Raw genomic sequence first — 57,671 nt, 5'->3', positions numbered from 1 at the left:
CATATGGCAGGGGTCAGATGGGACGAAACAGCGGCTTTACCTTCAAACAGTTTCACGTCGAGCACGACCGCTGCGCCATGAAAGTCGGCACGGACGGCATACTGCTGGGCGCCTGGGCACCGGTGACCGACACCCGCCGGGTGCTGGACATAGGTACCGGTAGCGGCCTGGTTGCACTCATGCTGGCCCAACGCAGCAGATCCGACTGCATCATAGATGCGGTGGAGCTGGATATGAATGCAGCGACTCAGGCCAGAGAGAATGTGGCTGCCTCCCCCTGGGCAACCCGGATCAACATCATGGAGGGCGCCATTCAGGATTATCAGGCGACCCCCTATGACCTCATCGTCTCCAACCCCCCCTACTTTGGGGCAGGCCAGTCGCTGCGCGACCCGGCAAGGGCACTGGCTCGACACACAGGCTCCCTCGACAGCCGGGATCTGCTGGCCGCATGCGATCGCTTGCTGACCCCTGTCGGACAAGTCGCGCTGGTGTTGCCGACCGCCATGGCCGATGAAATTTTATGCATCTCGGCAGATTATGATCTGCATGGGGTTTGTTATACAGCTGTTATCACCAGAGCAGGGAAAGAGGCAAATCGTGTTTTATTGCTACTTGGCAGAGGATTAAACAGGTGTGAGCAGGGTGATATTGTGATCCATTCTGCTGGGGGAGCCTATTCCGACAGATACATCCAACTGACCTACCCCTTCTATTTGAAGATGTAAATTTCGTCTTGAACTATTTTTTCACGCCATTATGCTGACTCTCAAACGAGCGCCCGCTCCAGACCAGCTCAAACCACTGGTTGTGATGAAAAAACACGCGGGGCTCCTTTTTTTTACCCCTGAACAACGCCGGTCACTGACCAATAAAAAACTATAACAAGCAATAGTTTACAAGACAGACGAGGTTGAACTTGACGAAATCACTCACATTATCCGATGTACTCGGATTGGGCTTCATGACCTTTGCGTTCTATCTGGGCGCCGGTAACATCATTTTCCCGCCATTGGCAGGCTACATGGCAGGTGAGCACCTCTCCCTGGCCATGCTGGGCTTCTTGGTCACAGCCGTGGGCCTGCCCCTCATCACCATCATTGCCGTCGCCAAAGCGGGCAATGGCTGGGCTGGCATGACCAAGTTGCTGCCTGCCGGTCTGGCAACCGCACTGGCCGTGGCCATCTACATCATCATTGGCCCGGCTTTTGCTGCCCCCCGTACCGGTCTGGTGGCCTATGAAATGGGCCTCAAGCCCTTCATCGGTGATATGGGTCAAGCCGGTCTTGCCGCCTATACAGTGATCTTCTTCGGCATTGCCATACTGGTCTCCCTCAATCAGGGCAAGCTGATGGATAACATCGGCAAGTACCTGATGCCACTGCTGATGGTGCTGCTGCTGACCCTGGCCGTCGGCGTCTTCGTCGCGCCGCAAGGCACAATGCCAAGCGCCACCGGTGACTATCTCGAGGGCCCGTTCGTGAAGGGGATCCTGGAAGGCTACAACACCATGGATACCCTGGCTTCCCTGATGTTTGGCGCCCTCATCATCGATCTGTTGCGCCAGAAGGGGATCAACGACTACAAGAGCCAGTTCAAGTATCTGGCCATTGCGGGTGTTATCTCTGCCATCGGTCTGTCCGTGGTCTATATTTCCCTGTTCCAGCTGGGTAATACCGCAGCCGGGGTTGCCACCGACGTCAGCAATGGCGGCGCCATCGTGAACGCCTATGTGCTGAGCCTGTTCGGTCAACCGGGTCAGTTCATTCTGGCCGGCATCATCACCCTGGCTTGCTTCACTACCGCAGTGGGTCTCATCTCCGCCTGCTCCGACTTCTTCCACAATCTCACTGGCATGAGCTACAAGAAGCTGGTTGTCCTGCTGGGTACCATCTGTGCCATCGTCGCCAACGTGGGTCTGAGCCAACTTATCAGCCTCTCCATCCCTGTGCTGGTCGCCATCTATCCGGTCGCAGTGGCTCTGGTGCTGGTCACCTTCCTGAAGGGATACTTCGGGCGCCCTCGCCTGGTGTTCCGTGGCGTACTGCTGGTGGCATTCCTGTTCGGTTGCCTGGATGGTCTGGGTGCTGCCGGCATGAAGATGGATGCCTTTGCCTTCCTGCCACTGTTTGACAAGGGCCTGGCCTGGTTGCTGCCGACCCTGCTGGCCTGTGGCCTGGGCATGGCGGTGCGCTCCAGCGAGAAGCTGGCTGCCGAAGCCGCCTGACAACAATTTGTTCCGATATAAAAAGAGGCCAGCATATGCTGGCCTCTCTCTTTTCTCTGATCCGTCACCACAACATCAAAGCAGCGGGACTACCGGTTTGGGTTTGCCTTCCAGGCCATACCAGCGCGTCTCGATCCGACCGGCATGCCACTGAAACGTGCCCCAGGGCCTGTCTGCCTGCCAGCGCGGAAAACTCACCACCACCTTGTTGTCATCGTACTTGTAGAGCGAGGTGTTGATCTGGACATCAGACAATATGAGTAGCAAGACCCCGCCGATGACAAGCCATTTCAGCACTTTCCACATAGGATTACTCGAAACAGATTTCGATGGTGGCCCGACCGTAGTCTGACTCGAACGGCATCATGATTTTGGTGCCGTCGGCCCTGTGGGTAATAGTGTGGTTGGGGCCCGAAACTATGATGGGGGTCGCCATATCAAACTCGTAGCCCTTCTCTCCCAGCATGCGCTTGGCGCCGCCGGTCACCATGTTGGTGATCTCGCCCACCATGTCGGTCACTTCTTCGTTGATGGTCGCCGGAGCTTCACCCAGCATGCGGCGCATGATCTCCAGTGCCAGTCCCTTCTCGAAACTGATGGAGAGGGAACCCCGGGTCTGCGGACCGACCATGCCGATAAGACCAGAGACATCGCCGCGCGCCAGTTCGTCCATCTTGCGCTTGGGTTTCCCTGGTCTGAGCTCCAGCTGTGCCATGGTAGAAAGCACATTGAGCAGGGAAAGCAGGAATGGGTTTACAAAATCAGCCTTCATGATGACTTCCTACAGTGGGCGTACAGCGAGCACATTGTCCATGTGCCTCTATTGTCTTATTGGTAATAGTAAAACCATGCTGATGGGCCTGCTCGGAAAACGCGCTATCGATGGCAGTGTCATGAAGCTCTACCACATCCCCGCACTCGTCACAAATAAGCAACTGCATCGGATGGGCATGGTCAAAATGACAGCAGAATATGAAAGCGTTGAGCGACTCCACCTTGTGGGCAAAACCCTGCTCGAGCAAAAAGTCGAGCGCTCGATAGACAGTCGGCGGCTTGGCATGAGCCTCGGTTTGCTGCAGTTGAGCCAGCAGATCATAGGCGCTAATGGCGTTGCCGTGGGCAGCCAGCAGAGTGAATACCTGGCGCCGGGTAGGGGTGAAGCGGATCCCGCGTTGTTCGCAGAGTCGTTCGGCTCGTTGTAAAAGTTGGTCTTGATTCATGATCACGCAAATACCCTTTCTATTAGCCGGATACTACCACAGGGCCTCGCATGGCGCGGCGACAAAATTCATTTTCTGGGGCTGCCTCACGTTGTGATAAAATCCCGCCCCTTTGTTTAGCCAACCCGGATGATTTTTATGCAGGCGCAGCGTTTTTCCATCGCCCCCATGCTGGACTGGACCGATCGGCATTGCCGTTATTTCCACCGTCTGATGACCCGCCAGACCTTGCTTTATACCGAAATGGTGACCACGGGTGCCATCATCCATGGTAAAGGAGATTATCTGGGTTACAGCGAGCAGGAGCACCCCGTCTCCCTGCAACTGGGTGGCAGCAATCCGGCGGATCTGGCCCACTGCGCCAAGCTGGCCCGGGAGCGCGGCTATGACGAGATCAACCTCAACGTCGGCTGCCCGTCGGATCGAGTCCAGAATGGCCGCTTCGGTGCCTGCCTGATGGGTGAACCGGCGCTGGTGGCCGACTGCGTCAAGGCGATGCGCGATGTGGTCGATATCCCGGTGACGGTCAAGACCCGGATCGGTATCGACGATCAGGACTCCTACGAATTTTTGCAGGCCTTTATCGAGCAGGTGCGCGATGCCGGTTGCGATACCTTCATCGTCCATGCCCGCAAGGCATGGCTCAGCGGTCTGAGCCCACGTGAAAACCGCGAAATCCCGCCGCTCGACTATCCCCGCGTCTATCGGGTCAAACAGGATTATCCCGAGCTGACCATAGCCCTCAACGGCGGAGTCACCAGCCTCGAGCAAACGCTGGAACATCTGCAGCAGGTGGATGGGGTCATGATGGGGCGTGAGGCCTACCAGAACCCCTACATACTGGCGCAGGTAGACAGTCAGCTATTCGGTCTGGCGAGCGAGATCCCGAGCCGCCATGAGGTGGTGCGAATGATGCTCCCCTACATGGAGCAGGAGCTGGCCAAAGGCAACTACCTCTCCCACATGACCCGCCACATGCTGGGCCTGTTCCAGAACATGCAGGGAGCCCGTGCCTGGCGTCGTCACCTTAGCGAGAACGCCTGCAAGCAGGGCGCCGGCATTCAAGTCGTGCTGGATGCCATGGCCAAGGTACCGGAATTCGCCAGCGCCGAATCGGTAGAGTAATCATGTACCGCTTCACGGGTTCATGGCTGCACAAGGCAGTCGTCCGGCTCTGCGCCGGACTGTTGGCCATCCTCGGCATCAAGCTCAGCGCCTTCTACTTTCTCGGTCTGCTGATCGTGCTGGGCCTGCACAAGGATCATTTGCTGAGCTGATCCTTGTCACCTCCCTGCCAACCAATGAAAAAGCGGGTAACACCAGGTGTTACCCGCTTTTCTCTATGGGGCCATCGCTCCTGAGCTACTCCCCCTTGTCCACAAACTGCAGTTCGGGCGCAAATGATGTCAGTACGTCGGCACAGTAGTCCCAGGTCGAGATGCGATAGTGCTGTAAATCCTCATCCAGATGCAGGCCCTCCGACTCCTGATGGAACCAGCTGGCGAAACGGGACGGGGTGATGAGCTGGATCTGCTCCTCGATGGCATGGCTCTCCTTGCCTTCCGACAGATCACAGTCCTCCATGACCCGAACGGCGAAGATATGACGAAAATAGACTCGACACAGGATCTGTGGCGGCAGATCGATACTGCGCGCCCGACCCAGCATGACGGTCAGGGAATCACTCCAGATATCCTGATGAAGCTCGGCCACAACCAGGCCTGGGGGGAGTTGGCGGGACGGAGCCCAAGGTACGGCAACCTGCCGAATGGCATTTTTCTGTTCCATCATCCACCTCACTACGGCGCACGCCATATCTTGAGTGTATCTGAAACAAATTCCGCTGACGATGGCAATAAAAAACCCGGCTGGCGCCGGGTTTTACACGATTACTTGACGGCGTCTTTCAGCGCCTTGCCTGCCACAAAGGACGGCACATTCGCGGCTGCAATCTGGATTTCTTTACCAGTCTGCGGGTTACGACCAGTACGGCCAGCGCGATGGTTCACCTTGAAGGTACCAAAACCCACCAACTGCACGGCATCGCCTTCTTTCAGGCTCTGGGTAATACCATTGATGATCTCTTCCAGAGCCACTTTGGCCTGAGCTTTGCTCAGATCTGCTTTGGCTGCAATTGCATCGACAAGTTGAGCTTTGTTCATAACATTTCCTTTATGATCGGGCATTTAGCACCGGGCCACTCTATTCAAAAAAAAACACTCAGGCAAAGGCTTTATCAGCCAGATTGGCTTGAATGCTGGGGTTTTCATCAAGATCTGCGGAAATAGTCACATATCTCGCCACTTCGTTATCGTGAGCGACAGGAAGGGGAGAACAAATGATGACGTCTTGTAGCCAAAACACCACCTGACGTAACAATATCCCCATACACCTATTGACGGTCAACCGGATTTTCCCTAGTTATAGGGAGTGTCGTCAGTCAATAAGAAAGGCCGGAGGCCTGTAGCGATAGCACTCCATGCCTATGCCCCACGGAGGGATTATGTTAACTGAACTGGAAAAAACAAAGCGCGCATTGGCAGGAAAACACCGTGCTATCGATGACTGGCTGGATGCCAGGCAGGCACTGCTGGTCGAATACATGCGGCTCGCCGGGCTGACCCCCGCCCGCAACAAACAACGCTCACTGCCCAGTCCATCCGAGCTGCAACGCTTTTGCGATCAGCTGGTCGACTACGTCAGCGCCGGTCACTTCGAGATCTACAACCATGTGGTCGCCGCCTTTGAACAGGCCAGCGGTGACAAGCTGGAACTGGCCAAGCGCATCTATCCCCACATTCGGGAATGCACTGAATTCGCACTGGAATTCAACGACAAGTACAGCAACGCAGACGAAGCTCAAATGTTGCTGCTTGATGAGGATTTGAATCAGTTGGGACCTGTACTGGAGGATCGCTTCAAACAGGAAGATCGGCTGGTCAAGGCACTGCAAGTGGTAGAGTCACTCAGCGCCCAACGAGTTTGATATCCAATTTCGGAGCCAGTTCAAGATCCTGATGCGCAAGGTGCATTACACTCTATGTCATGACCTTATAGCGCTAATCCCTATTGCTGACAGGAGATGATAATGTCCGAGCGTCGACGTTTCTCACGGATCCTCTACTTGACCATGGCCGACCTCGTCCAGGGAGATAAAACATGGCGGACCCAACTGGTCGATGTCTCTCTGCAAGGGGCGCTTCTGATCCGGCCCGATGACTGGGAGAGCCGTGATAACAAAGAGTACGAACTCGGCTTTGTCCTGAGCGGCAGCGACATCGAGATCAAGATGCAGGTGGAGCTGACCCATGAAGCCAGCAAGAAACTGGGGTTCTACTGCCACCATATCGATATCGACAGTGCGACCCACCTCAAGCGGATGATAGAGCTCAATGTCGGCGACGAGGACTTGCTCCACCGTGAACTGGAGCAGCTGCTGGACGAGCACCTGGAACATCCTCATCCCTGAGCCCCAGTCCAGAATCAATAAAAAGGAGCGCCAGTTTGCGCTCCTTTTTATTGCTGAATCTTCACGCTGTGCAAACTGCGCTGGATGGGGGGTTACAACGCCTCAAGCGCATCTGCCAGTTTCTTCACCGGTACCACTTCCATCCCCTCGATGGGGTGCTTGGGTGCGTTGGCATAGGGCACTATGGCACGGCGAAAACCGTGTTTGGCCGCTTCCTGCAACCGCTCCTGACCGGACGGCACGGGTCGGATCTCGCCGGACAGACCCACTTCGCCAAAGACCACCAGATCCTTGGGCAGGGCCTGGTCACGAAAACTGGAGACCATGGCCAGCAAGAGAGCCAGATCCGCACTGGTCTCTTCAACCTTGACGCCCCCCACTACGTTGATGAAGACATCCTGATCCGCCATCTGCAGCCCGCCGTGACGGTGCAGCACGGCCAGCAGCATGGCGAGCCGGTTGTGATCCATTCCCACCGCCACCCGACGCGGATTGGAGAGCTGGGAGTAATCCACCAGCGCCTGCAGCTCGACCAACAGTGGCCGGGTGCCCTCCCAGATCACCATGACGATGGAGCCAGGCGCTTGCTCTTCACCCCGGCTGAGGAAGATGGCTGAGGGATTGCTCACCTCGCGCATGCCCTGCCCCGTCATGGCGAACACGCCGAGCTCGTTGACGGCACCGAAGCGGTTCTTGTGGGAGCGCAGGGTGCGAAAACGCGAGTCATTGGCCCCATCCAGCAGCACTGAGCAGTCGACACAGTGCTCCAGCACCTTGGGGCCTGCCAGGGTGCCGTCCTTGGTGACGTGGCCCACCATGAAGATGGCGACATGATTCTGCTTGGCATAACGGGTCAACAGGGCCGCGGCCTCCCGCACCTGGGAGACGGAGCCGGGAGATGACTGCACATCCGCCACATGCATTACCTGGATGGAGTCGATGACCATGATCTGCGGCTGCTCCTGCTGAGCTATGATGCAGATCTGCTCGACGCTGGTCTCCGACAGCATCCGCAGCTTGTCAGTGGGCAAGCCCAGCCGGCCGGCGCGCATCGCCACCTGCTGCAACGACTCTTCACCCGTGACATAAAGGGTCTTCATCCGCTCGGCCAGACCACACATGGTCTGCAGCAGCAGAGTGGACTTGCCCGCCCCCGGATTACCGCCGATAAGAATGGCAGAACCCGGCACCACACCACCGCCGAGCACCCGATCCAGCTCCTTGAAACCCGAGGAGAAGCGGGGGATCTCTGTGGTGGCGATCTCCGCCAGCGTCTGTACCTGACTGCCGATGGCGCCAGCGTAGCCGGTATAGCGGGCGTTCTTGCCCGGCGTCACCGACCCCAGACGAACCTCGGTAATGGTGTTCCACTCCTTGCACTCACCACACTGGCCTTGCCAGCGTGTGAAGTCGGCACCACATTCGGTACAAACATAGGCAGTTTTATTTTTGGCCATGGATAACTCGGGGACAGGATGAATTCCTGCTTGATATACTTGTTTGCGACCGACAGATCAAACCCAGAATCGGAAAAATGACTTTCCGTGGCAGGAACACATGGATTCAGAACAACAACAACACCTGATCGAACAGCTCATTCCTCTGCTCAGAGAAAAAGATTTCGATGACATCTTCAACCGCCTGACTCAAGGTGAAAACAGCAACAGCCGTTTTCTGATCAAGATGGAGATCAAGCGCAGATGTACTCCCTGCCGGCGGGTCATCGACATGCGTGACGAGCTGGGAGACGCCTGCCTGGTGCATGAGTTTGAAGGGGTCACCCACTTCATGCCTGCCGAAGCTATCGGCCTGTTCCAGTCCCAATGCTATCTCTATCGCGATCTGTACACTCTTGGCGTGTACGAGACGCTGCAATATTGGCAGAAACACCACCAGCACAAGAGCGACCATCAGTTGCAACCGCCCACCAGCCCATTTCGGCAGTTCGACGTCAATGCCATTCCCTTCGCCAGCTACTATGGTCGACGTCAGGAGCGAATGCACTTCAGCTCTCCCGTGGTGATCAAGTTTGCCGATGGAGAAAAGCTGTTTGCCAAGAGCTCGGATCTCTCCATCGGCGGCATTCGCGTCTCGGTCTCCTATCTGCCCAATTACCAGACCGGTGCCCAGGTCGAAGTCTTCTTTACCGGCCTGGAACGGGACCATCCCAACCCAGTGCTGCACCAACCGGTCAGCTACCAGATTTTGGGAGAGGAGAGCAAGGAAGGAAAATATTGGCTGAGGCTGGTCAAGACAGGTGAACACCCGGGCTTTGATGCCTTCCTCACGGAATTTATCGAGAGCAACAAGAGCCGCTATCGGGTCAGTGTCGACTACCTGCTGTCGGCAGCCATCATCAAGGGCTACGAGCAGTTCTACCTGCCTCGCATGACCGGCATGCCGCTGTTCTTCGGCTCGGGAGACAGCCCCAGCCTCGAGATTGCCCTTCGCACCGAGAATAACCAGCACATCCTCGAATACTGGCGCGATGCCAAGAACCGCGACATGCTCGCCAGCCTCTTTTCGGCAGCCCGTATGCAATCCCTGCTGCCCGCAGCGGGTACCTTGCGTGAGACCCTGATCTACTGCTTCACCCACTCGGTTCGCAGCCACCTCTATTTTTTCTCCGCCACCCGGGAAGAGTTGCAGCAAAGCGGCCTGACCTCACTGTTTTTCCAGGTTGGTGCTCGTCGGCCCAGCTGGCGCGTCTATAAATTCAGCCTCGAACGCTGCGCGCTGCACGAGGCCGATCTCGCCAGCCAGCAAAACCAGGAGAACCTGCAGTTGCAGGACATGCTGCTGCAAGAACGGCTCAAGCAGATAAGCCATGTCGGCTTGTTGCAAGAGATTGGCCTTGAAAACCAGCGGGAAGAGTTTCAATACGATGCCACCTTGCAGCACAACGCCAACGAGTTGCAGCGCTTCGGCCACGATACCGGGGCGGCCCCCTTTGAAATCGAGACGCTGCACTATGTTCAACTGCGCAAAGAAGCACGCTACATCCACAAGACGGCCGTTGCCATCAAGCATAATGGCAAGGCTTGGCTAGGCTGGACCCGCGACATCTCCGCCCACGGCATGCAGATAGAGCTGGAAGAGGCGATCGATGGCGCGAAAGACGACATCGTCACCATCGCCTTGCCCCGTTTGCAGGAGCTCTCCAAGAGCATGGACTTGCAACACCTCTCCTACCGGCTGGTCAGCATCAACCAGACACGGACTGTGCTGCATCTCTGCATCGAGGGGGACCCGGAGCGCCATACCGGCCGCCAGTTCTTCAGCCTGCTGATTGAAAGCAACCAGAACAAACTCAAGGCTGCGCAGGAACAGCGCCGTTATCGCGGCATGGCCAGGGCGCTGCGCAACATCTACACCCACCATGTCTTCAGTACCCCTGTGTACATCAACAAGCTGAGGGGCGCTCCAAAACCGGCCTCCATCGGCCATGCCCCTCATACACGCAGCCTGTCACGTCTACTGCGGGCCTATGCCGAGCGCAGCGATCAAGACAACCTCTATCCCCTGTTCCAGGGAGACCTGCTCAAACAGCTGGTCATGAACCCGCTGCGCGCCATCGAGCGGGAGGACAAGCCCCAGGAGGAAGAGGTCTATATCGCCAGCCTGCATACGCCAGCCGGCCTGCCCGTGTTTACCAGCCGACTGGCCAGCAGCTTTCAGAGCCTGGCGGAAAAACGCAGCTTCATTGAACAGGCCTTGCGCCAGGGGGAGTTCTACTCTGTGCTGGTCGGCATCTCCCGCACCGGGCGACCCGACACCAACTTCATCGCCAACGAGCTGGACTACATCGCCAAGTTCGCCATTCACAAGGCCAAAAAGCTGGAAGAGGAGCTGTGGAGCGTGGTGGGGGTAGGCGAGCTGACAGATACCAGTCAGGCCACCCTGTTCAGGCTCGGCATCACTTCGCCGCAACACTGAACCCGCCTGAACGAAACAGGGCGCAACATGCGCCCTGTTTTTATTGTCATGCCGCCTGCGGGTTGAGCAGCCACGCGAGGATCTGCGGGAAGTGATCCTCCTGCGCCTGCGGCGCAGTCAGCATATTGATGTGATCGTAATCGAGCCGGTTGCCGTTATCCTTGCCAAGCCGGGTGTGGCGTGCAGCTGACCCCATCTCGGCAGTGAAGCGGCGCACATCGGTCGGGTGACCCAGCACCTTGTCAGCCTTGGCCGAGATCATCCAGAGCGGCGGCCAGTTGACCCGCGCCGCGGCTTCGTCATAGGAAAAGCCGTCGTACGGGTCCTGCCAGGGACCACATTTGACCCAGGGAATCGTCTCCTGCAAGTAGCGCAGCGGCTCGTCATCCGCCCCCATCTTCAGACGGCGGGCCGCCAGAAAACCGGTGCGACGGGCCAGCCAGGGCGCCAGTCGATTCCAGATGAGATCCACCTTCAACCAGCGCTCGGGGTTTTGTACCGATACCCCGCGCTTGGTGCCAAAAAACACCAGGCTGGCGATCTGCTCGATCAGCTCAGGAAAACGTACCAGGGTAGACGCCATGATGACGCCACCCCAGGAGTGGGCCATCCAGTGCAGCTTGAAACCGCTGTGACGCGCCGCAATCCAGTTGTGCAAAGCGGGCAGATCCTCGGTGATCAACTCATGCTGGCCATGCTCCGACTGCTCGGCGATGGCCGGTGTGCTCAAGCCCCGCCCCCGCAGATCGGCCACATAGACCTGATAACCGTGGCGTGCCAGAAAGCAGGCCAGTCCCTTGCCAGATTCGGTGTAGAAGATGCGGCCATTCTCAATGGCGCCGTGCACCATCAGGATCGGCTCGCCATGTACCGCCACCCGCGGCTGTATATGGCGCACATGCAGTTGATGTGCGCCACAGGGGATAAACAGGGATTGCTGTAACAGTTCCATCTCGATGTGACGTCCTCCGTGACGTGGGGTCAGTTGTTCGCGGCTAATCAGGGGGTCAGTTGCGATCCCAGCGGCGATCGCGACAGGCAAGAGCCCCCAGCAGGCAGATCACCCCCTCCAGGTCATGATGGTTTAGGGTGGCCGCAGCCTGGGCCCGCACCAGCGGTTTGGCGTGAATGGCGATGCCGAGTCCGGCCACCCCCATCATTTTCAGATCATTGGCGCCATCGCCAATGGCCACTGTCTGGGCAGGACGAATACCAAACGATGTCGCCAGCTGTTGCAGCACGTCTGCCTTGACGCTGGCATCGACGATGCGCCCGCTCACCTGGCCGGTCAGCTGTGCCCCCTCGACTGCCAACTCGTTGGCGAAGATGGCATCCAGCCCCAGCGCCTGCTGCAACTCACCGGCGAAACGGGTGAAACCGCCCGAGGCGATCGCCACCTTCCAGCCGGCCTGCTTGAGGGTATCGACCATCAGCTGCAGCCCTGGCATCCAGGGCATCTGGGCCGCCACCTCATCGAGAATGGTCACTGATGCGCCCGCCAGCAGGGCGACCCGATTACGCAAACTGTCGGAAAACTCCAGCTTGCCCTGCATGGCGGCGGCCGTCACGGCGGCAACCTGATCTCCCACGCCAGCCAGACGGGCGATCTCGTCGATGCACTCTATCTGGATGGCGGTGGAGTCCATGTCCATCACCAGCAAGCCGGGCTCGCTCAGGGTCGGCAGCGCGGACAGATGGCAGATGTCGATGTCCCACTCCTCGGCCTTGAGCAACTGCACCAGCTCGGGGGAGAACCTGTCCGTGCCCAGCAACAGCAAGGGCACCCCGGCTGGTGTGCTCGGCGGATAGAGCTGCGCCTGAATATCCTGCGCCGCCAGCAGCTCGGCCAGACGCGCCAGATGCCGGGCGGCAAGAGGCTTGCCAAACAGCACCAGCCAGGCGCCGTCCAGCGGCTGGGCAACGGGCAGCAAGGCTTGTGGCGTCAGCTGCCACCAGGGGGCGCTGTGCAGGCACTCTGGCCACTCGGACAAGGCAGCGGGTAATTGGGACAACAGCATAGAGATAGAGCCTTCCTTGGTGATCATGGGGTTACAAAACTGGCCCAGAGTAGCGTATTGCTTTTTGTACAGGCAAGCGCCAAGATCCCGCCACCGCTTGTCATCAGGAGGCTCAACGCTTGCGTCATCTTCCCATCAAACGTGTTCTCAGCCTGGGCGCCGGTATACTGCTCGGCCTCTGGGTGCTCGGTGTGCTCATCCACATGCAGAGCGAGAGCCAGGCATCGCTGCACAGCGAGGCGCGCAACCGGGCGCAGGCACTGGTCGCCTATGCTGCCCGCGACATGAAACGCTGGATCAAGGAGGACAAAAACAGCGAGCTGGAACGGCTCGCCCAGGATCTGGCCGCCGAGCCCGAGATCCTCGATGCCACCCTCTATGATGCCCGTGGCATTCCCCTCGCCCAATCGGATCAGGCCGTGCCACTGGACAGCCTGCTCCCCATCGGCGGTGACAACAAGTCGCTGCCTGAGCAGGGCAAGGGACGCATCCAGTTTGTGCAGGAGATACTGGATGAGGAACAGACGCTGGGTTACCTGCGCATCACGCTGGAAGAGCATCAATTACTGGCGGAGAAGGACACCCGGCTCAAAGTGATTCAGGAAAAACAGCGGCTGATGCTGCTGGTGGCGCTGCTGGCCGGTCTGCTTATCTCCTATGGTGTACGCCGCAACTACATGCGGGTGCGCAAACACAAGAAGAAGAGTCCGCCCTCATCGGATACGCCGGCAAGCTGAACCGGCAACAGGACAGTAGGCTCATAAAAAAACGGCGACCCTAGGGTCGCCGTTTTGCATGATGTGAATGGGGATTACTTGTCGCCCAGCAGGACGGAGTCCAGCGCGATTTCGATCATGTCGTTGAAGGTCAGCTGACGCTCTTCGGAGGTGGTCTGCTCGCCGGTACGGATATGGTCGGAGACGGTGCAGATGGTCAGTGCCTTGGCACCGTACTCTGCGGCCACGCCGTAGATACCGGCAGCTTCCATCTCGACACCCAGGATGCCGTATTTTTCCATGACGTCGAACATGGAGGGATCCGGGGTATAGAACAGGTCGGCGGAGAAGATGTTACCCACGCGCACCGGTACGCCCTTGTTCTTGGCGGCTTGCACTGCATTGGCGACCAGGTCGAAGTCGGCGATGGCAGCGAAGTCGTGATCCTTGAAGCGCAGACGGTTGACCTTGGAATCGGTGCAGGCACCCATGCCGATCACTACATCGCGCAGTTTCACGTCTTCACGCACGGCACCACAGGAACCCACGCGGATCAGGGTCTTCACACCGTAGTCGGTGATCAGCTCTTTGGCGTAGATGGAACAGGACGGAATGCCCATGCCGTGGCCCATGACGGAGATGCGACGACCCTTGTAGGTGCCGGTAAAGCCGAGCATGCTGCGCACGTCACACACCTGCTCGACGTTCTCCAGGAAGGTTTCGGCGATGTACTTGGCGCGCAGGGGATCACCCGGCATCAGTACGGTATCAGCAAAGGCGCCATCTTTCGCATTGATATGAGGAGTTGCCATTCTCTTGATTCCTTCACACTAGGTTGAGTTTTATTGTCTTTATTGGTTGCCCGCCACCTGAGTGACGGGCGGGTAAATTACAGGAAGCTGGTACCGTATTCCAATTTCGGCAAACCGTGGTAGGCCGCTATGCTCTGGCCGATGTCGGCAAAGGTCTCGCGACGACCGACGGAACCCGCCTTGACCGGCTTGCCGAAGAACAGCACGGGGATGTATTCACGGGTGTGATCCGTGCCACCCCAGGTCGGATCGCAGCCGTGGTCGGCGGTCAGCACCACCACATCGCCGTCCTGCAGTATCTCGAACAGCTCCGGCAGACGGGAGTCGAAGTACTCCAGTGCATCGGCGTAGCCTTTCACGTCACGACGGTGACCGTAGGAGGAGTCGAAGTCGACGAAGTTGGTGAAGACGATGGTGTTGTCACCGGCCGCTTTCACCTCTTCCAGGGTTCTGTCCCACAGCTCGGTCAGACCCGTGCCCTTCACCTGCTTGGTGATGCCCTGGTTGGCATAGATGTCGGCGATCTTGCCGATGGAGACCACCTGGCCACCCGCTTCTTTCATGTAATCCAGCACTGTCGGCGCCGGCGGCAGCACAGAGTAGTCGTGACGGTTGCCGGTACGCTTGAAGTTGCCCTTGCCGCTGCCCACGAACGGACGCGCAATGACGCGGCCTATGTTGTAGGGCTCAAGCAGCTCGCGCACTATGTGGCACAGCTCATAGAGCTTCTCGAGGCCATAGGTCTCTTCATGACAGGCGATCTGGAACACGGAGTCGGCAGAGGTGTAGAGGATCGGCTTGCCGGTGCGCATGTGCTCTTCGCCAAGGTCATCCAGCACCTGGGTACCGGAGGCATGGCAGTTGCCGAGATAGCCCGACAGCCCAGCCTTCTCGACGATGGCGTCCAGCAGCTCCTGCGGGAAGCTGTTGTGGTGATCCTTGAAGTAGCCCCACTCGAACAGCACGGGCACACCTGCAATCTCCCAGTGGCCGGACGGTGTGTCCTTGCCGGAAGAGAGCTCCTGAGCGAAACCGTAGGCACCGACAACCTCGATATCCTTCTTCAACCCTTCCGGGAAGTAGCCGGAAGCGAGTTCGCCCGCATGGCCCAGACCCAGCTTGTTCAGGTTCGGCAGATTGAGGGCGCCACGGCCTTCAATGTCACCCGCCGCGCAGGCCTTGGCGATATGGCCAAGGGTGTTGGCGCCCACATCTCCGAACTTGTCGGCATCGGCAGCAGCGCCAATACCGAAAGAGTCCATCATCAGAATAAAGGTACGTTTCATGGGTTTTCCCTTGTTACAAATCAGCCAGACCGATGCGACGGTAAACCTCAGGCAACGCCTGGGGCTGGGTATCACCGATCTTGACAGCTGCCTGCACCATGCTGGCAGCCTGAGCAAATTGATCTTCAGTTTGAGCGTGGATCAGCGCGAGCGGCTTGTCAGCATCGACGCTTTGACCCAGTCGGATAAAGTCGGTCAGACCGACGGCGTAATCGAGCATGTCACCCGCCGCGCGGCGACCGCCACCCATGGCAACCACGGCCAGACCCAGTTCGCGGGTATCCATGGCGGTCACGAAGCCGGCATTGGCAGCATACACAGGGCGCACAATAGCAGCCTTAGGCAAGTGACTGTCATAACGTTCCATGAAATCGGACGGACCACCGAGGCCGGTCACCATGCGCCCGAAGATCTCGGCCGCTTTGCCGTTGTCCAGCACCGCCTGCAGTTTGCGGCGAGCATCGGCGTCGTCGCTGGCCAGATGGGCAGAGATCAGCATCTCGGCACACAGGCTCATGGTGACTTCGTGAATGCGCGGGTTGCGATATTCACCGGTCAGATAACGCACCGCTTCACGCACTTCCACCCCGTTACCGGCGCTGGAGGCCAGCACCTGGTTCATGTCGGTCAAGAGCGCTGAAGTGCGGCAGCCAGCCCCGTTGGCCACGGCCACTATGCTCTTGGCCAGCTCTTCGGACACTTCAAAGGTCGGCATGAAGGCGCCTGACCCCACCTTGACGTCCATCACCAGCGCTTCCAGCCCGGAGGCAAGCTTCTTGGAGAGGATGGAGCCGGTGATCATGGCGATGGATTCAACGGTCGCCGTGATGTCGCGTACCGCATAGATGCGCTTGTCGGCGGGCGCCAGATCGCCGGTCTGGCCTATGATGGCCACACCCGCCTCTTTCACTACTTTCAGGAAACGATCGTTGTCGACCGAGGTCTGGTAGCCGGGAATGGCATCCAGCTTGTCCAGAGTACCACCGGTATGACCCAGACCGCGGCCGGAGATCATGGGCACGAAACCACCGCAGGCAGCGACCATGGGGCCCAGCATCAGGGAGACTACATCACCCACGCCACCGGTGGAGTGCTTGTCGACAATGGGCCCCCCCAGATTGAGGTGCTCCCAGTTCAATACCATGCCGGAATCACGCATGGCGCAGGTCAGGGCGACCCGCTCATCCATGGTCATGTCCTTGAAGTAAACCGCCATCGCCAGCGCCGCAATCTGGCCCTCGCCTATGGTGTTGTTGGTAATGCCCTGAACGAAGAATTGAATCTCTTGGGTACTGAGCGCTTCACCGTTGCGCTTCTTGCGAATAATTTCTTGAGGCAAAAACATCTTTCATTCCCTCCGCCATTGCTGGCGTTACCTAAGCCGTTATCCCTGCCCGCACGCCATCTGGCGGGGGCATAACAGGGCGAGCCGCGCTCGCCCTCTCATCAACTTAGTAACCGCTGGTGTTGGCAGGCTTGTCGCCATGCCCCAGCGTGGCCAGCAAGCTGGCCAACAGGCTGGATGCACCAAAGCGGAAGGTGCGGGCGGATACCCAGTCCTTGCCCAGGATTTCTTCAGCCATAGCCAGATACTGACCGGCAACGGCTGCATCCTTCACGCCACCCGCTGGCTTGAAGCCGACTTTCGGGTTCTTGGCCTTGATCACTTCCATCATGATGCGGGCCGCTTCCGGGGTCGCATTGACCGGCACTTTACCGGTGGAGGTCTTGATGAAATCGGCACCGGCATCGATACAGATCTCGGAAGCACGACGGATCAGTGCTTCTTCCTTCAGCTCGCCGGTCTCGATGATCACTTTCAGCAGCGCCTTGTCGCCACAGGCTTCCTTACAAGCTTTGACCAGATCGAAGCCAACCTGTTCATTGCCAGCCATGAAGGCGCGGTACGGGAATACCACGTCCACCTCATCGGCACCGTAGGCGACGGCGGCGCGGGTCTCGGCCACGGCGATCTCGATGTCATCGTTGCCATGAGGGAAGTTGGTCACAGTCGCAATGCGCACGTCGGCGGCACCGATTTCACGCAGAGTTTTGCGAGCGATGGGGATGAAACGGGGATAAATGCAGACAGCGGCGGTCAGGCCAGCCGGTGACTTGGCCTTGCGGCACAGGTCGACAACCTTCTGATCGGTGTCATCATCGTTCAGGGTGGTCAGGTCCATCAGGTTCAGGGCGCGTTGGGCGGCCAGTTTCAGATCAGTCATTCTATTCTCCAAAGTCTCGATTTAATCCAGATCTCAAGGGCGAGCGTCTGCTTGTCGCAACGCAACCAGCAAGACACGACTTCCCAGGATACGGGAATGGAATTACAGCGCGAATGCACAGGCACCATGCAGGCACTACGACTGTAAATAAGGCAAGAGCCCTGTCACTTTCTTACAAAAGTGCGGACTTGGTTCCATGAAGACTTGAGAAAGGCCGACGACTTCTGACCCGACTTCCCAATCAATTCCATTTGACCGCCAACACCCGACTTGATCGGGCATTAGTCAATGCCAGCACCCTGCTGGCAATGCCTATTTCAGCCGAGATACCCCGTGTTTGCAAGCCGGATTTGCCAATTTCAGAGGTACCTCACATCTGGCAAATCCGGTACTGGAAAGTGCGTCAAGAGAAGAAACGTGTGAGTACCCAGGAGTAAGCAATGCCCCCAAGATAGACTCCAACGATCCCCATCACCCCGGACAGGACGGGTGGTGCAGGGATCGGCAATTTGAGGAAAGAAAACAACAAGCCAACGATAAAGCCGGCCGCCATCGCCAGTAGCACTTCATTCATATAACCTCCGATTTGACTCATTTTATTATTAGTTTAGAAAGGAAAACGGTTGTCACCGCCCCAAACGCGAACGCCACAGCATTTCGCTGTGGCGTTCGTCTTTACCTGTGTGTCAGGCAAATATTACATGGCAGTCAGTGCCAGGAAGAAGCCTGCGATAGTGGCAGACATCAGGTTGGACAGAGAGCCAGCCAGTACGGCTTTCAGACCAAACTTGGCAATGGTGCTGCGACGGTTCGGTGCCATTGATCCCAGACCACCCAGCAGGATGGCAACGGAGGACAGGTTGGCAAAGCCGCACAGGGAGAAGGAGATGATGGCCTTGGTGTGCTCTGACATGGCCACACCGTTGATCAGTACTTCATCCTTCAGATACGGGGCAAAGTTCAGGTAAGCCACGAATTCGTTCACCACCAGTTTCTGGCCGATGAAGGAACCGGCAACCACGGCTTCGCTCCAGGGTACACCGATCAGGAAGGCCAGCGGGGAGAACAACCAGCCCAGCAGCAGTTCCAGAGAAAGCTCCGGCATGCCGAACCAACCACCCACACCAGAGAAGATACCGTTGATCATGGCGATGAGGCCGATGAAGGCCAGCAGCATGGCACCTACGTTCAGAGCCAGTTGCAGACCGGCGGATGCACCGGCAGCGGCGGCATCGATCACGTTGGCAGGCTTGTCTTCCAGATCGCCTTCAGCAGAGTTTTCGTCATAGCTGGGGGATTCGGTCTCCGGCACCAGCAGCTTGGCGAACAGGAGACCACCCGGCGCGGCCATGAAGGAGGCGGCAATCAGGTATTCCATCTTGACGCCCATGGAGGCGTAACCTGCCAGCACGGAACCGGCAACGGAGGCCAGACCACCACACATGACGGCGAACAGCTCGGAGTCAGTCATCTTGGAGATGAAAGGACGCACAACCAGCGGCGCTTCAGTCTGACCAACGAAGATGTTGGCAGTCGCAGAGAGGGATTCTGTACGGGAAGTGCCCAGTACTTTTTGCAGGCCACCACCCAGCAGCTTGATCACCCACTGCATGATGCCCAGATAATAAAGAACTGCGATCAGGGAAGAGAAGAAGATGATGACGGGCAGAACGCGGAAGGCAAAGATAAAGCCGCCGCCACCGAACACTTCAAACATCTTGTTGCTGACCAGGCCACCGAACAGGAAGTCGATACCATTCTGGCCATAACCGATGACGCTGGAAACGGCATCAGATACACCCACCAGAATATCGCGACCCACAGGGACATACAGTACAAATGCACCCAGACCAGCCTGGATTGCGAAGGCACCGGCCACGGTGCGAATTCTTATTGCCTTGCGGTTGCTGGAGAACAGCACCGCGATAAGGATGAGCGTTGCCATCCCCACCAGACCCATTATCAAATTCATTATTAACACTTCCTCTTTAGTAGCACCTTCCAGCTTGTTAACAACTTGTGTGTTTCTGCTGTCAATCAAGGGTGCGCATTATACTAATTACAGGAAGACAAAGTAGAATGCTGGTCACATTTTATAAGCATGAAATACGCTGGAGGTCGCCAAATTAGACCGCAAACGATTTTTACTCCCTGCAACTTTCAGCACAACGCAACCTGACGTTAATCAAATGTTGCCAAACCCTCTTTCGATCTGGAAAGCACGCAAAGTGGATTCATGTAACACCGAAGCAACATGAGACAATGGCTGTTGCCGCAACTCGGCCAATAGTTGCGCAATTTTTGGCAAGTTGGCGGGGGTGTTTGGTCGCCCCTGCAGCCCTTGCAACGGCATGTCCGGCGCGTCCGTCTCCAGCAGCAAGGCTTCCAGCGGCAGATCGCGGATCGCCTCTCGTGTCTTGTTGGCCCGACCAAAGCTGATCACTCCTCCGACCCCCAATCGAAACCCCAATTGCCAGAATGCCTGTCCTTGTTGCAGCGAACCGCTAAAGGCATGAATGACGCCGCCTCTGGCCGGTTTGAAGCGGCGCAATATTTTCGCGACCGTATCATTGGCCCGCACCGAGTGGATAATCAGTGGCAGCTCATGATCCATGGCCAGCCTGATCTGCGCCTCGAACAGTTCAAGCTGCCCCTCCTGCGGCACATGGGAGCGCAGATCCAGCCCGCATTCCCCAACCGCCACCAGACCGCGAGGCCGGGCAGCCAGCAATCCTTGCAACCGGGTCAATACCCCTGGCGTCTGGGCGCCCACGTACCAGGGATGAATACCCAGTCCATAGGCAATGCCCGCATGCTGTTCGCTCAGCGCCATCACCCGGGCCCAGTTTTCCTCCCCCACGGCGGGAATGATATACTCGCCGACCCCCAGCTGCCGGCACTCGGCCAGCAGCGCCGCCCGGTCGGGATCGAAGACCGGAAAGTCGAGATGGCAATGGGTGTCGATCAGTTGCATGTCACTTTCACCTGTTTGTCGTATTTGATGGGTCTACTCAATAATGAAACGCTCGAACCTTGGCTTTACCCTGATTGAACTGGTGCTGGTCATCATAGTGCTGGGGATCCTGGCCGTCACCGCCCTGCCCCGCTTCATCAATATCAAGGATGATGCGCTCAAGAGCACTGTCTCCACCACCTCAGCCAGCTTTGCCGGTGCGGTGCAACTGGCCCACGCTGGCTGGGCGGTCAAGACGAAAGGGGAGCCGCTGGCACTCTATAACTTTAGCGGCATGGGTAAGCAGGATCTCGATATCAACCGGTTTGGCTGGCCGGTGGGCACCAAGGAAGACCAGGGAGGCCAGAGCCCCGATACCATTTTCCCGGGTGGCGACAGTGATCAGATCTCCGTCAGCAGTCCGGATGATTGCGAGTCCCTTTTCACCGCCATACTGGACACCGATCAAACCGTGGCTGACCAGGGCAAGAAGAGCGCTGACACCCATTACATCTCGCAAGAGCTCAATGTGCCGGATCAGGCCGATAACGGACTCAGTCACAGCAACTGCCGCTATATCCTGCGCGCCTCCATCGACCGCTTCCCGGCCTATCCGGATGGCCTCTCCTTCGACTACAACAGCGTTACCGGGGCCGTGACTCGCAATTTTGATTGAGAGACTCTGCATCGCACTCTGGCTCAGCCTTCTTTGTCTCATCTTCATCATAACGAACCGGCATGCAGCAGCGCCGGTTCTCCGGGGTGAGTCCCCACTCCTGACACCAGCCATCGTAACGGGCCAACCAGCGTAACAAGACACCTTTCATCGTCTGCTCCTTGGGGTTGCTATAAAGCGGTTCTATACCCTGCTCCATTGCCTCATACCGGCCAAGCACAATCGGGCCAACGGCATCATGGCGCTTCGGACGGCAACAGCAGCCCCATGCTGATCTCGTCGACATAGCCCTCGTCCAGCCGATACGCCTGCCGCCGCAACCCCTCATCCCTGAAACCACACTTGCGGTAGAGTGAATGAGCCACCTCGTTATGGGCCATGACACCCAGCTCCAGCCGGTTGATACCCAGATCGCTGGCCGCCTCAATAAGCGTGCGCAGTAACCGCTCTCCCCAGCCCTGACCGCGCGCACTCGGCCGCAGCCCCATCACCACCAGTCCACAATGGCGATTGCGATGCATGTTCCCTCCCAACAGGACGGCAAAACCCTGCACCTCACCGCCCTGGCTCAGCAGCAACATCCGCTGATTGAGGCTGGCCTGCATAGCCGCCAGACGCTGGCGCTGTCCCTCGACATCGGAGGGGCGCTCCCCTGCCTCATACAGCATGAAGCGGGTCTCCCGATCCAGCTGCTGAAAGAAGTGATCCAGCGCCGCCGCATCCTCCACGTTTGCCAGACGAATCGTCATGCTCCCCCTCCCTGTTTGGCTGTTGCGCCGGATCACAGTCATAAAAAAACGACTCCATTTGGAGTCGTTTTTATCAGAGTCATCTGGCCAGTTCAATCAATGGCGATACCGGCAGATCAGTTGCCGGCAGGCAGACTGAGTCTGGCAACCGCTTCAACGTGCATGGAGTGAGGGAACATGTCTACCGGCTGCACCTCATCCAGCACGAAGCCCTGCTTGACCAACCAGGCGAGGTCGCGGGCCAGAGTCTGCGGGTTGCAGGAGACATAGACCAGACGACGCGGTGCCATGGCGACCAGAGTCTGCAGTACCGCCTTGTCACAACCCTTGCGGGGCGGATCCATCACCACCACATCGGCGGTCACGCCCTGGGCGTACAGCTCGGGCATCAGCTGCTCGGCCTTGCCCACATGGAATTCGGTGTGCTCTATGCCGTTGAGGGCCGCGTTGCGACGGGCATCGCTGATGGCGCTCTCGACCGATTCTATCCCCACCACCTTGGCGGCCTTGCCAGCCAGGAAGAGGGAGATGGTGCCGATACCGCAATAGATGTCGAATACAGTCTCGTTGCCGGTCAGCTCGGCATACTCGAGGGCGCTGGAGTAGAGCACGTCAGTCTGGGTCGGGTTGTTCTGGAAGAAGGAGAGCGGCGAGATCTCGAACTCGAGTTCATGGATCTTGTCGCGGATCACCCCTTCCCCCAGCAGCACCCGGTTGTTGGCCCCCAGAATGCGGTTGGTGCGCTCATCGTTGATGTTCTGCACCAGGGTGGTGATGGGCAGATCGCTCAGGGTAGCCAGCAGCTCCGCTTCGAATGGCAGCGCTTCACCCAGGGTCACCAACACCACCATCAGCTCACCGCTCTTGAAACCCTTGCGGGTCATCAGGTTGCGCACGCAGCCAGTGTGGTTCACCTCGTCATAGGCCGCGATGTCATGCTCGCGCATCCAGTTGCGCACACGGGCATTGAGCTCCACGTGCAACGAGTCCTGCACAGCGCAATCGTCGGCGGTGATGAGATCGTGAGAGTGCTTGCGATAAAAGCCGATCTCGGCACCGGCTTCGCAGCCACGCACCGCGTATTGGGCCTTGTTGCGATAGGCGAACGGGCTCTCCATGCCGAGGATGGGGTTGACTGTGGTGTTACCCAACCCGGCCTGCTCCAGTGCGCTCTGCACCAGAGCCTGCTTGAGCTTGAGCTGGGCCGGATAGGCCAGCGGGCGTACCTGACAACCACCGCACTCTGTGTTGGGGCAAAAGTCGGCGACCCGATCGGCAGAGGGCTGGAGCAGCTCGGTGACCTTGCCGTGCAGATAGTTCGGCTTGACCTCGGTCAGCTCCACCAGCGCCTGCTCACCGGGCAGCAGACCCTCGACGAACAGGGGGCGGTCGAACAGGCGTCCTTTGCCATCTCCCTTGTCAGTCAGTTCCAGGATCTCGATCTGGTGTTGATGTCCCACTAACGGCATGAGCGGCTCCAAAGGCATAGAAAATGATGGGGAAAATGGGGCAAGCCCATTAAGGGTGGCAGAGTTTAGCGGAGATCTGCCCAAATTGCAGGCATAAAAGGTTGGGTAAAGCGCACTCTACTTTTGCAGACATAAAAAAGCCGCTGGCATAACCGGCGGCGCACTCTTATTGGCACAGGGCCACGACTGGGTTACAGGCTATAGGCTTTCTCACCGTGGGTGGTGACATCCAGCCCTTCACGCTCCGCATCTTCTTTGACTCGCAGACCGACCATCAGATCCACCAGCTTGAAAGCCACCACAGAGATAACACCGGACCAGAGGATGGTGACTCCAACCCCGATAGCCTGGATCTTCACCTGAGTCAGGATGGAGTAACCCTCCGCAACCTGGTTGGTGACATAGTCCCACACCCCAGTACCACCCAGATCCGGGCTGGCGAAGACGCCGGTCAGCAGGGCACCGAGAATGCCGCACACACCATGCACACCAAACACGTCAAGACTGTCATCGGCGCCAAGCAAGCGTTTGAGACCGTGAACTCCCCACAACCCCGCCACGCCACCCATCAGGCCCATCACCAGGCCACCACCCACACCGACAAAACCGGCCGCCGGGGTGATCACCACCAGACCTGAGACGGCACCTGAGGCTGCGCCCAGCAAGGAGGGACGCCCCTTCATCACCCACTCGGCCAAGGTCCAGGAGAGCGCAGCGGCGGCCGGGGCCACCCAGGTGTTGATAAAGGCCAGCGCGGCGGTGCCATTGGCTTCCAGTGCGGAGCCTGCGTTGAACCCGAACCAGCCAAACCAGAGCAGGGAGGCACCTATCATGGTCATGGTGAGGCTGTGCGGTGTCATGGGATCACGACCGTAACCCAGACGCTTGCCCACCAGATAAGCCCCCACCAGACCGGCTACGGCGGCGTTGATGTGCACCACTGTGCCACCGGCAAAATCCAGTGCACCATGCTGGAACAGATAACCGGCCGTCGCCGTTGCTGCGGCTGCAGCATCAACCGTGGTATAGGCATCCGGGCCAGCCCAGTACCACACCATGTGGGCCAGCGGTATGTAGGCGAAGGTGAACCAGATCACCGAGAACAGCAAGACGGCGGCGAACTTGATGCGTTCGGCGAAGGCCCCCACGATGAGGCCGCAGGTAATGGCCGCGAAAGCCCCTTGAAACACCACATAGATAAACTCGCTGATACCGACGCCTTTGCTGAAAGTGGCCGCGATGGAATCAGGGGTTACCCCCTTGAGCAGCACCTTGCTGAAAGAACCGTAAAGGCTGGTGCCCTCGGTAAAGGCCAGTGAATAACCGTAGATCACCCACAGCACGCAGATGAGCGAGAACAGGGTGAACACCTGCATCAGTACGCTCAACATGTTCTTGCTACGTACCAGACCGCCATAAAACAACGCCAACCCGGGGATCGACATCAGGATCACCAAGGCTGCAGAGAGCAGCATCCAGGTATTGTCACCCTTGTTGATGGTCACGGCAGCCACCACTGGCGCCGCTGCCTGTACAACATCGACCGATGCGGCCACCAGCTCTTCAGCCCAACTGGGGCTGGCCAGCAAGGCGGCAAGCGCCAACCAGCCTGTCATCACGAGTCTCTTGAGCATACTGCCTTCTCCTTCCCTGTCGTCCCGGCACCAGTCCGGGTCCATTTCCTGATATGAATATCGAATCCATGAGTCGCGTCACACACTGAATTCACTTTGTTGCACCACTGTTACTCGGCAGTGCATCGACTTGTCCAGCATCATGGCAATCTCAAAGCATAAAACAGGCCAACTCACTAAATCATTTAAGATCAATATCTTGTGCTCATACAGGCTGAGCAATGCACCAGAGTTGATCACAAGGTACGTCAGCATGGGAGCAAGGGCGCACTTATGCTGTGCAGGGTAGCCCGCTCGCACCGAAATAGAGCAGAGCATAAACCAGAGCTGATGACAGACCGGTGACGACAAAACCGCAGGTGACAACGGGATATACCTGGCTAGCGCCAGTGATGAATGCAGACACAGAGAGAAAGCAGTGAAGAGAGGCAAGCAGTGACGCAATATCCAAGGCCATCAGCAAGGGTGGTCTTTGCTATTGGCTTGGATCTGACAGGGCACAATCATGAGCATGCCGCCACTTTGACGCCATAACACAATGTTCAGACACTGAAAAAACGTAAGGCCACCCGCTTGGGTGGCCTTACGTCATTGAATTCTAATGGTGCCCGGGGTCGGACTCGAACCGACACGATTATTCATCGGCGGATTTTGAATCCAGAAACTGCGGTTTCATAAGGATAGTACGACTCGTAATACCTTGAATCAAGAGGGTTTGAGTTATCTCTAGTTTGCTGTGAGTGAGGCGGGTTTGCACACTTTGCACATTTTTACCCACCAACTAAATGCATTCTTTGTCTGATATAAGAGCCGAAATCAGATGGCATAGGTGAGGGCTGACCGTGTGTCCGCTAGTTTTTGTACTTGTCATGAGAACAGACAAAATCATGAAAAATAAAAGCACCACCATAACGGCGGTGCTTTTTATCTCTACTCACTTGGCTGTTTAAAATCGTTGTAAGACCTTTACTGGACCGAGACAGTGAGCTCAGGATGACCAAATGCAACCAACTGCCCGTTGGACTTGCTGAAATATTGGCCCCAGAAGGTTTCAAGATGTTGGATCATCTTGCCACTGCGGTAGCCGTTCTTGGCATCGGTAGGCACGAAGGCCGCCCCATGCACATAGACCCGCGCACCATTGAAGTCAGCGACCAGATTGGCCTTCTCAACCTTGCTCATCTCGATATCAGGCTGAATGTCACGAATCCCTCGAGACTGATAGAAGCTGCCAAAGTCGCTGTGCTCCAGCATGTCAGACATCAGTAAAACAACATTATCCTTCACTCCCTCCGCAGCCCGGATATCGTCGCCTACCGCCTTGAGGCTAAACAGGATCTCGCTGCGCGGGATATCGGTGGAGGATTTTCCCATGGTCTGCGCGAACCGCTGGCCAAACTGCTGTAACATCTGCTTCGGCTGGGTAGCGAGGCATTGGTCGAGCTTCTTGGCGCTCATTATAGGCACATCACCCACTGTCGATTGGTCAAGTCCTTTCTCCAGCAGTCCTGCATATTTGAGCTGCATGTAGTGGCCTTCCAGATAGGCGGAGAAAGAGTACAGCCGCAACTGATCGCCCGGCTGCAGGAATCGCTTGATATGCTCCCAGGCGGTGCGCTGCAGATCCCGCGTGAGCGGAGTGGTCTGATCCACCACCACCGACAACATGCGACCCGAGGGCTCGGGCTTGAACTCGGTGATCCGGGCCTGTTGATAGCAACTGGTCAGGTCGTTGCGGTCTGCTGCCATAACGGCAGCAGGCAGCAACATTGCCAAAGTCAGGAGGTGTTTCAGAGTTATCACGCTTCCACCTTGTCCAATTGCTGCAGACGACGAGCCCGTTTAAGATCTTCCACTAACGCCCCCTTCTTGTTGGCGACGTATTCCATATCGTCCTCATCGAACTGGGTGAGATCACCCCATGCATGCGGATTAAAACTAGCTACCTTCACCTCCTCGCTGTGAGGCCGTTGAAGGTCAACGTCATGGGCTATCTGTGCCATTTCAACCACTGGAACTACCGTTGCCACTGATGAGACAGGTGCGACAGCAACCGTGGCGGGTTGATAGGGCTGTGGGACCGCTTGGGGCTGTGGCGCGTTGGGTCTCGCGCCAAAGACGGTCACCAATTCGTTGAACTGAGCTTTTTGAGCCATCAGTGCAGGATTATTGATCGCGGCGAACCGAGGCCCGGCAACATCAGTGATCGACCAAATCCTCTCGTTGTCCTTCGCGGCTATCGCCTCTTTCAAGTCCTTGATGGTCTTGGCTACGTAGTCGGTGACCACATCGGTACTTTGCTTGCCGATCTCACGGTTTTTCTTGATATGCTCGATGGTCTCCTGCTCTTCCACGTAGCGCAGGAAGGTGCGGCTGTCCTTGTTATGACTCAGGTCGTCCTTCGTCTTACCGCTCACCCTGAACACCTTGTCCTGCAACGACTGCAACTTCGCCAGAGAGGATTGCGCATCCTGGGCAATGGAGGCAGCTTTGATCTGGTGGTTTCTTACAAACTCTGAGGCACTGTTGTACCTGTGAGTCATCTCCCAGGCTCCTCGCGAGTACGTTCCAGCGAAGCTGTGCCTGAATGCAAGGAAGGTCGAAGTAAACTGAATAAAGACGAACAGGCCTGACAGCACAGCAAAGGTCACCAGTGAAGCACGGTGGATCGCATCAATCTGGTCTTGCGCGGACTTCTGGCTGCTGTTGACCGACAACTCGGCCATGTCAGTCGGCAGAGGGATGTCGTCCTCACCAGACGCAACCGGGAAATCATCAGCGTTCTGGATGACGGCAGTCGGATTCTCGACCAACAATGCTTCCTGTTGGTTCAGGGTTTCGGCACGAACCCAGAACGCAGCGACTGCCAGCCCTATGATGAAGACCCCGTACCCGGCAATGATAGAGAACCGGCGCTGCGGCTGACCGTATTTATCGATCGGCACATTGATCCGATTCAGTAAGTGCTGGAAGCGTTTATCGCCATCATCGTCGTAAGTATTATCGATGGTGGCGTTGAGGGTCTTGGTCATGTCTGCACCATCACGGATCGACTCGTAGGAGAGGATCTTGCTCACTACACCGTTGCGGTAGAGCTGACGGCCTGCAAGCTCGGACAGAGCCAAGGCAATAATTGAGATGACTAAACCCAGGAAGAAAGCGCCAACAATGGCTGTGTTGGGGGTCGCCATGGTGAGGGCAAACGGTGCCAACGCATAGCCAAAGGCTGATGCTTCAATCACCATCAGGACGATCATCAGCAGCCAGATCCCTAAACCCTTCTCCGACCGATCAGCCTCGTCTGCTTTCCCCAGATAATCCAGGTTGCGTTTGAAGTTCTCTTCCGAGGGCTGATACTTCTTGTAGAAGGTATTATAGGCACCACACACACCTTTCTCGCCAGGATTGAAACCTACCGCATTGGGGTTGTCCTCGGACGCCTTCTCGTTTTCGCCCGGGTTCTTGACCCAGGCCGCAATTCGGCCAAACCACGGCATGCGAAGTCGCATTTCCATGTGCCAGTATTTTACTTCGTACCAGTAGACGATGGCAGTCACTACCGCGACCATCAGACCGATCACCAACATGATGATTTGCCAGATCCCAGACAGGGTATGAACAATGTCTTGTATCATTTTTGGAGTCCTTAACGACGCTTTGGCAGGTATTGGGCCACGTAGGCATCACTCTGCTTCGGATAGTAGATTTCGCCTGCAACCGCAGAACCAGATCGTTTGTCGAACACAATGTCCATGCACGACACAGGTGAGGTGGCCTGATTGACGGCAAACACCCGATAGAGGATTTGGGTCTCCCCTTCATAGGTGTTGGCGACCGATTCAATCTTGGCGGTCTGCTTTTTGGATTTCTTGTAGTCCGGGATGAACTGCATCGCGGGCTGCTTAACCACTTTCGCCTCGTCACGCAGTACCGCAACAGGCCCCACCGAGGCAACATGACCATTCACGGCGGCGACCCATGGCTTGCCATTGAGGCCAGGGAAGTATTCTTCAGTCGAATGCTCCGCCAGCGGTTGGTCGTTCTCCAGATTCTTAACTTGGCCCTCTACACGGGGCAGATCCCCTATGCAAGAACTGATAGGTGCACTGGCGTAAGCCGGACTGATAATGGAGAAGGTGGGGGTCTTGGGCGCAATGCTGCCGGTCAGTGGTGAGGAACTGTCGGTAACCAGATGGCCACCAAAGTCGATGGTTCCCTTGCCCGCCAATTTGATCGCTACAGATTCACTGGCTGGGAGAACATCATCCAAGTGAGGTTGATTGGCTTGCTTGTCTTTGATGAGCGCCGCAGCAGTGGCTGTCGACTCGGCAACGCTGGCAGACTTAGCGTGTACTGTCTCAGCCTTCGCCACCTTTTTGGTCACGGAACTGGTAGTGGTAGCCCGTGCGGCCTTGCTCGCAGAGCCGGTACCATGAGCCAAATATTTGGGACTGGCACGTTCCTCACCAACACGCTTGACCAGCAAGGCCTCATTTTGTACCTCGACCAACTCGACCCGGCGGTTCTGTGCCCTACCATCTTCGCTGTCGTTGTTGGCAATCGGTCGGGAAGAGCCTGCCCCCTGGTAGTAGATATCGCTACGAGGCACCCCGGCTGCGGCCAATATCTGGCCCATGGCCCGGGCTCGTTCCTCAGAGAGGCGCTGATTGAACTGAGCGGCCCCGGCTGAATCGGTATGGCCGACCACCAACACCTTCCTGCGTTGATTCTCGGGGAGCTTGGACTGATCTTCCCGCTTGCTGGCGAACTCTTGCGCCACACGGGTCATTTTCCGGTAACCCTCAGTGGTCAGGTTGGCAGAACCTACCGGGAACATCTGGGCGTACTCTACGGACGCTTCAAGTCCAACGGCGGTAGATTCCCCCTTCTGTTTCTGCTGCTCCTGAGCGGTGGCCAATTGCAGCTCTCTCACCTGCATTTTCAAGCCTTCTTCCTTGGCTATTTTTTGCAACCGATCAACTCGGTTTTTGTACAACAGGCCTCCACCACAACCCACCGCGGCACCGGCAATGGTCCCGAGGAGCACCTTGTCGCTACCACCTTGGGTTGCACCAATTGCAGCGCCAGCAAGAGCACCCAGCAGGCCACCACCAACACAGCTGACCCAACTATCACTTTCGGCCACTTTTTTGTCGATGGTTGCACACCCTGTCATCGACACGGCTATGGCCATCGCCAGCGCAGTTGGCCTCGCTATAGGCATCCTAATCATTACTTATCCTTTTTTGTTATGTTTACCTGAATAGCAAGATTTCTTGCCAACCCCTCAATTTACCGTGAGTCAGTCGACAGAACTCGGAGTAAAACGCTGATACACGATTCGATGATGGATTCCTGCACATCGGAAATCGCATCGGGACTGGTCTTAATATTAAATTGCACAATAAATCACCCGCACTCCATGCCGGTGGTAATATGCTCAAGCAGCTCAACAGATTGCTCATTATTTTAATTTTTCAGCCAGCCCCAGGTAATAAGGTTGCTCCTGGGGAATGTTTCAGCAAAAGACAGGCTCTCTTATCCAGATCCCCATCGCCTTACCACTGAGGAAAACCTTCACAAACAAAGAGACACCAAATAGTGTCCGACAATTAATATCGCGGCCCATATTGTGCCTCATGCGAGAACGCAATGCAGCCTCATTATGTGGGTTGCGAAAAGAAATGATCTACAGTGAAATGAAGATTTAATCCTTTTATTTCATGTAATTGCGTGCAATTACGTTGAATGTCAATTAGACTAACTTATGGAGTAGTCAACTAGATCCGGACTCTTAGTTAGGCCCAACCTCGGGTTTCATGAAACATAAAAATGGGTTTAATCTCCTCGGAGGCTGAACCCATTTCTTACTAAATTAGTAGGAGCTCATAGCCCTGCTCCTCTACCTCTTGATAAAACCATGACTGGAGAGCATGAATTTCATCATTCGTTCGTTCTGCAGGAATGCGCGAAAGAAGATAGGCCATCCAGAGATCTGCAACCGAGGGTTTTGAGCTCCATTGCTTGGTCTGAACCACTAACGAGCCAATATCATGGATTCGGTTTGGTACGCGAAAGCCATCTTGTCCCATCACTCTCTCACCTCTTTGAGTGGCAATAGCCAACCTTCTTCCTGCAGCTGCTCCGCCTGTCCGTTTACATCAACGACGCTCCCATCAGCCCCTACTACTCGGTTGGTCCAAATCGCATGACGAACATCTGCTGCCACGGCAGCCTTCAGCATGGAGGCAATAGCTTGAGTACCATGGTCATGGCCATAAAAATGCCGCGAGAGCACCTTATAGCTGGTCACGCTGCCTGCTGGCACCACCACCTTGAGGTGGGCCAACAGGTCTTTCCAGTTCACGCTACTCATAGCTTCCCTTGCAATGGCTTACCAAATCCCTTGAACAGCAGGTCCAGGATCAAACCCTGGATGACATTGGCCGCTTCGGGCCGAGAGAGGTAGTCCAGCGACATGCCGTTCTGGATATCCATCCGCTCGATCACGGCAGCATCGACTGCCTTGGGATAGTCACCCAGCATGATGGCGTCTCGGGGGTTATTTCGAACCTGATCCATCAAGGGCTGGTTTTCCGCAATCTTGCTGGCCATCCCCTGTAGCCAATCCAGCTTGTCCCCATCGGTCACCTCTGTGCCGAACAGATCGTTCAACTGCTCCAGGATGTGAGAGAGGAAGTCTTTCTTCTCCTCTTTTGCTTTGGCACTGCCGAGCGCCGAAATGCCCTGCAAGCCATAACCGGCAGCATCCTCTTTGAGCTTGAGATCCTGAGTTCGCTTGGCCTTGAGGTTGTAATGGCTCAGCAATACTTGGGAGAGGTCAATCTCGTCCTCCTCCAGTACCTCCTGACGCAGCATCGGCAGCAGGTGGCGGGCGAACACGCAGAGCCGCTCCAATGATTCGTCATCAAAGGCGGTGATCTGGGAGACAAACTCATAGAACCGCACATAGCTGTTGAGATCTTTCTTGAAGAGATCCAGCTCACCCCGGGCTTCGGTCGCTTCTTTGACCCGCCGTTCGGCATTTACCTTGTCAGTCGCAGATCCCCCTTCCCGTTCGATGCGTTTGAGCATCTGGCGGCACTCCCGCACAGCCTCACTGGCCAGCTTGTAACGCTTGGTGAACCGCTCGACAGCCGGTTTGATATAACCGGGCAAGGCTTGCGCCCCGCGCTTGGGATCGAAATAGGCATCACTAAACGCCTCCACCTCGCTCCAGGTAAAGATGCCCGTCGCTTTCAGCTTGTGGAACAGGTCATAAACCAGATTGGGATCGGAGACGGTATCGAGGGTGGCTGTCTCAAAATATTTCTGGAACTCCTCCAGCACATCCAGCGGGTCATTGACGAAATCGAGCACAAAGGTGCTCTCTTTACCGGGATAGGTGCGGTTGAGGCGAGACAGGGTCTGGATGCAATCCACCCCTGTCAGCTTCTTGTCCACATACATGGCACACAGCTTGGGCTGATCGAAACCGGTCTGAAACTTGTTGGCCACCAGCATCACCTGATAGTCCTGGGTATCGAACGCCTTACGCATGTCCCGCCCATTGAGCTCGGGGTTCATGTTCCGCTCGTTATAACTCTGCCCTTCCTCTTCGATGTCGCCAGAGAACGCCACCATGGCACGAATAGCACCATAGCCTTGCTCCCTTACATACTTGTCAAACGCCAGCTTGTAGCGCACCGCCTCCAACCGACTCGAGGTCACGACCATCGCCTTGGCCTGTCCACCCAGGAGATTGACCACGTTGGAGCGGAAATGCTCAACGATGATCGCCACTTTCTGGCCGATATTGTGCGGGTGTAGCCGCACCCACTTGGATAGCCGGATGCGAGCCTTCTTGGCGTCAACTTCCTGCTCTTCGCTACTAGAGATGGCCTCTTCTGCCTTCATGGCGAGTTTGTAGGCAAGCTTATAATTGGTGTAGTTCTTCAGCACGTCGAGGATAAAACCCTCCTCGATCGCCTGACGCATGGAGTAAACATGAAATGGCTTGGGCTTGTTATCCGGGCCAAGCGGCATAGCCGGGTTCGCTGGGCGGCCAAACAGCTCCAGCGTTTTACCCTTCGGGGTTGCCGTAAAGGCGAAATAGCTGATGTTCTGGCTGCCGCCACGAGCGGCCAGCGTCATGTTCATCACATCTTCGCCACTGAGCTCCTCTTCCCCATCCAGCTGCTCGGCCATCAAGACTTCACGCAATTGGCGAGCCGTGCTGCCGGTCTGGCTTGAATGCGCCTCATCGGCAACTACCGCAAAGCGAGAGCCTTTCAGCGTGGTCGACTCCTGAATAGCCTTGAGTACGTGAGGGAACGTTTGAATGGTGACGATGATGATGGGAGTGCCACTGGCCAGTGCTTCGGTCAATTGTGCCGACTTGGAGCCATCTCCCTCTTCCCGGTTGATGCGGCTCACCACCCCATCAGCATGGTCAAACTGGGCGATAGTCTCTTGCAACTGGCTGTCGAGCACCGTTCTATCGGTAATCACTATCACCGAATTGAACAGCTTCTCCCCTTTATCCAGGTAGAGTGAGGCCAGCTGATGGGTCAGCCAGGCAATGGAGTTTGATTTGCCAGACCCCGCAGAATGCTGGATCAGGTACTTCTGACCAGCCCCCTCCAGTCCCACCGTGGCCAACAAATTCTGAACCACTTTCCACTGGTGATAGCGAGGGAAGATCATCGTCTCTTTCTTGCTCTGCCGCCCTAGCTCATCCTCTTCCACCTTGACCTCAAGGTGCAGATAGCGGCTCAGTATCCGCAGGAAGTTATCCGGCTGCAGGATCTCTTGCCACAGATAGCCGGTGGCAATGCCCTCCTCACCATTCACTGGCAAGGGCTGATCATTGCCCGCCCCACCCTCACGGGTGCCCTGATTGAATGGCAGGAAGAAAGTCGAGTCGCCCGCCAGCTTGGTGGTCATCGCCACCTCGAACTGATTTACTGCAAAGTGCACCAGTGCCCCACGGCGAAAACTCAGCAGTGGCTCATCACGGCCATTGGTCTTGGGCAAGCGATCTTCGCGATACTGCTTCTTGGCATTCTCCAGCGACTGCTTGAAGCAAGATTTGAGCTCCAGTGTCGCTACCGGGATGCCGTTCAAAAAGAGGGTAAGATCGATACGGCCATCATAGCCATGGGGGCTATAAACCAACTCGGGCACAACCCGCAGCCGGTTGGCGTGATAGCGAGCCAGCAGCTCGGGATTCAAGTCATGATCAGGCTTGAAGCTGGCGACCTTGAGTCGATGGCCGCGATCTTCAATCTGATTACGCAGCAACCACAGGGTTCCCCCCTCACTGCGTTTAAGCTGGCGTACCGCACCGTCCAGCAGGTGGCGTTCCGGCTGCTCGCCATAGGTCTTGCAGTATTTCTGCCACCCCTCAGGCTGGCTCTCTTGCACAAAGGCGACCAAATCTTCCGGGTAGAGTGCTCGCTCTTTATCGTAGTGAGACGACTCGCCCGCCAGCCAACCCGAAGCGGCCAGCTGCGTGATGATATGGTCTTGAAATGCCTTTTCCCGTGCTTTGTTATCCATTGTTATCGCCATCCTCGCTACAAGGTCTCAATCGCCTTGTTCATGGTATCTTTCAGAAGGGGCCAGTCTTGCAACCAGAAGTGCTGTAGCTTCTTGTCGATCTGTTTTTTGCACGCCTCTTCGTCAGGCTCATCGACAGTGTGTTTTTTATCGAGCAGACGCAGTGAGTAGACTTGGCTCCATTGCGGGCTTTGCCGTAGTTTTCTCGTCGACAAAGCGGCGACCTTACTCTGTTCAACACAGCCAAACAGATGGTCACGCAACGCAGTATCACTGCTTGGGCCAATCAGCAGTTTCAGCTCCAGCTTGTCGGTATTGCTCTGAATTTCAAACAGCACAACGCGACCACTTTTAGTCCAGTTTGAAGAACGCATCCCCTTCCCCTCACCCCACGGCAAATGGGCGTAGCGAACCATGGTTCTTGTCTCACTATCGAGCTCCCAATCATGATGCTGTGCGGCGGTCGCTATCATCTCCTTTGCCCAGTTCCGGCGCTCGGTTCGGCCATCGCCATCAGCAGGTCTGTGCTCAAAAATCAGATCCAGAGCTTTCTGGTGCTTCTTGTAAATGCGGCGGCAGAGCTCCGCAATCTCGGTATCTTCCATAAAATATCGCTTGAATAGGGTGATGTAGTGCTCAATGCCGATACGGGCTGATGGCGGGATCTGGTGGCCATAATCTGTGACCAGTTCGCTCAGGCATTCAATCACCTGGGCATAGCTCAGGTTTAACCAGCCATCGCGACTGGCATCGTTGCCATCCAGGGTCAAGAAGACAAAGACTTTTCGATACTCGGGGTAGCGGCGATTTACGGTCTGCTCATACCGTTCCAGCTGATTGCCGTGTTCACCAGCATCAATCTTGTTCTCGATAACAAAGACCTGACGGTTTTGTTCGCTCACCAGCAGCAGATCAATACGATCTTGCTCACGAAACACCTGCAGGCCTTCGTAATCACAGAGATCGATGTCGAGCAGAGATACCTCGCCACTACGACGATCCGGCAAGTCATAGAGCAACCTTGAAATCAGCGACTCAAAGAAGCGAGAGCCCAAGCCATGGGGCTCACGAGGATTAAAGAGAGTGCCGAGAAAATGGGAGTGACGGATCTCCTGACGCACCATCCCCATCGCTTCAAAGAGATTGAACTCGGAGACCATGCCCCCCAGTTTATCGAGCTCCTTGCTATCGAAAATCAGCTCGGTCAGCCAGCGGTACCGCTCGTCATTACTGGCTAGCTCTGTGGTATCAGCTGCTTCGTCTTGCTGCAGTGAACTCATGAGGCAGCCTCTTCTGCTGGCGGGGTCCAACCACGCAGATCGATCTTGCCAGTGACGGCTGCTGAGATAAGAGCTGTGCGACGTTCTTGAAGCAATGAGACTTGTCTAGATGCGCTCTGCTCTATGTTTTTATATTTTCGGTCAAAATCATTCAAATACGAACGAATTGCAACGGCTTCATCTTCTGGCGGCACTACGACAACAAAATTCCGGATATCATCAACATTAATTCTTTTGAATGTAGAACCAACCATTAACGTATCAAGCTGATAGAAAATAATTCTTGACTTCAGTTGATACATGAAAAAATCAGTATCAATAAATTCCCTAATCCTTTTCAACAAGCAAACATCTTGGCCCATAGCAAACCGAGGATGTTCGGCAGTCACTCTAGCAGCTTCACCTACAGTAGCATTACGGCTATAGATAATATCGCCATTCTCAGGAATTCTACCTCCATCAATCAGCGCATTATAGTATTCCTCCGATGTTTGTTTTGCGTTACTAAGATCAACCGCCCAACTTTGAACCTCTCGAATACTTGCCAGTGGTATTCCATCATCAATGAATTCAGCAGTAATGTGTTTACAATCCACGACTCCCCAGTACCTCTTTAATGCAGTTACCACCCAATGCTCTGGCACTTGACCAAGCCACTCGATGCCGGAGTCTTTCATGGGGGCATCGGGCTTGAGGCCCTTGGTGACGGCGTGGGAGATCACCGCCTGCCGCTTCTCTTTGAGCAGTTCGATCAGCCGCTGCTGCTGGGCAATCAGCCGATCAATTCTGGCGGTTTCGTAGTCGAGGAAAGCGGCGATTTGTTCAATCTGCTCTAGCTGATTTGGCAAAGCTACTTTGATATCTCCAACTGTATCTGTGTTGAGATTCAGCTGGGTTCCCATTTTGCCTAGGCCTTTGTACGCCAGTTCTCCAGCAAATACATAATAAAGGTACTTATTAGGAATTTTTAGCTCTGGGAAATAAACAAATCCATCGTGTATGCATGCTTTGATCTTATTGATGCAGGGTTTACCCACCGTACCAGCAATGCTTAGAAACAGTTGATCGGGTTCAAGCCTAACGCTCAGCGAACTACCAAGCTCAGACATTGTCTGCGGCGTTTTTTCTAAATATGTACTTGAGGCTGTAACATCAGCAATTCTGACCCAAGCGTAATCGCCATCCTCATCAAAATATTTTGGATCGTCTATCGGTCTTGGAGAGGCACCCCGTTTAACCGAACTTAGGTGCTTTATCTTGATAACATCCCAACTATTTGGGATCTCTCCAAGCCACTCCACTCCAGAATCTTTGTACTCAGGGTACGCCACATTTTTGCTGTTCGATGCCGCTTGCTCACTCATAGCACGGCTCCTGATGAGGATTTTTTGCCTAGAACAAGGCGTGCCTGGGCACAGCGAAGGAGCATAGTTTGCCTATGTGACTGAGCGAACACAGCCACAACGCGGTTATCGGTAAAAAAGACCTTCAGGAGAGCCATCAGGAGTGCACCTCCGCCAACAGTTGCATAATCTCCTTAGCTACCGCATCCAGATCTGCGTCGATGGCCGCCAGCTCGCGGGGCGGCTGGTACTTGTAGAAGTGGCGGTTAAAGGGGATCTCATAACCGACCATGCCAATCTGGCCATCCAGCAGATCGGTCTTGCTGGTGTCGATCCAGGCATCCGGCACATGGGGTAGTACCTCCCGCTTCAGATACTCATGGATATCCTCCCCGAGCGGTACGTTCTCGTAGTCCCGCAGATCGGAGCTTGCCTCGACCTCCCCCTTGGTCTTGCACAGTTCGGCCTCATCGCACTGCTCGCCAAAGGTGCTCACCAGCAGCTTAAAGGCCGGGGCGGATAGCTTTAAGGTGCCTAACGCCTTAGTGAGCTGCTTTTTGAACTGCTCACGGCAGAGCAGCCGCTCGGGCATGGTCGGCAGGGCCTTGAGGATGGCCTGCTGTAACTCGGCATCGAGCTTGACCCACCCCTTGTCGGCAGTGAGGCTGGCGAGTCGTTCGGCATCCTGCGGATAGAACGCCAATTTTAGCGGCCGCTCGATGGTCAAACGGCGATAGCCAAAAGCAGTGGTGGGGAAGATCTTGGCGATCGGGCTCTCTTCGTAGCGGCTATAGAGGCTGACGATCTCGCTTAACGCTTCATCGCTCAGCTGCTTGCGCTTGGAGCCCAACGATTTACGCATCGGGCTGTGCATATCGCTGGCGTTGATCAGCAGCACCTTGCCCTTACGCTCGGCCGGTTTGTGGTTGGAGAGCACCCAGATATAGGTGGCGATGCCGGTGTTGTAGAACATATCGGTGGGCAGGGCCACCAAGGCATCCAGCAGATCGTGCTCAAGGATATAACGGCGGATCTCGCTCTCGCCACTGCCTGCCCCACCGGTAAAGAGCGGTGAGCCGTTGAGGATAATCCCGATCTTGGAGCCCACACACTCGGCCGTGGGTTGCTGCATTTTGGCGATGAGGTGCATCAGAAACAGCAAGGAGCCGTCAGATACCCGTGGCAAGCCAGGGCCAAAACGGCCATTAAAGCCTTGCTTGGTCGCTTCATCCCGCACCTGTTTTTCGACCTTCTTCCAGTCCACCCCGAATGGCGGGTTGGAAAGACAATAATCGAAACTCTTGTAGGGCAACTGATCATCGGAGAGGGTATTGCCCAGCTTGATGTTGCTGATTTCCTGCCCCTTGATCAGCATGTCGGCTTTACAGATGGCGTAGGACTCGGGGTTAAGCTCCTGGCCGAAGGTGGCCAACCGTGCGGTGGGGTTCAGCTCGTGCAGATACTCCATGCCGCAAGAGAGAAAGCCACCGGTCCCCGCTGTGGGATCATAGATGGAACGCACAATGCCCGGCTTGCCGAGCGCCTCGTCATCACCGGCAAACACCAGGGAGGTGGTGAGCCGCACGATATCGCGAGGGGTAAAGTGTTCACCGGCGGTTTCGTTGGAGCTTTCCGCAAAGCGGCGGATCAGCTCTTCAAACACCAGACCCATGTGGTAGTTGTCTACCACTTCCGGGGAGAGATCCACGTTGGCAAAGGAGCGAACTACCTTGTAGAGCAGGTCAGCATCTTCCAGCAGGTTGATGCTGGCATCGAAGTTGAAGTGCTCGAAGATCTCACGAGCATCCTTGGAGAAAGCCCGCACGTAGGCATCCAGGTTATCACCCACATGGGTTTCACCCAGCTTGGCCAGCTCCAGCGGAGAACTGTTGTAGAAGGCGTGGCCTGCTGCACTTAGTAACAGCTTATCTTTAGCCAATTCGGCTACTGTGTCAGGCAATGCCTTATTGCTCTCAACTGTAGCCAACACTTTAGCCTTGTTTGGAGCCAGCACACACTCAAGACGACGCAGTACGGTAAAGGGCAAGATGATACGACCATACTGGGACTGTTTGAAATCACCGCGTAGAAGGTCGGCAACCGACCAGATCAGGCTAGCCAGAGAAGAGATATTGGTGGTCATTGGGATTCTCAAAATACGGGGAACTGCCGAGGCATATTCAGGACCAAACGGAAATGCGGGCAGTTTACCACAGGGGACATGGTGTTTTCGTGAGCTAGGCTGTTTGGTGAACCAATACCTCTCTTGCTTCTCACCGTCATCCATCGTCCCCTTTCGATACAGCAAGGTTCAAGGGCGCTCTGCAAATGATCACTCGTAACGGGACAAAGGATTTTGCATTTTGGGGGACAGTCGAAGAGGCGTGTGCGATCGCCCCTACCAGTAATCCCTTGCCAGGACTGGGCTTGCGGTGAATTAGGGGACTGGTGACTACAAAAAACGATCCTGGCTAGCCAGAAAAGCGATCGCCGAGAGCAGAGAAAAAGGATCGTTATGCAAAACGATCACTTTTAATAAAAACCTTTATTTTACTGTGTGTTACCACGGTTTGTGACGCGAGTAAGCGATCCTGCTTTTGCATCAGAACCACTCAGCCAAAAGTGATCGCTTTACCGTATTTGGGGACGTAAGCTGGGCTGTAGCCCGCATTATCATTGGCTTATCACAACCACATGGCCACGCAGGGCAATAATGATCGCCTGTAACACAAAAAGTGATCATTTTAGGGATGATCACTCCGGGATGATTTCCAACTCCCAACCCCATGGCTCATTTGGTGAGCCCCTAGGGTATGAGGCGAAACGCCAACCCAACGGCTTCAACACTGTGTTCAAGCGACGGAACACCATCCTGTGATTTGAATGGCTCAGGTTGTAGAAGTCAGTCAGCTCCTCACCGGTCACGCCGGGATCTGTTGCGACGACCAGAATGTAGGCATGGTGCGGGTGCCACTCCATTGCAACGACAAGAGCAGCCAAGTGATTAATCGGCCCCAGCTTGGCTATGGCATGGTCTCGCTCTGCCCGCTCCATCAATCGACGGTTAGACTGCCCGACATTCCGAGCCCAGGCATTACGATACCGAAAGATGTCTTCGACTCCCGGTGCTGGCTTGCACAATCGTTCTAGCTGCTTGCGTTGGCGCTCTGCTCGTTTTTGCTCCTTTAGCCGCTGCTTTTCCTCTTCCGCCATCTCTTTGGCGAACATCTTGTTAATCTCCGCGAACACTCGCCTTTCCTCCAAGTTGTGGCGTGCAGGGCAAGAACATTCTTCCTCGTCACTCAGATGACTCGCCTAATCACAATGCTGAAATGCCTCATGGTCGGCTGCGGCATTCGGTACCATTTTGCTTTGGTTTCACCTCATCCCCCTCAATCAATCCTCACTTACTGGCACACCTCACCAGTGGGCGTTAGCGTTACCCAATGAGGATGCAGCAAAGCCTGTATTGACGCGGACATGCTGGCGAACATGGACGTATATCGTCACTTTTTCTGTCTATAGAAAAAAAGTGAGGATAAATAGCCCCCGCCTCACGCTCCTCACCCAGCCTTCACTTTTTACTGGTTAGTCACCTGATTTTACTAGCCAGATAAGGTCGCCATCCCGTTCAATTAGGCGTTCTGAAATCAACTTGTTTCGATGGCGAGTACGGTTCTTTTTGTCATCCATCTTTGCTGCCTTCATGTGGTCGATCACCTGCTGCCAAGTTGTCTTACCACCATTGGCATTACAAAGCTGACGTATAGCTCCAAACATTGCTTTGTGGTTCGCAGTCACGTTGGATACGTTACCCAGTTCATCAGATTCTATGGGCTCTCGGCTTGTATCCACCAGCACCATACTGGTGACATCATCACCGTCTGCATCTGAGCCAATAACCCGTTGTTTAAGATCATGAGCCCGTAGAGCGGGTTCTTCATCATCCTTCATCTTGGTACATGTCAGAATGATGGATGCGTCCTCCTTGTTTTCACGTTTCAGCAGATACTCGGCATCTAATGCCGCTCTGAATGCGCTACTCCCCCTGGCCCCATTTTCTTCGTTCTTGCCGGTGTGGTGTATCAGCAAAATAGTGGCCCCAGTTTCCGCCTTAATACGATCACAACCGGCGATAAACGCCCCCATATCAGCAGCACGATTTTCATCGCCACCGCCAAAGCAGCGAGCCACTGTATCGACCACAATAAGCCTGACAGGTAACCCTGTATCCGCTTTGATCTGGATGGCAGCTAACCGCAACTCATTGACTTGAGCATCATCTGCCATAAACACTGGCTGGTTAACACGATATAAATTGGGAACGTCTTGCTGCTCGTGATACTCATCAGCCCACGCCTTAATACGACGCGGTACACCGACCCCACCTTCACCCACAATGTAAAGCACTGCACCTTGTTGGACTGGCCTACCATCCCAAGCCAGACCGGTGCTTATATGGCAAGCAATTGAAACAGCTGTAAAGCTCTTAAAGCTACCGCTGGGACCATAGATGCTGCACATGCTAGACGCGGGCAACAACCCTTTGATTAGGTAGCTTTGTTGGTGGTCATAGCCGCTGAAGCCAATCGAAAGAGAAAGATTGGTTTGCAATCTCTTCTGGTACTCGAATTGCTGGTGGATATTCACAAGCGCCCATGGTTCAGCATTCCGATCAGGATGACCAAGATAGAGCTCTGCACTAGGAGCTTGTTTCAATAGCTCATCTATTAGCCGGTGCTGTTTGTTTACATGAAGCTGACCGCAGATATGCACAATCACCTTTTCCGTCGCATCTCGGTCAACCATCCGATATAGCTTCCTACCCTCATCAAGCTGGGTGGGTGATACATAAAGACTCACCACCGGTTGTTCATCAGGATCTACGGGATTATCAGCGGTAATCGCATGATTGAGGGCTCGCTGTAAAACCTCCCTCTGCCCCCCATGAGACGGCGCATGAGAGCCCGTATAAATCACAATCGTCTTTTGATCTGGGAGATCTCTAAATTTCACCAAACCATGTGCTGGTGAGCTGGCAGCCTGAACGTTCGCAGCCATATGGGGAATTCGCGCTATTTGGTGGGGCTGTGCGTTCATCACTCTCCCCTAACCAGAGCGGTTACCAACCCATCGAATGCCCGTTCATTTAAGCCTGCCTTCATTTGGCGAGCATAAGGACGAGTTACAACCGCAGCGGCTCCTTTGCATTGCGCTATAAAGGCGGCTCTCGCTTTTCGGCTGGTGAAGGCACTCAATACTCCGACACGGGAGCGTTTACCGGTTCTGGGATTGGGTGGTCCATAGAAGGTCTCAGCCTGGCTATCAGCGGCCCATGCAAAATAGATCATCGCTTGCCCTCCGAATCAGAAGACGAAGCATGGATCTCGGCCAGCAAGCCTTGATGGCCTTTATGGATTAATAAGTGAACTTTCATGCTAAAATTACCTCACACTCACTGGCTCCTTGGTCTGCAAACTGTCAGAGCCAGCGAGTAATCCGAAATGCCCTTACTGTCGCAGGTAAGGGCTTTTTTTCATGTTTTCCCCATGGGTTTGCACACCATGTTTGCCTATATCCGGTAACAGATGGATTCCCTGCGGTTTAATCATCCGTCGGGTGTTGTTCAGGCAGTCCACCAGCCATCCACAAGCTGAAGAGTTTGGTATTCACAAACATCCGCTTGCCGACAATTCGGCAGCAACGTTCTAAGCCGGGCTTCTCTGCTCGCTTCCAAAACATGGCCTTCAGTGTGGGATAGTTAAATTGGGGGTAGCGCTTGGGGATTTCGGTCACAGGCAGCCAGTTGTTTAGATCTTGACTGATTGCGATGAGGTTGAGGTCTTGCATACTGCTTATACTCCCTTTCCTGTTGCTCTTGGTGTTCTGCGGTTTGGTCAGGGAGTATTTAACGCGATGTGGTAGGCATTCTTTTAGAACAGAAGTCAGCGCACTTCTGTTCTTGACTTTTTCAATATCTTGGCTGCACTAACGATATATGAAGGGATAACGCTCCATGCTTTAGCGACAAACAGAGCCCATGGTTCATCTTCTATATTTGTCTTACATGGGATTCCTGCTGCAGTCAGAAGTGCTTTTGCGGCCTGTACCGCATCGACTTGACGCAGTTTCATCTGCTTTTCGAACTCAATGTCTTGTTGGATGAGGTTAATCGACCTTTCTAACGAAGCGATCTCATCACCAAACCATTCCTCAGAATTATCGTGGTTCACTGCCTGAGCTTCTAAGTACACGAGCCGATCCAAAAGAGACTCCAAAGTAATCTCCAACGTTGACGGCGGTGGAGCTTTCTTTCGCATTCCTTGTCGGGTATACACTCTCCCCCATACTTCCCCCAGGCAAGGGTTTAGCAACGCGATATCTAAGGCTATCCTCATAAGAGCACAAGATATTTCCTCTTCACTTTTCCCTTTCAGGTGAGCCATGAATCCCTTTTGGAAACCAATCTTGTGATATTCAACGTAGGCAGCTAAAGCCAGTCTTGGAATCTTATATCGATGAGGAGAGAGCCTATTTCTAGCTCGGATAGTAGCAACTGAGGGTACTGTGATATGTGAGTCAGCCCAGCAGAGCGCATGTGAATTCAGTTCAAAATCCATCCGCTCATCGGTCCACCCAATTTTCCGCAATTTTGCGCTATAACTGATGGCCTCTTTGAGAACTTCACGCTCAATCATCAAGCGAGGTGTGTTATTTCCCCAGCTCCCGACATGAAATTGACCATTTTGGCGTTCGACCTCATCATCAGATGTTACTTTTTTGGCTGTGATGTCAATTGATACGGAGTCTATTAATTGGCCATCTTTTGTAATGGCCAGCCTCGGGCGGCCATTTGGGGAGAAGTACGGGATTCCTTCCTCTCCATCAACGATGATGGGTTCATCATCTGGTGATTTTTGCCATACAACCAAACCCTCCAGAAAATCACTGCTTATATATTGCTCACTCATCTACTACATCCCCAAAAAAACAAAAGCCCCCCGCATCCATAGATACGGGGGGCTCAGGCTAACATATTCAATATATCTAGGCTGCAAGGCCGACTTGATTAGCCACCCATCAGATTCCCGAATACCCGCTCTGTGAGCTTGGCCGTGTGGGCATTGCACAGATGGGAATATCTTTGAGTCATGGTGATCGACTTATGGCCTAACACCTCTGCGATCTCCAGAATGCTGGCACCATTCATCGCCAACAAGCTTGCACAGGTATGCCGAAGGTCATGAAAATGGAAATCAGAGAGCAACGCAGCTTTCTTCGCTACCTGCCAGTGGTAGTCAAACTCGGTAAATGGTCGATTTAGGCCAGAGGGGTGAGGGAAAACAAAGCTGGCACCAATCTCGCGAAACTTTGAGAGCTCAGTAAGCAGATCAGCCGTCAGAGACAAAACCCTCTGACTACCATTCTTGGTCACCGCCAAATGAGCTGTTCGCGTGTTGAAGTTGATATCTGACCATTTGAGGCCTATCAGCTCGCCCCTCCGTGCTCCTGTGGTCAACGCCATATGAACCAGCATATGAAGTCGCTCCCACTTGCTCGACTTGGTGGCCTTCATCAATCGAGCAAGTTCATCTGTCGACAAAAAGCGTGTGCGAGCATTGTCTTCCCGCTTCTGTTTCACTTCCAGGCAAGGGTTCACTTTGAGGTCATAGCGATCGCACATGTAGGCAAAGACTGCTGACAACGCCGCTTTATAACGATTCAGGGTCGCAGGAGCTTTCCCTTCTGCCTCCAGAATCGAGATGGCGTTCTTGATCCGCTGGCGATTTACTTTGTTCAACGTCTTGTCGCCGATATGTTCAGCCCACCAGCCCAGACGCTGTGGTACAGACTTGTCCCGTCCCTTGTGCTGTTCAAGGTACTCATGGATAGCTTGTTGAATGGTGGTACTGGTGAGGGTGACGTTGGTTAAGGCATCTGCCAGCTCGTCAGATACAGTGATCTGAGCCAGGAACTGCTCTGCGTCTTTTTTGCGGGTAAAAACTTTGGACACGCGGTTGCCGTTACGCATGAACTGAACGCGATAGGACTTGCCGGTTTTTCGAGTGAGAACTTGGATGCTTGCCATTGGTTGAAACCTCTTGCACATATTTGCACATGAATGAGTGTTATCAACCGCAGAAACTTTGAGCAGGAGCGCTCTTGAGCGCTGTAACCTGTTGACCAAACAGGGAAAAGAATGGTGCCCGGGGTCGGACTCGAACCGACACGATTATTCATCGGCGGATTTTGAATCCGCTGCGTCTACCGATTTCGCCACCCGGGCAACTGCGAGGGATTATACGAATGGCGCGATGCCATGCAAGGTGTTTTTCTTGTGCACGCTCTCGTTTGCTCATTTATTCAACGCCTTGCCGATACAAGGTCAGTTACATAGAATGCCCGCATCATATTAATGGAATAAAAACGATGGCCAAGCGTACACCCGTTTCACCAAAACCTGTCTCTACCGCTACCCCGCACTACCCGTCGGCTGGTCTGCTACGCCGCCTCGGCGCTCTGCTCTATGACTATCTGGTGGTCATCTCTTTGCTGATCATCGCAGGCTTTATCGGTATGGGGATAGCGCATCTGCTGCTGGCAACCGGCGCAGCTACCCTTCCGGAAGGCAAAGACGCCTCCTGGTTGCTGACCAGTCCGATCTACAGCGCCTGGCTCGCCTTCATCATCTGCGGTTTCTACACCTGGTTCTGGACCCGTGCCGGTCAGACCATAGGCATGCGCGCCTGGCGACTGCGCATCCAGAATGCGGATGGCAGCAACATCCGCATCACCCAGGCCCTGATCCGGCTGGCGACGGCGGCATTCGGCCTTGGCAACCTGATGTGTCTGTTCAACCGCAAGGCACCCCGCGCCTTTCAGGACATCTGGTCCGAGTGCGAAGTGGTGGTGTTGAGCAAGCAGGAGAACCTGGAGCAGCTGAACAAGTGAGCTGGCGAGCAGGGTATGAATAACAAGAAGGGCACCCAGTGGGTGCCCTTCTTGTTTGGTCTATGCAGGCCGCTACTGTTTGCGGCTCAGAATATAGAAGGAGATACCGCCAAACAGCAGGCTGGGAGCAATGGCGGCCAGGATCGGCGGCACGGCGTACACCAGACTGATGGGCCCGAACACTCGATCGCTCACATAGACGGCGAAGCCGGTCATGATCCCCATCAGCATGCGGGCGCCCATGCTCACCGAGCGCAGCGGGCCGAAGATGAAGGAGGAGGCCAGCAGTATCATGGCCACCACGGAGAGCGGCGACAACAGCTTGCGCCACATCTCCAGCTTGTAACGCCCGGCGTCCTGCTTGTTGGCATCGAGATAGCCGATGTAGTCGAGCAGACCGGCAACCGGCAGGTTTTCAGGGTCGATACTCACCACCCCGAGCTGCTTGGGCGTGAGCTCGGAGCTCCACTCCATCTGGGCCTGTGTCTCGCTCAGGATCTGAGCGGGATCGTCAAAACGGGTGATCTGGACCTGCTTGAGCAGCCAGTGATGCTGCTCAAACACGCCTTCGCGAGCCTGGAGGATATCGATCAGTTTACGCTCTGGAGTGAAGCGATAGAGGGTGATGCCGGTCAGTGCACCATCGTTGCGCACCCCGTTGATATTGACGAAGTTGTTGCCATCACGTGCCCAGACCCCATAAGCAGAAACAGTCAATCGCCCCTCTGACAGCGCACCAGCCTTGACGTCGTCTGCCATCCGCTTGGCGATGGGCGCCACATATTCACCCATCAATCCCACCAGTATCATCAAGGGGATCGCAGTCTTGAGCGCCGCCATCACGATACTGATCTTGGAGCGGCCCGCCGCCTGCATCACCACCAGCTCAGAGCTGGTCGCCAGCTGACCCAGCCCTATGAGCCCGCCCAGCAGGGCAGCCAGCGGGAAGAACTGAACCGCCTCCTTGGGCATGGAGAGCAGGACGTAATAGAGGGCATTGATCATGTCGTAGTTGCCTTCCCCGACCGACCTGAGCTGCTCCACATACTTGATGAGTGCAGCCAATCCGACCAGGGTCAGTTCACACAGCAGGATCGACATGAAAATGACCCTGCCGATATATCTATCAAGAATGCCAAACATCAGGCGAGATTCCTAAGTTGCAGCATCATGCTGATTTTCTGTTGAAATAGCGCCCTTTCACTCCGTTCCACCAACTGGTGCCCTGCAAGTTGAGCGGCAGGCCGATCAACAGCAGATAGACCAGGGGCACCAGGAACATACCCGGCCAATGGGGCAGGCGTCCGCTGTCGATGGCCGAGCGCGCCGCGCTGAGCAACAGGAAGTAGGAGAGATAGAGCAAGATGGCCGGCAGCAGCTTGGCATAACGGCCCTGACGGGGGTTGACCCGCGCCAGTGGCACTACCAGGAAGGTGAGCACCAGAATGGAGAACGGCAACGAGATACGCCACTGCAGCTCGGCCATCATGCCGTTGTCCTGAGTCCCCAGCAGCTCGACCGTCGGCTTGGCGGCCGCCTTGCGGTTGGACCGCTCCATCTCCTGCTGACGGATCACCAGACTGTACTCGTCAAATTCGGAGATCTGGAACTGCCTGGTGCTGAAGTGCCCCTCATAGCGAGAACCATCTTTCAGAGTCAACCATTGCAGGCCATTGCTGTCCAGGGTCACCACCCCTTCCGTCGCGACCACCACAGAGGGCGGCTTGCCATCATGGGAGCGTTGCAGCACGAAGATCTTCTGCAGCAGAGACCCCTTGTCATTCAACTCCTGGATGTAGGCAACGAGGCGTCCCTTGTCGAGCTCCATGAAACGACCCGCCTGCAGGAAGGAGATACCCGGATCGGCTTTGAATTCATCGATCACCTGATACTCCCGCTCCTTGGCCTGGGGAGCTATCCAGCCGGTATTGAAGGCCGCAACGGCGGCAGTCAACAGGGCCAGCACCATGGCGCAGCGCATCACGAAGCGGTGACTGAATCCCACCGCATGCAGCACAGTCATCTCACTTTCGGCATACAGGCGCCCGTGAGCAAACAAGATGGCTAAAAACAGGCTGATAGGCAGCATCAACAAGGCCATATTGGGCAGGTTGAGCAGCAACAGGGTGGAAACCAGGCGTGTCGGTACCTCGCCATCGGCGGCATCGCCGATGATCTTGATAAATTGTTGGCTGACAAAGATAAGCAGCAATACGAATAACACTGCCAGCTGCGTTTTCAGGGTTTCCCTGAACAAATATCGGAAAACGATCACAGTCATTCCCAAGTAAACTTGTGTTTTTAGTCGAATGCCTGAAAAATAGGGCCGTATATTGGATTTTTACCAGTTTGAACTGCGGAGCCTATGGCTGTTCGCTCCGCCTCTGATACCCCAACAAGCACCGCATTATTCAATAAAAGGTGCCTTTTGTCTTTAGGATGTAGGAGATTCCATGGAGTTCAGTGTAAAGAGTGGCAGTCCTGAGAAGCAACGCAGTGCTTGCGTCGTGGTCGGCGTATTCGAGCCCCGTCGCCTCTCTCCGGTTGCCGAACAACTGGACAAGATCAGCGATGGCTACATCAGCTCGCTGCTGCGCCGTGGCGACCTGGAAGGGAAACCAGGCCAGATGCTGTTGCTGCATCAAGTACCAGGCGTGCTCAGTGAGCGCGTGCTGCTGGTCGGTTGTGGCAAGGAGCGGGAACTCGACGAACGCCAGTACAAGCAGATCATCAACAAGACCATCACCACCCTGAACGAAACCGGCTCCATGGAGGCTGTCTGCTTCCTGACCGAGTTGCACGTCAAGGGGCGGGATACCTATTGGAAGGTGCGTCAGGCGGTAGAAACCACCAAGGCGGGCCTCTACAACTTTGATCAGTTCAAGACCAACAAGGCCGAGCCGCGCCGCCCATTGCGCAAGCTGGTATTCAATGTGCCGACACGTCGGGAACTGACCATTGGTGAAAAAGCCATCGCCCACGGTCTGGCCGTGGCGAAAGGAGTCCGGGTCTGCCGCGACGTGGCCAACATGCCGCCCAACGTCTGCAATCCGGCCTATCTTGCCTCCCAGGCCCGCCGTCTGGCCGACTCTTTCGACAATATCACCACCAAGGTGATCGGTGAGCAGGAGATGGCCGAGCTCGGCATGAACTCCTATCTGGCGGTAGCCCGTGGCTCCGAGAATGAAGCCATGATGGCCATCATCGAATACAAGGGCAACGCCGATGCCAAGCCCATAGTGCTGGTCGGCAAGGGGCTGACCTTCGATTCGGGCGGCATCTCCATCAAGCCGGCCGAAGGCATGGACGAGATGAAGTACGACATGGGTGGCGCCGCCTCCGTGCTCGGTACCATGCATGCCCTGGCACAGCTGCAGCTGCCCATCAACGTCATCGGCGTGCTGGCGGGTTGTGAAAACATGCCGGGTGGCAACGCCTATCGCCCGGGTGACATCCTCACCTCCATGTCCGGCCAGACCATTGAAGTGCTGAACACGGATGCGGAAGGCCGTCTGGTGCTGTGCGATGCGCTCACCTATGTGGACCGTTACGATCCCGAGACCGTCATCGACGTGGCCACCCTGACCGGTGCCTGCATCATAGCGCTGGGCCACCACACCACGGGGCTGCTGGCCAACCACAACCCGCTGGCTCACGAACTGCTCAACGCCTCCGAGCAGGCTGGCGATCGCGCCTGGCGCCTGCCGCTGTTCGAGGAGTATCAGGAACAGCTGGAGAGCCCGTTTGCCGACATGGCCAACATAGGCGGGCGTCCGGCCGGCACCATTACCGCTGCCGCCTTCCTGTCACGCTTCACCAAGAAGTACAACTGGGCCCACCTGGATATCGCCGGGACTGCCTGGAAGAGTGGCAAGGACAAAGGCTCCACCGGTCGTCCGGTTCCCCTGCTGACCCAGTTCCTGCTCAACCGGGCAGGCGTGGATATCGAAGAAAAAGAGTAACTCCCCTGCCCCTTTCGATGAATGCATCGGAAGCCCGGGAGTTGCCCAGTACCACAAGGAAGAGGCCCGCCTCTTCCTTGTTTCATTCTTGAATCAGTGAGCAGCAGGCGGGAAAACTCCCTGTCAGCCTCTTCGGCGGTCAATAGTCCGTCACCGGAAAACGGGATCAACCTGATGAGCCAAGTGACTTTTTACCTGATGAACGAACAGGATGACGCACAGGCCAGCGCCGTCGAACGGCTCGCCTGCCAACTGGCGGCCGAGTCATGGGGCGCAGGCCACCTCTACCTGTTTTGCGACGATGAGACCCAGGCCCTGCGCCTGGACGAGCTGCTGTGGCAACTGCCACCGGAGCGTTTCGTGCCGCACCAGCTGCAAGGCGAGAGCGGTCAGGCGCCGGTGGAGATAGGCCATCAGCCGCCGAAACGGCGCTACGCCCGCCTCATCAATCTGGCCAGAGAGACACCTTTGTTTGCAGGACACTTCGCTCAAGTGGTAGATTTTGTCCCCACTGACGAAACGCAAAAGCAGCAAGCCCGCGAGCGCTACAAGCACTATCGCCAGGCAGGCCATGCCCTCGAGATGAGGGATCAGCCCGTCCTTGCCGCACAGGATCCGGCGCAGCCCTGACTGCACCACCCTCGATCCACGACGAATCAACACCAGACTCCATCCATCCAGATTACGGCGAGACCATGGAAAAGACTTTTAATCACAACGCCATCGAACAGGCGCTCTATCAGCACTGGGAAGCCCAGGGTTACTTCAAGCCCCACGGCGACACCAGCAAAGACTCCTTCTGCATCATGATCCCGCCGCCGAACGTCACCGGCAGCCTGCACATGGGTCACGCCTTCCAGCAAACCCTGATGGATACCCTGATCCGCTACAACCGCATGCAGGGCAAGAACACCCTGTGGCAGGCGGGTACCGACCACGCCGGTATCGCCACCCAGATGGTGGTGGAGCGCAAGATCGCCGCCGAAGAGGGCAAGACCCGTCACGACTACGGCCGTGATGCCTTCATCGACAAGATCTGGCAGTGGAAGGAAGAGTCCGGCGGCACCATCACCCGCCAGATGCGCCGTCTGGGCGACTCGGTGGACTGGGAGCGCGAGCGCTTCACCATGGATGAGGGTCTCTCGAGCGCCGTGCAGGAAGTGTTTGTCCGTCTCTACGAAGATGGCCTTATGTACCGCGGCAAGCGTCTGGTGAACTGGGATCCCAAGCTCAACACCGCCATCTCCGATCTGGAAGTGGAAAACCGCGAGATCAAGGGCCACATGTGGCACCTGCGCTATCCGCTGGCCAACGGCGCCAAGACAGCTGAAGGTCAGGATCACCTGATCGTCGCCACCACCCGTCCGGAAACCATGCTGGGCGATACCGCAGTGGCAGTGAACCCGGAAGACCCGCGCTACAAGGCGCTGATCGGCCAGCATATACTGCTGCCACTGGTGAACCGTCTGATCCCCATAGTCGCCGACGAACACGCCGACATGGAGAAGGGCACCGGCTGCGTGAAGATCACCCCGGCCCACGACTTCAACGATAACGAAGTGGGCAAGCGCCACAACCTGCCGATGATCAACATCTTCACCCTGGACGCCCACGTGCGCGCCGAGGCCGAAGTGGTCGACACCAACGGCAACCCCAGCACTGCCTACGACGCCGCCCTGCCGACCGAGTTCGCCGGTATGGAGCGCTTCGCTGCCCGCAAGGCCATTGTGGCCAAGCTGGATGAGCTGGGCCTGTTGGCTGAAATCAAGGATCACGTGCTGCAGCAGCCTTACGGCGATCGCGGTGGTGTGCCCATCGAGCCGATGCTGACCGACCAGTGGTACGTGCGTGTGGCGCCGATGGCCAAGACCGCCATCGAAGCGGTGGAAGATGGCCGCATCCAGTTCGTGCCCAAGCAGTACGAGAACATGTACTTCTCCTGGATGCGCGACATTCAGGACTGGTGTGTCTCCCGTCAGCTGTGGTGGGGTCACCGCATCCCGGCCTGGTATGACGACGCCGGCAACGTCTACGTGGGCCGTGACGAGGCGGAAGTGCGTGCCAAGCACAGCATACCGTCCGTGACAGTGCTGCGTCAGGACGAAGACGTGCTCGACACCTGGTTCAGCTCCGCCCTCTGGACCTTCTCCACCCTGGGCTGGCCGAACAACACAGAGGCGCTCAAGACCTTCCACCCGACCGACGTGCTGATGAGCGGCTTCGACATCATCTTCTTCTGGATTGCCCGGATGATCATGATGACCATGCACTTCATCAAGGACGAAAACGGCCAGCCGCAAGTCCCGTTCAAGACCGTCTACATCACGGGCCTCATCCGTGACGAAGAAGGCCAGAAGATGTCCAAGTCCAAGGGCAACGTGCTGGATCCCCTCGACATGATCGACGGCATCTCGCTGGAAAATCTGCTGGAGAAGCGCACCGGCAACATGATGCAGCCGCAGATGGCCGAGAAGATCGGCAAGCGTACCGCCAAGCAGTTCCCGGAAGGGATCGAGGCTCACGGCACCGATGCCCTGCGCTTCACCCTGGCGGCGCTGGCCTCTACCGGTCGTGACATCAACTGGGACATGAAGCGCCTGGACGGTTACAACAACTTCTGCAACAAGCTGTGGAACGCCTCCCGCTACGTGCTGATGAACACCGAAGATCAGGATTGCGGCTTCTCTTCACAAGGCAATGGCGGCGAAATGCAGTTCAGTCTGGCGGATCGCTGGATCCAGTCCCAGCTGCAGGTCGCCATCCGCGACTTCCGCACCGCGCTGGACACCTACCGCTTCGACATCGCGGCTGGCGTGCTGTACGAATTTATCTGGAACCAGTTCTGCGACTGGTATCTGGAGCTGACCAAGCCGGTACTGGGCAAAGGCTCCGAGGCCGAGCAGCGCGCCACCCGTCACACCTTGGTGACTGTGCTGGAAACCCTGCTGCGTCTTGCGCACCCGATCATCCCGTTCATCACCGAAACCATCTGGAAATCGGTGGCGCCGCTGACCGGCGTGCACGCCGACACCATCATGCTGCAAGCCTTCCCGCAGTTCGATGCCGCCAAGGTAGACGACGCTGCGATGGCGGATCAGGAGTGGGTGAAGGAGTTTATCGTCGGCATTCGCAACATCCGCGCCGAGATGAACGTGGCGCCGAGCGTGGCCTTGAACGTGCTGCTCAAGTGTGATGCCAAGGACACCCAGCGCGCCGGTGACAACGAGGCTTTCCTCAAGTCCCTGGCCCGTCTGGAGTCCATCCGCGTACTGGCGGACGGCGAAGTGGCGCCCCTGTCGGTGAAGAAGCTGATCGGTGCCACCGAGCTGATGATCCCCATGGCTGGCCTCATCGACAAGGATGCCGAACTGACCCGTCTGGCCAAAGAAGTGGCCAAGCTGGTCGGTGAATGCGCCCGTATCGAAGGCAAGCTCGGCAACGAGGCCTTCGTGGCCAAGGCGCCGGAAGCCGTCATTGCCAAGGAGCGCGAGAAGCTGGAAGAGTACCGTGCCCAACTGGTGACGCTCGAGGCACAGCAGGTAGAGATCGCCGCCCTGTAAGTCTGCTGCTGTCCTGACAAAGCCCCCTTTTCACAGGGGGCTTTTGTTTATCTACCCCATCCCCGCGGGTTTGCTCACATTTTCATACAAATTTAGCGAGCCAAATCACCTGCTTTCACAAGCGCATTTCCCCCAAATTCATTACACTGCCAGCGATCTTTTCTATCGGGAGTGCAGTGGCAGTATGGAAATATTGATCCTGTTTGGATTGATTTTGCTCAATGGCGTCTTTGCCATGTCGGAAATCGCCATTGTTACCGCACGCAAGGCCCGCCTTGGCAAGATGGCGAGCGAAGGGAGTCGTTCTGCTGCCATAGCCCTCAGACTGAGCGAAGATCCGACCAACTTCCTCTCCGCCGTCCAGATAGGCATTACCAGCATAGGTCTGCTCAACGGCATCTACGGCGAGTCACTGCTGGCCCAACCGCTGGCGCTCTGGCTGCAGGAGTGGGGCATGGCCGCCAAGAGCAGCAGCATGCTTGCGACCGTGCTGGTGATCGTCATCGTCACCTACCTCTCTATCGTTGTCGGTGAACTGGTGCCCAAACGCCTCGGTCAGCTCAACGCCGAACGCCTCGCCTGTCTGGTCGCGCGCCCCATGATGTGGCTGGCTGCCGTCACCCGCCCCTTCGTCTGGCTGCTGTCGGCCTCCACCAACGCCAGCCTGCGTATTCTCAGGGCCAAGCAGGATGGTGGTGCCAACGTGACCCAGGAGGAGATCCACGCCATGCTGGCGGAGGGCTCGGAAGCCGGGGTCATCGAAGATCATGAACACACTATGCTGCGCAACGTGTTTCGTCTCGACGAACGCAGTCTGGCCTCCCTGATGGTGCCGCGCAGCGACATCCGTTATCTGGATCTCGCGCTGCCACTGGAGGTGAACCTGCAGCGACTGGTGGAGTATCGCCACAGCTGCTTCCCTGTCTGTGACGGCAGCCTTTCCGATCTGGTGGGCATCATCAACGTCAGCAAGGTGCTGCACGCCTACATCAAGGGGGAGCCCATCGATCTGGCGGCCCTGACCCAGGATGGCAGCCTGTTGCCGGAGACCCTCAACGGACTCGAGCTGCTCAATCATTTTCGCACCCACGCCGAGCACATGGTGCTGGTAGTGGACGAATATGGCGAGTTGCAGGGGCTGGTCACTCAGCAGGATCTGCTGGAGACGCTGGCAGGCGATTTTCAGCAGGAAGACAGTGAAGATAACTGGGCATTCCAGCGAGCCGACGGCAGCTGGCTGCTGGACGGCCTCATTCCCCTGCCGGAGTTGAAAGACTGCCTGGGACTGGCTCAACTGCCGGAAGAAGAAAAACATCACTACCACACCCTCGGAGGGCTTATTATGCTGCTCCTTGGCCGTGTTCCCAGGATCGGAGATCTGGTCACACTGGAACAGTGGCAACTGGAAATTGTTGACATGGATGGTCTGCGCATCGACAAGGTGATCGCCATGCCTTTGCTCGATCAACCCAGCTAACCTGCGGAGTTTGCAAGAATGGAGCAGTTTTACCAACTGGCTCACGCCTTTATGCATCAGGATCTGGTGACCTTGTCCGATCCCAAGATGGCCTTTATGGTCTGCGGCGTGTTATTGACGTTTCTGGTGCTGGAGAATGGCTTCATCCCTACCGCCTTCTTGCCCGGGGATAGCCTGCTGATCCTGACGGGGGTACTCATCTATCAGGATGTGCTCTCCCTGAGCATAGTGCCGCTACTTATCCTGGCTACCTTCGTCGGTACCTGGCTGGGCTATATGCAGGGTCGCTTCCTCGGCCACACCCAGATGTACCATCGTCTCTTGTCCCATGTGGAAGAGAGGCACAAGGAGAAGGTCTTCTATCTGCTGGACAAGTACGGCATCCTGACCCTGATCACCGCCCGCTATATTGCTTTCGTACGCACTGCCTACCCCTATATCGTCGGGGCGACCGAGATCCCCCAGGGGCGCTTTCTCATCGTCAATCTGATCAGCTCCATCATGTGGATCTGCCCGCTGGTCGGGCTGGGTTACTATCTGAGCCACACCAAGCTAGCCGCCCAGTATGAGTCACAGTTTCTCAGCATCATTCTCTACCTGCCGCTGGTGCTCCTGCTGGGGGGCATTGTCGCCCTGCTCTGGCGCTGGCTGAGCAAACGCAAAGCCGTTCTCCCACGGGATTGAGTCAAACACACAGGGCCATCGCAAGATGGCTCTTTTTTTACCAAAATAGTGGCGAATTCCCACGGGCACCCTTGTAAAACCAGAGTAAAAATGCGTGAATCTAGCGCCTTTTTTTCGATGTAAACGGAGTCGGTAGTATGCGGTGTCGGGTTAGCGCAATGGCGCTGGTATATGCATTGGTTGGACTGCTGGGTTTGCCAGCAGCATTGGCTGCCCCCAACCCGGCCAAACTGCAACTGCGATCGAGCAGTGCCCTTGTAGTGGACGTCAACACGGGAAAGACTCTGTATCAGAAGAACGCCACCCAGGTTCGGCCAATCGCCTCGCTGACCAAGCTGATGACGGCGCTGGTGGTACTGGAGGGGCGACAGAACCTCAACCAGACCCTGACCATAGATCAGAATGACAGGGACAACGTCAAGCACACCTATTCACGCATCCGTTTCGGCACCAAGGTGACGCGCCGTGATGCCCTGCATTTGACCTTGATGTCCTCCGAAAACCGCATGGCTTCTGCCCTGGCACGCCACTATCCCGGCGGCCGCCAGGCCTTCATCCGCGCCATGAACAACAAAGCCAGACAGCTTGGCATGCGCAACAGCCGCTTCCACGACTCCACTGGCCTGTCGACGCGCAACGTCTCCACCGCCCAGGATCTGGCCAAGCTCGTCTCCGCCGCCTATCGCCAGCCACTGATCCGCCAGTTCACTCAGGATGCAAACCGGGATATGCGCTTCAGTACCCCCGCCTATCGCCTGATGTTCAACAACACCAACCCGCTGGTGAAGAACCCTGACTGGGGTGTGCGCCTCTCCAAAACGGGCTTCACCGATGAGGCAGGCCGCTGCCTGGTGATGCGCGCCAAACCCGACAGCCGTGAGCTGGCCATAGTACTGCTCAACTCTGTGGGCAAGCGCACCCCCATCGGCGATGCCAACCGCATTCGCAAATGGCTGAAAAGCTGAGTCTCTGAACAGGTGTGGGAAAAAGGATGCTGCGGCATCCTTTTTTATTGGCCGCAGCTCTACGGGTCTCCTTACGTCGAGCCTGCCACGCTTGCCCATCTGCTTGGCTCATCCCACTATTTGGCAGAGGAGCGCAGAATGGCGCTAGGGTGCAAGGTATTCAGGGGGATCAGCAGGACGAGGTGAACGCAGGGATGAGGCCGGGTGGAAACCCATAGATGAGGGGAGAGAAAGGGGACGATTGGTCATGTTGCCAGGCATCAAGGGCTGTCTGGCCAGCTCCGGCACATAAAAAACAGCCCCGACCTAAGTCGAGGCTGTCTGTATGGTGCGCCCGGGAGGATTCGAACCTCCGACCACCTGGTTCGTAGCCAGGTACTCTATCCAGCTGAGCTACGGGCGCTCATCAACTTTTGGTACTGCTCAAAATGGTGCGCCCGGGAGGATTCGAACCTCCGACCACCTGGTTCGTAGCCAGGTACTCTATCCAGCTGAGC

Annotated in this window: 49 protein-coding genes and 3 tRNA genes (1 of these 52 running past the window's edge); 16 read left to right on the top strand and 36 right to left on the bottom strand. The window is 56.1% G+C overall.

Annotated features, from left to right (window positions below):
• Positions 1-17: 17 nt before the first annotated feature.
• The gene (locus GWQ29_RS12705; protein ID WP_275919569.1) at positions 18-728 is read left to right on the top strand and encodes a methyltransferase; all 711 of its coding nucleotides are present in this window, start codon (positions 18-20) and stop codon (positions 726-728) included.
• A gap of 185 nt (positions 729-913) precedes the next feature.
• Positions 914-2,227, top strand: coding sequence for a branched-chain amino acid transport system II carrier protein (brnQ, locus tag GWQ29_RS12700; RefSeq protein WP_265463165.1), 1,314 nt, complete (start codon positions 914-916; stop codon positions 2,225-2,227).
• 75 nt (positions 2,228-2,302) lie between these two features.
• Here brnQ and GWQ29_RS12695 read toward each other — a convergent pair whose 3' ends face one another.
• The 3 genes from GWQ29_RS12695 to zur are packed head-to-tail and all read right to left on the bottom strand — an operon-like array spanning position 2,303 to position 3,447.
• Positions 2,303-2,533, bottom strand: coding sequence for a hypothetical protein (locus tag GWQ29_RS12695; protein WP_265463166.1), 231 nt, complete (start codon positions 2,531-2,533; stop codon positions 2,303-2,305).
• Between the two features lie 4 nt (positions 2,534-2,537).
• On the bottom strand, positions 2,538-2,999 hold the full coding sequence (locus tag GWQ29_RS12690; RefSeq protein ID WP_005320452.1) for a chemotaxis protein CheX: 462 nt from the start codon (positions 2,997-2,999) through the stop codon (positions 2,538-2,540).
• Positions 2,989-3,447, bottom strand: coding sequence for a zinc uptake transcriptional repressor Zur (zur, locus tag GWQ29_RS12685; RefSeq protein ID WP_265463167.1), 459 nt, complete (start codon positions 3,445-3,447; stop codon positions 2,989-2,991). Before zur ends, GWQ29_RS12690 begins: the two co-directional genes overlap by 11 nt.
• 138 nt (positions 3,448-3,585) lie before the next feature.
• Here zur and dusA point away from each other — a divergent pair, with 138 nt between their 5' ends.
• A complete protein-coding gene (gene dusA, locus GWQ29_RS12680; RefSeq protein ID WP_058395320.1) occupies positions 3,586-4,572 on the top strand; it encodes a tRNA dihydrouridine(20/20a) synthase DusA in 987 nt (328 codons plus the stop codon).
• Positions 4,573-4,574: 2 nt separating this feature from the next.
• Positions 4,575-4,724, top strand: a complete 150-nt coding sequence (locus tag GWQ29_RS12675; RefSeq protein WP_021140465.1) for a hypothetical protein — start codon at positions 4,575-4,577, stop codon at positions 4,722-4,724.
• A gap of 85 nt (positions 4,725-4,809) precedes the next feature.
• Here the strand turns inward: GWQ29_RS12675 and GWQ29_RS12670 are convergent, their stop codons facing one another.
• Together GWQ29_RS12670 and hupA are read right to left on the bottom strand one after the other, a co-directional pair.
• Positions 4,810-5,235, bottom strand: coding sequence for a hypothetical protein (locus GWQ29_RS12670; protein ID WP_005320448.1), 426 nt, complete (start codon positions 5,233-5,235; stop codon positions 4,810-4,812).
• A 101-nt stretch (positions 5,236-5,336) separates the two neighbouring features.
• Positions 5,337-5,609 carry a nucleoid-associated protein HU-alpha gene (hupA, locus tag GWQ29_RS12665; protein WP_005305063.1) on the bottom strand — a complete coding sequence of 91 codons (273 nt, stop codon included), beginning with the start codon at positions 5,607-5,609 and terminating at the stop codon, positions 5,337-5,339.
• A 341-nt stretch (positions 5,610-5,950) separates the two neighbouring features.
• On the opposite strand from hupA, the gene GWQ29_RS12660 reads away from it, so the two are divergent.
• Positions 5,951-6,433, top strand: coding sequence for an Rsd/AlgQ family anti-sigma factor (locus tag GWQ29_RS12660; RefSeq protein WP_005320446.1), 483 nt, complete (start codon positions 5,951-5,953; stop codon positions 6,431-6,433).
• Positions 6,434-6,535: 102 nt separating this feature from the next.
• Positions 6,536-6,916: a PilZ domain-containing protein gene (locus GWQ29_RS12655; RefSeq protein ID WP_005320440.1), complete on the top strand. Its 381-nt coding sequence runs from the start codon at positions 6,536-6,538 to the stop codon at positions 6,914-6,916.
• A gap of 92 nt (positions 6,917-7,008) precedes the next feature.
• Here GWQ29_RS12655 and radA read toward each other — a convergent pair whose 3' ends face one another.
• Complete coding sequence (gene radA, locus GWQ29_RS12650; protein WP_005320438.1) at positions 7,009-8,373, bottom strand: DNA repair protein RadA; 1,365 nt, start codon at positions 8,371-8,373, stop codon at positions 7,009-7,011.
• Positions 8,374-8,473: 100 nt separating this feature from the next.
• Between radA and GWQ29_RS12645 the strand changes: the two genes are divergently transcribed.
• Positions 8,474-10,852 (top strand): PilZ domain-containing protein, encoded by a 2,379-nt coding sequence (locus GWQ29_RS12645; protein WP_275919568.1) that lies wholly within the window; start codon positions 8,474-8,476, stop codon positions 10,850-10,852.
• Positions 10,853-10,898: 46 nt separating this feature from the next.
• Here the strand turns inward: GWQ29_RS12645 and GWQ29_RS12640 are convergent, their stop codons facing one another.
• Positions 10,899-11,804 (bottom strand): alpha/beta fold hydrolase, encoded by a 906-nt coding sequence (locus GWQ29_RS12640; protein WP_275919567.1) that lies wholly within the window; start codon positions 11,802-11,804, stop codon positions 10,899-10,901.
• A gap of 55 nt (positions 11,805-11,859) precedes the next feature.
• Positions 11,860-12,870 (bottom strand): phosphoserine phosphatase SerB, encoded by a 1,011-nt coding sequence (serB, locus tag GWQ29_RS12635; protein WP_275919566.1) that lies wholly within the window; start codon positions 12,868-12,870, stop codon positions 11,860-11,862.
• 119 nt (positions 12,871-12,989) lie between these two features.
• Between serB and GWQ29_RS12630 the strand changes: the two genes are divergently transcribed.
• Entirely contained in the window at positions 12,990-13,607 is a 618-nt protein-coding gene (locus GWQ29_RS12630) for an AhpA/YtjB family protein (RefSeq protein WP_021140887.1), read from the top strand.
• Positions 13,608-13,681: 74 nt separating this feature from the next.
• Here the strand turns inward: GWQ29_RS12630 and deoD are convergent, their stop codons facing one another.
• The 7 genes from deoD to GWQ29_RS12595 form a co-directional block, all read right to left on the bottom strand.
• Positions 13,682-14,398, bottom strand: coding sequence for a purine-nucleoside phosphorylase (gene deoD / locus GWQ29_RS12625; RefSeq protein WP_005320418.1), 717 nt, complete (start codon positions 14,396-14,398; stop codon positions 13,682-13,684).
• A gap of 77 nt (positions 14,399-14,475) precedes the next feature.
• A complete protein-coding gene (locus GWQ29_RS12620; RefSeq protein ID WP_021140886.1) occupies positions 14,476-15,684 on the bottom strand; it encodes a phosphopentomutase in 1,209 nt (402 codons plus the stop codon).
• 13 nt (positions 15,685-15,697) lie between these two features.
• Entirely contained in the window at positions 15,698-17,029 is a 1,332-nt protein-coding gene (deoA, locus tag GWQ29_RS12615; RefSeq protein WP_275919565.1) for a thymidine phosphorylase, read from the bottom strand.
• A 106-nt stretch (positions 17,030-17,135) separates the two neighbouring features.
• Positions 17,136-17,909: a deoxyribose-phosphate aldolase gene (deoC, locus tag GWQ29_RS12610; protein WP_059112476.1), complete on the bottom strand. Its 774-nt coding sequence runs from the start codon at positions 17,907-17,909 to the stop codon at positions 17,136-17,138.
• 403 nt (positions 17,910-18,312) lie between these two features.
• Positions 18,313-18,483 (bottom strand): DUF1427 family protein, encoded by a 171-nt coding sequence (locus GWQ29_RS12605; protein ID WP_005320410.1) that lies wholly within the window; start codon positions 18,481-18,483, stop codon positions 18,313-18,315.
• 123 nt (positions 18,484-18,606) lie between these two features.
• Positions 18,607-19,881: a NupC/NupG family nucleoside CNT transporter gene (locus GWQ29_RS12600; protein ID WP_021140884.1), complete on the bottom strand. Its 1,275-nt coding sequence runs from the start codon at positions 19,879-19,881 to the stop codon at positions 18,607-18,609.
• A 213-nt stretch (positions 19,882-20,094) separates the two neighbouring features.
• Positions 20,095-20,883, bottom strand: a complete 789-nt coding sequence (locus tag GWQ29_RS12595; protein ID WP_275919564.1) for a TatD family hydrolase — start codon at positions 20,881-20,883, stop codon at positions 20,095-20,097.
• Positions 20,884-20,923: 40 nt separating this feature from the next.
• Here GWQ29_RS12595 and tppF point away from each other — a divergent pair, with 40 nt between their 5' ends.
• Positions 20,924-21,538 carry a type IVa pilus pseudopilin TppF gene (gene tppF / locus GWQ29_RS12590; protein WP_275919583.1) on the top strand — a complete coding sequence of 205 codons (615 nt, stop codon included), beginning with the start codon at positions 20,924-20,926 and terminating at the stop codon, positions 21,536-21,538.
• 236 nt (positions 21,539-21,774) lie between these two features.
• On the opposite strand, the gene GWQ29_RS12585 is transcribed toward tppF, so the two are convergent.
• From GWQ29_RS12585 to GWQ29_RS12505, 17 genes are all read right to left on the bottom strand, one after another.
• A complete protein-coding gene (locus tag GWQ29_RS12585; RefSeq protein WP_275919563.1) occupies positions 21,775-22,329 on the bottom strand; it encodes a GNAT family N-acetyltransferase in 555 nt (184 codons plus the stop codon).
• Positions 22,330-22,403: 74 nt separating this feature from the next.
• Complete coding sequence (gene rlmD / locus GWQ29_RS12580) at positions 22,404-23,756, bottom strand: 23S rRNA (uracil(1939)-C(5))-methyltransferase RlmD (protein ID WP_275919562.1); 1,353 nt, start codon at positions 23,754-23,756, stop codon at positions 22,404-22,406.
• A 191-nt stretch (positions 23,757-23,947) separates the two neighbouring features.
• Complete coding sequence (gene amt, locus GWQ29_RS12575; RefSeq protein ID WP_275919561.1) at positions 23,948-25,390, bottom strand: ammonium transporter; 1,443 nt, start codon at positions 25,388-25,390, stop codon at positions 23,948-23,950.
• A 966-nt stretch (positions 25,391-26,356) separates the two neighbouring features.
• Positions 26,357-27,139 (bottom strand): hypothetical protein, encoded by a 783-nt coding sequence (locus GWQ29_RS12570; RefSeq protein ID WP_275919560.1) that lies wholly within the window; start codon positions 27,137-27,139, stop codon positions 26,357-26,359.
• Positions 27,140-27,189: 50 nt separating this feature from the next.
• Positions 27,190-29,025 (bottom strand): hypothetical protein, encoded by a 1,836-nt coding sequence (locus GWQ29_RS12565; protein WP_275919559.1) that lies wholly within the window; start codon positions 29,023-29,025, stop codon positions 27,190-27,192.
• Positions 29,026-29,036: 11 nt separating this feature from the next.
• Positions 29,037-30,623, bottom strand: a complete 1,587-nt coding sequence (locus tag GWQ29_RS12560; RefSeq protein WP_275919558.1) for an OmpA family protein — start codon at positions 30,621-30,623, stop codon at positions 29,037-29,039.
• 858 nt (positions 30,624-31,481) lie between these two features.
• Positions 31,482-31,757, bottom strand: a complete 276-nt coding sequence (locus GWQ29_RS12555) for an MGMT family protein (protein ID WP_275919557.1) — start codon at positions 31,755-31,757, stop codon at positions 31,482-31,484.
• Between the two features lie 5 nt (positions 31,758-31,762).
• Positions 31,763-34,951 carry a DEAD/DEAH box helicase family protein gene (locus GWQ29_RS12550; protein ID WP_275919556.1) on the bottom strand — a complete coding sequence of 1,063 codons (3,189 nt, stop codon included), beginning with the start codon at positions 34,949-34,951 and terminating at the stop codon, positions 31,763-31,765.
• Positions 34,952-34,968: 17 nt separating this feature from the next.
• Entirely contained in the window at positions 34,969-36,231 is a 1,263-nt protein-coding gene (locus tag GWQ29_RS12545) for a PD-(D/E)XK nuclease family protein (RefSeq protein WP_275919555.1), read from the bottom strand.
• Entirely contained in the window at positions 36,228-37,595 is a 1,368-nt protein-coding gene (locus GWQ29_RS12540) for a restriction endonuclease subunit S (RefSeq protein WP_275919554.1), read from the bottom strand. The genes GWQ29_RS12545 and GWQ29_RS12540 overlap by 4 nt, the downstream gene beginning before the upstream one ends.
• A gap of 136 nt (positions 37,596-37,731) precedes the next feature.
• The gene (locus GWQ29_RS12535) at positions 37,732-39,717 is read right to left on the bottom strand and encodes a class I SAM-dependent DNA methyltransferase (protein WP_275919553.1); all 1,986 of its coding nucleotides are present in this window, start codon (positions 39,715-39,717) and stop codon (positions 37,732-37,734) included.
• Positions 39,718-40,328: 611 nt separating this feature from the next.
• Positions 40,329-40,823 carry a hypothetical protein gene (locus tag GWQ29_RS12530; protein ID WP_275919552.1) on the bottom strand — a complete coding sequence of 165 codons (495 nt, stop codon included), beginning with the start codon at positions 40,821-40,823 and terminating at the stop codon, positions 40,329-40,331.
• A gap of 339 nt (positions 40,824-41,162) precedes the next feature.
• Positions 41,163-42,674: a helicase RepA family protein gene (locus GWQ29_RS12525; protein ID WP_275919551.1), complete on the bottom strand. Its 1,512-nt coding sequence runs from the start codon at positions 42,672-42,674 to the stop codon at positions 41,163-41,165.
• Between the two features lie 504 nt (positions 42,675-43,178).
• A complete protein-coding gene (locus tag GWQ29_RS12520; protein ID WP_275919550.1) occupies positions 43,179-43,424 on the bottom strand; it encodes a hypothetical protein in 246 nt (81 codons plus the stop codon).
• 95 nt (positions 43,425-43,519) lie between these two features.
• Entirely contained in the window at positions 43,520-44,545 is a 1,026-nt protein-coding gene (locus GWQ29_RS12515; protein ID WP_275919549.1) for a hypothetical protein, read from the bottom strand.
• 98 nt (positions 44,546-44,643) lie between these two features.
• Complete coding sequence (locus tag GWQ29_RS12510) at positions 44,644-45,663, bottom strand: site-specific integrase (protein ID WP_275919548.1); 1,020 nt, start codon at positions 45,661-45,663, stop codon at positions 44,644-44,646.
• A gap of 112 nt (positions 45,664-45,775) precedes the next feature.
• Positions 45,776-45,861 (bottom strand) — tRNA-Leu (locus tag GWQ29_RS12505).
• Positions 45,862-46,004: 143 nt separating this feature from the next.
• Between GWQ29_RS12505 and GWQ29_RS12500 the strand changes: the two genes are divergently transcribed.
• Positions 46,005-46,526, top strand: coding sequence for an RDD family protein (locus GWQ29_RS12500; protein ID WP_275919547.1), 522 nt, complete (start codon positions 46,005-46,007; stop codon positions 46,524-46,526).
• Positions 46,527-46,598: 72 nt separating this feature from the next.
• Here the strand turns inward: GWQ29_RS12500 and lptG are convergent, their stop codons facing one another.
• Together lptG and lptF are read right to left on the bottom strand one after the other, a co-directional pair.
• Positions 46,599-47,669 (bottom strand): LPS export ABC transporter permease LptG, encoded by a 1,071-nt coding sequence (gene lptG / locus GWQ29_RS12495; RefSeq protein WP_059112534.1) that lies wholly within the window; start codon positions 47,667-47,669, stop codon positions 46,599-46,601.
• A gap of 25 nt (positions 47,670-47,694) precedes the next feature.
• Entirely contained in the window at positions 47,695-48,807 is a 1,113-nt protein-coding gene (gene lptF / locus GWQ29_RS12490; RefSeq protein WP_275919546.1) for an LPS export ABC transporter permease LptF, read from the bottom strand.
• A 172-nt stretch (positions 48,808-48,979) separates the two neighbouring features.
• On the opposite strand from lptF, the gene pepA reads away from it, so the two are divergent.
• The 6 genes from pepA to pbpG all read left to right on the top strand — a co-directional run bounded on the left by pepA (position 48,980) and on the right by pbpG (position 57,174).
• Positions 48,980-50,488 (top strand): leucyl aminopeptidase, encoded by a 1,509-nt coding sequence (gene pepA / locus GWQ29_RS12485; protein WP_265461974.1) that lies wholly within the window; start codon positions 48,980-48,982, stop codon positions 50,486-50,488.
• Between the two features lie 174 nt (positions 50,489-50,662).
• Positions 50,663-51,118 (top strand): DNA polymerase III subunit chi, encoded by a 456-nt coding sequence (locus tag GWQ29_RS12480; protein ID WP_275919545.1) that lies wholly within the window; start codon positions 50,663-50,665, stop codon positions 51,116-51,118.
• A gap of 65 nt (positions 51,119-51,183) precedes the next feature.
• The gene (locus GWQ29_RS12475; RefSeq protein WP_275919544.1) at positions 51,184-54,048 is read left to right on the top strand and encodes a valine--tRNA ligase; all 2,865 of its coding nucleotides are present in this window, start codon (positions 51,184-51,186) and stop codon (positions 54,046-54,048) included.
• Positions 54,049-54,232: 184 nt separating this feature from the next.
• Positions 54,233-55,525: a hemolysin family protein gene (locus GWQ29_RS12470; RefSeq protein ID WP_111588980.1), complete on the top strand. Its 1,293-nt coding sequence runs from the start codon at positions 54,233-54,235 to the stop codon at positions 55,523-55,525.
• A gap of 18 nt (positions 55,526-55,543) precedes the next feature.
• Positions 55,544-56,209 (top strand): DedA family protein, encoded by a 666-nt coding sequence (locus tag GWQ29_RS12465; protein WP_021140999.1) that lies wholly within the window; start codon positions 55,544-55,546, stop codon positions 56,207-56,209.
• A 137-nt stretch (positions 56,210-56,346) separates the two neighbouring features.
• The gene (pbpG, locus tag GWQ29_RS12460; protein ID WP_275919543.1) at positions 56,347-57,174 is read left to right on the top strand and encodes a D-alanyl-D-alanine endopeptidase; all 828 of its coding nucleotides are present in this window, start codon (positions 56,347-56,349) and stop codon (positions 57,172-57,174) included.
• Positions 57,175-57,500: 326 nt separating this feature from the next.
• On the opposite strand, the gene GWQ29_RS12455 is transcribed toward pbpG, so the two are convergent.
• Together GWQ29_RS12455 and GWQ29_RS12450 are read right to left on the bottom strand one after the other, a co-directional pair.
• Positions 57,501-57,577, bottom strand: a tRNA-Arg gene (locus tag GWQ29_RS12455).
• A 26-nt stretch (positions 57,578-57,603) separates the two neighbouring features.
• Positions 57,604-57,671, bottom strand: a tRNA-Arg gene (locus GWQ29_RS12450) (it continues 9 nt past the right edge of the window).

The organism is Aeromonas sp. 2HA2 (genome assembly GCF_029237345.1).
Classification (GTDB): Bacteria; Pseudomonadota; Gammaproteobacteria; order Enterobacterales; family Aeromonadaceae; genus Aeromonas; species Aeromonas salmonicida.
This window is presented reverse-complemented; position numbering and strand designations above follow the sequence as displayed.

Bases quoted from the DNA above. Each gene is read 5' to 3' on its own strand.
- GWQ29_RS12670 (WP_005320448.1), bottom strand. From the start codon at position 5,235: ATGGAACAGAAAAATGCCATTCGGCAGGTTGCCGTACCTTGGGCTCCG.
- hupA (WP_005305063.1), bottom strand. From the start codon at position 5,609: ATGAACAAAGCTCAACTTGTCGATGCAATTGCAGCCAAAGCAGATCTG.
- GWQ29_RS12695 (WP_265463166.1), bottom strand. From the start codon at position 2,533: ATGTGGAAAGTGCTGAAATGGCTTGTCATCGGCGGGGTCTTGCTACTC.
- GWQ29_RS12605 (WP_005320410.1), bottom strand. From the start codon at position 18,483: ATGAATGAAGTGCTACTGGCGATGGCGGCCGGCTTTATCGTTGGCTTG.
- GWQ29_RS12535 (WP_275919553.1), bottom strand. From the start codon at position 39,717: ATGACCACCAATATCTCTTCTCTGGCTAGCCTGATCTGGTCGGTTGCC.
- GWQ29_RS12560 (WP_275919558.1), bottom strand. From the start codon at position 30,623: ATGATTAGGATGCCTATAGCGAGGCCAACTGCGCTGGCGATGGCCATA.
- pepA (WP_265461974.1), top strand. From the start codon at position 48,980: ATGGAGTTCAGTGTAAAGAGTGGCAGTCCTGAGAAGCAACGCAGTGCT.
- GWQ29_RS12620 (WP_021140886.1), bottom strand. From the start codon at position 15,684: ATGAAACGTACCTTTATTCTGATGATGGACTCTTTCGGTATTGGCGCT.
- GWQ29_RS12520 (WP_275919550.1), bottom strand. From the start codon at position 43,424: ATGCAAGACCTCAACCTCATCGCAATCAGTCAAGATCTAAACAACTGG.
- GWQ29_RS12465 (WP_021140999.1), top strand. From the start codon at position 55,544: ATGGAGCAGTTTTACCAACTGGCTCACGCCTTTATGCATCAGGATCTG.
- rlmD (WP_275919562.1), bottom strand. From the start codon at position 23,756: ATGCCGTTAGTGGGACATCAACACCAGATCGAGATCCTGGAACTGACT.
- GWQ29_RS12705 (WP_275919569.1), top strand. From the start codon at position 18: ATGGGACGAAACAGCGGCTTTACCTTCAAACAGTTTCACGTCGAGCAC.
- zur (WP_265463167.1), bottom strand. From the start codon at position 3,447: ATGAATCAAGACCAACTTTTACAACGAGCCGAACGACTCTGCGAACAA.
- GWQ29_RS12655 (WP_005320440.1), top strand. From the start codon at position 6,536: ATGTCCGAGCGTCGACGTTTCTCACGGATCCTCTACTTGACCATGGCC.
- GWQ29_RS12660 (WP_005320446.1), top strand. From the start codon at position 5,951: ATGTTAACTGAACTGGAAAAAACAAAGCGCGCATTGGCAGGAAAACAC.
- GWQ29_RS12510 (WP_275919548.1), bottom strand. From the start codon at position 45,663: ATGGCAAGCATCCAAGTTCTCACTCGAAAAACCGGCAAGTCCTATCGC.
- deoD (WP_005320418.1), bottom strand. From the start codon at position 14,398: ATGGCAACTCCTCATATCAATGCGAAAGATGGCGCCTTTGCTGATACC.
- dusA (WP_058395320.1), top strand. From the start codon at position 3,586: ATGCAGGCGCAGCGTTTTTCCATCGCCCCCATGCTGGACTGGACCGAT.
- radA (WP_005320438.1), bottom strand. From the start codon at position 8,373: ATGGCCAAAAATAAAACTGCCTATGTTTGTACCGAATGTGGTGCCGAC.
- lptF (WP_275919546.1), bottom strand. From the start codon at position 48,807: ATGACTGTGATCGTTTTCCGATATTTGTTCAGGGAAACCCTGAAAACG.
- GWQ29_RS12550 (WP_275919556.1), bottom strand. From the start codon at position 34,951: ATGGATAACAAAGCACGGGAAAAGGCATTTCAAGACCATATCATCACG.
- GWQ29_RS12640 (WP_275919567.1), bottom strand. From the start codon at position 11,804: ATGGAACTGTTACAGCAATCCCTGTTTATCCCCTGTGGCGCACATCAA.
- GWQ29_RS12585 (WP_275919563.1), bottom strand. From the start codon at position 22,329: ATGACTGTGATCCGGCGCAACAGCCAAACAGGGAGGGGGAGCATGACG.
- GWQ29_RS12570 (WP_275919560.1), bottom strand. From the start codon at position 27,139: ATGGCAGCAGACCGCAACGACCTGACCAGTTGCTATCAACAGGCCCGG.
- GWQ29_RS12540 (WP_275919554.1), bottom strand. From the start codon at position 37,595: ATGAGTGAGCAAGCGGCATCGAACAGCAAAAATGTGGCGTACCCTGAG.
- deoA (WP_275919565.1), bottom strand. From the start codon at position 17,029: ATGTTTTTGCCTCAAGAAATTATTCGCAAGAAGCGCAACGGTGAAGCG.
- GWQ29_RS12565 (WP_275919559.1), bottom strand. From the start codon at position 29,025: ATGATACAAGACATTGTTCATACCCTGTCTGGGATCTGGCAAATCATC.
- GWQ29_RS12645 (WP_275919568.1), top strand. From the start codon at position 8,474: ATGGATTCAGAACAACAACAACACCTGATCGAACAGCTCATTCCTCTG.
- GWQ29_RS12480 (WP_275919545.1), top strand. From the start codon at position 50,663: ATGAGCCAAGTGACTTTTTACCTGATGAACGAACAGGATGACGCACAG.
- GWQ29_RS12500 (WP_275919547.1), top strand. From the start codon at position 46,005: ATGGCCAAGCGTACACCCGTTTCACCAAAACCTGTCTCTACCGCTACC.
- amt (WP_275919561.1), bottom strand. From the start codon at position 25,390: ATGCTCAAGAGACTCGTGATGACAGGCTGGTTGGCGCTTGCCGCCTTG.
- GWQ29_RS12595 (WP_275919564.1), bottom strand. From the start codon at position 20,883: ATGCAACTGATCGACACCCATTGCCATCTCGACTTTCCGGTCTTCGAT.
- GWQ29_RS12525 (WP_275919551.1), bottom strand. From the start codon at position 42,674: ATGAACGCACAGCCCCACCAAATAGCGCGAATTCCCCATATGGCTGCG.
- GWQ29_RS12475 (WP_275919544.1), top strand. From the start codon at position 51,184: ATGGAAAAGACTTTTAATCACAACGCCATCGAACAGGCGCTCTATCAG.
- GWQ29_RS12675 (WP_021140465.1), top strand. From the start codon at position 4,575: ATGTACCGCTTCACGGGTTCATGGCTGCACAAGGCAGTCGTCCGGCTC.
- GWQ29_RS12600 (WP_021140884.1), bottom strand. From the start codon at position 19,881: ATGAATTTGATAATGGGTCTGGTGGGGATGGCAACGCTCATCCTTATC.
- pbpG (WP_275919543.1), top strand. From the start codon at position 56,347: ATGCGGTGTCGGGTTAGCGCAATGGCGCTGGTATATGCATTGGTTGGA.
- GWQ29_RS12690 (WP_005320452.1), bottom strand. From the start codon at position 2,999: ATGAAGGCTGATTTTGTAAACCCATTCCTGCTTTCCCTGCTCAATGTG.
- serB (WP_275919566.1), bottom strand. From the start codon at position 12,870: ATGCTGTTGTCCCAATTACCCGCTGCCTTGTCCGAGTGGCCAGAGTGC.
- GWQ29_RS12545 (WP_275919555.1), bottom strand. From the start codon at position 36,231: ATGAGTTCACTGCAGCAAGACGAAGCAGCTGATACCACAGAGCTAGCC.
- lptG (WP_059112534.1), bottom strand. From the start codon at position 47,669: ATGTTTGGCATTCTTGATAGATATATCGGCAGGGTCATTTTCATGTCG.
- deoC (WP_059112476.1), bottom strand. From the start codon at position 17,909: ATGACTGATCTGAAACTGGCCGCCCAACGCGCCCTGAACCTGATGGAC.
- GWQ29_RS12470 (WP_111588980.1), top strand. From the start codon at position 54,233: ATGGAAATATTGATCCTGTTTGGATTGATTTTGCTCAATGGCGTCTTT.
- GWQ29_RS12515 (WP_275919549.1), bottom strand. From the start codon at position 44,545: ATGAGTGAGCAATATATAAGCAGTGATTTTCTGGAGGGTTTGGTTGTA.